Annotated in this window: 53 protein-coding genes; 35 read left to right on the top strand and 18 right to left on the bottom strand. The window is 70.2% G+C overall.

Annotated features, from left to right (window positions below):
* Positions 1–171: 171 nt before the first annotated feature.
* From aceE to RMT89_RS29395, 3 genes are all read left to right on the top strand, one after another.
* Positions 172–2,874, top strand: coding sequence for a pyruvate dehydrogenase (acetyl-transferring), homodimeric type (gene aceE / locus RMT89_RS29405; protein ID WP_315886803.1), 2,703 nt, complete (start codon positions 172–174; stop codon positions 2,872–2,874).
* Positions 2,875–2,929: 55 nt separating this feature from the next.
* Positions 2,930–3,916 (top strand): WYL domain-containing protein, encoded by a 987-nt coding sequence (locus RMT89_RS29400; protein WP_315886802.1) that lies wholly within the window; start codon positions 2,930–2,932, stop codon positions 3,914–3,916.
* A gap of 76 nt (positions 3,917–3,992) precedes the next feature.
* Complete coding sequence (locus RMT89_RS29395) at positions 3,993–4,511, top strand: DUF4240 domain-containing protein (RefSeq protein WP_315886810.1); 519 nt, start codon at positions 3,993–3,995, stop codon at positions 4,509–4,511.
* A gap of 161 nt (positions 4,512–4,672) precedes the next feature.
* Here RMT89_RS29395 and RMT89_RS29390 read toward each other — a convergent pair whose 3' ends face one another.
* Together RMT89_RS29390 and RMT89_RS29385 are read right to left on the bottom strand one after the other, a co-directional pair.
* Entirely contained in the window at positions 4,673–4,861 is a 189-nt protein-coding gene (locus RMT89_RS29390) for a hypothetical protein (protein ID WP_315886801.1), read from the bottom strand.
* A 91-nt stretch (positions 4,862–4,952) separates the two neighbouring features.
* Positions 4,953–5,771: a peptidoglycan recognition protein gene (locus tag RMT89_RS29385; RefSeq protein ID WP_315886800.1), complete on the bottom strand. Its 819-nt coding sequence runs from the start codon at positions 5,769–5,771 to the stop codon at positions 4,953–4,955.
* 297 nt (positions 5,772–6,068) lie between these two features.
* Between RMT89_RS29385 and RMT89_RS29380 the strand changes: the two genes are divergently transcribed.
* Complete coding sequence (locus tag RMT89_RS29380; RefSeq protein WP_315886809.1) at positions 6,069–7,262, top strand: MarP family serine protease; 1,194 nt, start codon at positions 6,069–6,071, stop codon at positions 7,260–7,262.
* A 146-nt stretch (positions 7,263–7,408) separates the two neighbouring features.
* Here RMT89_RS29380 and RMT89_RS29375 read toward each other — a convergent pair whose 3' ends face one another.
* The gene (locus RMT89_RS29375) at positions 7,409–7,906 is read right to left on the bottom strand and encodes a GNAT family N-acetyltransferase (protein WP_315886799.1); all 498 of its coding nucleotides are present in this window, start codon (positions 7,904–7,906) and stop codon (positions 7,409–7,411) included.
* Between the two features lie 70 nt (positions 7,907–7,976).
* Here RMT89_RS29375 and RMT89_RS29370 point away from each other — a divergent pair, with 70 nt between their 5' ends.
* Positions 7,977–8,879, top strand: a complete 903-nt coding sequence (locus RMT89_RS29370; RefSeq protein WP_315886798.1) for a TIGR01777 family oxidoreductase — start codon at positions 7,977–7,979, stop codon at positions 8,877–8,879.
* Positions 8,880–9,042: 163 nt separating this feature from the next.
* A complete protein-coding gene (locus RMT89_RS29365) occupies positions 9,043–10,386 on the top strand; it encodes an NAD(P)/FAD-dependent oxidoreductase (RefSeq protein ID WP_315886797.1) in 1,344 nt (447 codons plus the stop codon).
* Positions 10,387–10,641: 255 nt separating this feature from the next.
* On the opposite strand, the gene RMT89_RS29360 is transcribed toward RMT89_RS29365, so the two are convergent.
* A complete protein-coding gene (locus RMT89_RS29360; RefSeq protein ID WP_315886796.1) occupies positions 10,642–12,081 on the bottom strand; it encodes a regulator in 1,440 nt (479 codons plus the stop codon).
* A gap of 234 nt (positions 12,082–12,315) precedes the next feature.
* Here RMT89_RS29360 and lipB point away from each other — a divergent pair, with 234 nt between their 5' ends.
* The 4 genes from lipB (at position 12,316) to RMT89_RS29340 (ending at position 15,405) form a co-directional block, all read left to right on the top strand.
* Positions 12,316–13,113, top strand: coding sequence for a lipoyl(octanoyl) transferase LipB (lipB, locus tag RMT89_RS29355; protein ID WP_315886795.1), 798 nt, complete (start codon positions 12,316–12,318; stop codon positions 13,111–13,113).
* Positions 13,114–13,219: 106 nt separating this feature from the next.
* On the top strand, positions 13,220–14,185 hold the full coding sequence (lipA, locus tag RMT89_RS29350) for a lipoyl synthase (RefSeq protein WP_315886794.1): 966 nt from the start codon (positions 13,220–13,222) through the stop codon (positions 14,183–14,185).
* Positions 14,186–14,432: 247 nt separating this feature from the next.
* Entirely contained in the window at positions 14,433–14,633 is a 201-nt protein-coding gene (locus tag RMT89_RS29345; protein ID WP_315886793.1) for a hypothetical protein, read from the top strand.
* 70 nt (positions 14,634–14,703) lie between these two features.
* The gene (locus RMT89_RS29340; RefSeq protein ID WP_315886792.1) at positions 14,704–15,405 is read left to right on the top strand and encodes a DUF4191 domain-containing protein; all 702 of its coding nucleotides are present in this window, start codon (positions 14,704–14,706) and stop codon (positions 15,403–15,405) included.
* A gap of 3 nt (positions 15,406–15,408) precedes the next feature.
* Here the strand turns inward: RMT89_RS29340 and RMT89_RS29335 are convergent, their stop codons facing one another.
* The 3 genes from RMT89_RS29335 to RMT89_RS29325 all read right to left on the bottom strand — a co-directional run bounded on the left by RMT89_RS29335 (position 15,409) and on the right by RMT89_RS29325 (position 17,647).
* Complete coding sequence (locus RMT89_RS29335) at positions 15,409–15,912, bottom strand: flavin reductase family protein (RefSeq protein WP_399498498.1); 504 nt, start codon at positions 15,910–15,912, stop codon at positions 15,409–15,411.
* A gap of 42 nt (positions 15,913–15,954) precedes the next feature.
* Positions 15,955–17,103 (bottom strand): acyl-CoA dehydrogenase family protein, encoded by a 1,149-nt coding sequence (locus tag RMT89_RS29330; protein ID WP_315886791.1) that lies wholly within the window; start codon positions 17,101–17,103, stop codon positions 15,955–15,957.
* 76 nt (positions 17,104–17,179) lie between these two features.
* A complete protein-coding gene (locus RMT89_RS29325; RefSeq protein ID WP_315886790.1) occupies positions 17,180–17,647 on the bottom strand; it encodes an RDD family protein in 468 nt (155 codons plus the stop codon).
* Between the two features lie 210 nt (positions 17,648–17,857).
* Between RMT89_RS29325 and glnA the strand changes: the two genes are divergently transcribed.
* The 4 genes from glnA to RMT89_RS29305 all read left to right on the top strand — a co-directional run bounded on the left by glnA (position 17,858) and on the right by RMT89_RS29305 (position 21,250).
* Positions 17,858–19,267 carry a type I glutamate--ammonia ligase gene (glnA, locus tag RMT89_RS29320; protein ID WP_315886789.1) on the top strand — a complete coding sequence of 470 codons (1,410 nt, stop codon included), beginning with the start codon at positions 17,858–17,860 and terminating at the stop codon, positions 19,265–19,267.
* Between the two features lie 100 nt (positions 19,268–19,367).
* Positions 19,368–19,631 carry a hypothetical protein gene (locus tag RMT89_RS29315; RefSeq protein ID WP_315886788.1) on the top strand — a complete coding sequence of 88 codons (264 nt, stop codon included), beginning with the start codon at positions 19,368–19,370 and terminating at the stop codon, positions 19,629–19,631.
* Between the two features lie 111 nt (positions 19,632–19,742).
* The gene (htpX, locus tag RMT89_RS29310) at positions 19,743–20,660 is read left to right on the top strand and encodes a zinc metalloprotease HtpX (protein ID WP_315886787.1); all 918 of its coding nucleotides are present in this window, start codon (positions 19,743–19,745) and stop codon (positions 20,658–20,660) included.
* A gap of 2 nt (positions 20,661–20,662) precedes the next feature.
* Entirely contained in the window at positions 20,663–21,250 is a 588-nt protein-coding gene (locus tag RMT89_RS29305) for a PspA-associated protein PspAB (protein ID WP_315886786.1), read from the top strand.
* 7 nt (positions 21,251–21,257) lie between these two features.
* Here RMT89_RS29305 and RMT89_RS29300 read toward each other — a convergent pair whose 3' ends face one another.
* Complete coding sequence (locus RMT89_RS29300) at positions 21,258–21,533, bottom strand: hypothetical protein (RefSeq protein ID WP_315886785.1); 276 nt, start codon at positions 21,531–21,533, stop codon at positions 21,258–21,260.
* A 181-nt stretch (positions 21,534–21,714) separates the two neighbouring features.
* Here RMT89_RS29300 and RMT89_RS29295 point away from each other — a divergent pair, with 181 nt between their 5' ends.
* Positions 21,715–22,221, top strand: a complete 507-nt coding sequence (locus RMT89_RS29295) for a DUF1269 domain-containing protein (protein ID WP_315886784.1) — start codon at positions 21,715–21,717, stop codon at positions 22,219–22,221.
* A 117-nt stretch (positions 22,222–22,338) separates the two neighbouring features.
* Positions 22,339–23,526: a winged helix DNA-binding domain-containing protein gene (locus RMT89_RS29290; protein ID WP_315886783.1), complete on the top strand. Its 1,188-nt coding sequence runs from the start codon at positions 22,339–22,341 to the stop codon at positions 23,524–23,526.
* 429 nt (positions 23,527–23,955) lie between these two features.
* On the opposite strand, the gene RMT89_RS29285 is transcribed toward RMT89_RS29290, so the two are convergent.
* Complete coding sequence (locus RMT89_RS29285) at positions 23,956–24,264, bottom strand: hypothetical protein (protein WP_315886782.1); 309 nt, start codon at positions 24,262–24,264, stop codon at positions 23,956–23,958.
* A gap of 236 nt (positions 24,265–24,500) precedes the next feature.
* On the opposite strand from RMT89_RS29285, the gene RMT89_RS29280 reads away from it, so the two are divergent.
* The 10 genes from RMT89_RS29280 (at position 24,501) to RMT89_RS29235 (ending at position 32,610) form a co-directional block, all read left to right on the top strand.
* Positions 24,501–24,863 carry an arsenate reductase family protein gene (locus RMT89_RS29280; RefSeq protein WP_315886781.1) on the top strand — a complete coding sequence of 121 codons (363 nt, stop codon included), beginning with the start codon at positions 24,501–24,503 and terminating at the stop codon, positions 24,861–24,863.
* A 98-nt stretch (positions 24,864–24,961) separates the two neighbouring features.
* The gene (locus RMT89_RS29275) at positions 24,962–25,201 is read left to right on the top strand and encodes a hypothetical protein (protein WP_315886780.1); all 240 of its coding nucleotides are present in this window, start codon (positions 24,962–24,964) and stop codon (positions 25,199–25,201) included.
* Positions 25,180–25,431: a hypothetical protein gene (locus RMT89_RS29270; RefSeq protein WP_315886779.1), complete on the top strand. Its 252-nt coding sequence runs from the start codon at positions 25,180–25,182 to the stop codon at positions 25,429–25,431. Before RMT89_RS29275 ends, RMT89_RS29270 begins: the two co-directional genes overlap by 22 nt.
* A gap of 116 nt (positions 25,432–25,547) precedes the next feature.
* Positions 25,548–26,204, top strand: a complete 657-nt coding sequence (locus tag RMT89_RS29265) for a hypothetical protein (protein ID WP_315886778.1) — start codon at positions 25,548–25,550, stop codon at positions 26,202–26,204.
* A gap of 353 nt (positions 26,205–26,557) precedes the next feature.
* Positions 26,558–27,586: a glutamine synthetase gene (glnII, locus tag RMT89_RS29260; RefSeq protein ID WP_315886777.1), complete on the top strand. Its 1,029-nt coding sequence runs from the start codon at positions 26,558–26,560 to the stop codon at positions 27,584–27,586.
* A gap of 97 nt (positions 27,587–27,683) precedes the next feature.
* Positions 27,684–27,821: a hypothetical protein gene (locus RMT89_RS29255; RefSeq protein ID WP_315886776.1), complete on the top strand. Its 138-nt coding sequence runs from the start codon at positions 27,684–27,686 to the stop codon at positions 27,819–27,821.
* A gap of 49 nt (positions 27,822–27,870) precedes the next feature.
* Positions 27,871–28,893, top strand: coding sequence for an SDR family oxidoreductase (locus tag RMT89_RS29250; RefSeq protein WP_315886775.1), 1,023 nt, complete (start codon positions 27,871–27,873; stop codon positions 28,891–28,893).
* 83 nt (positions 28,894–28,976) lie between these two features.
* Positions 28,977–30,251, top strand: coding sequence for a sensor histidine kinase (locus RMT89_RS29245; RefSeq protein ID WP_315886774.1), 1,275 nt, complete (start codon positions 28,977–28,979; stop codon positions 30,249–30,251).
* Entirely contained in the window at positions 30,236–30,892 is a 657-nt protein-coding gene (locus RMT89_RS29240) for a response regulator transcription factor (protein WP_315886773.1), read from the top strand. The genes RMT89_RS29245 and RMT89_RS29240 overlap by 16 nt, the downstream gene beginning before the upstream one ends.
* 137 nt (positions 30,893–31,029) lie before the next feature.
* Positions 31,030–32,610, top strand: a complete 1,581-nt coding sequence (locus RMT89_RS29235) for a DUF1996 domain-containing protein (protein ID WP_315886772.1) — start codon at positions 31,030–31,032, stop codon at positions 32,608–32,610.
* A 59-nt stretch (positions 32,611–32,669) separates the two neighbouring features.
* Here the strand turns inward: RMT89_RS29235 and RMT89_RS29230 are convergent, their stop codons facing one another.
* On the bottom strand, positions 32,670–33,080 hold the full coding sequence (locus RMT89_RS29230; RefSeq protein ID WP_315886771.1) for a hypothetical protein: 411 nt from the start codon (positions 33,078–33,080) through the stop codon (positions 32,670–32,672).
* 101 nt (positions 33,081–33,181) lie between these two features.
* Between RMT89_RS29230 and RMT89_RS29225 the strand changes: the two genes are divergently transcribed.
* The 5 genes from RMT89_RS29225 (at position 33,182) to RMT89_RS29205 (ending at position 38,425) form a co-directional block, all read left to right on the top strand.
* Positions 33,182–33,682 (top strand): tetratricopeptide repeat protein, encoded by a 501-nt coding sequence (locus RMT89_RS29225; protein WP_315886770.1) that lies wholly within the window; start codon positions 33,182–33,184, stop codon positions 33,680–33,682.
* Positions 33,683–33,731: 49 nt separating this feature from the next.
* Positions 33,732–35,654 carry a hypothetical protein gene (locus RMT89_RS29220; RefSeq protein WP_315886769.1) on the top strand — a complete coding sequence of 641 codons (1,923 nt, stop codon included), beginning with the start codon at positions 33,732–33,734 and terminating at the stop codon, positions 35,652–35,654.
* A gap of 72 nt (positions 35,655–35,726) precedes the next feature.
* The gene (locus RMT89_RS29215) at positions 35,727–36,632 is read left to right on the top strand and encodes a metal-dependent hydrolase (RefSeq protein WP_315886768.1); all 906 of its coding nucleotides are present in this window, start codon (positions 35,727–35,729) and stop codon (positions 36,630–36,632) included.
* On the top strand, positions 36,632–37,678 hold the full coding sequence (locus RMT89_RS29210) for a PDR/VanB family oxidoreductase (protein WP_315886767.1): 1,047 nt from the start codon (positions 36,632–36,634) through the stop codon (positions 37,676–37,678). Before RMT89_RS29215 ends, RMT89_RS29210 begins: the two co-directional genes overlap by 1 nt.
* A 57-nt stretch (positions 37,679–37,735) precedes the next feature.
* The gene (locus tag RMT89_RS29205; RefSeq protein ID WP_315886766.1) at positions 37,736–38,425 is read left to right on the top strand and encodes a TetR/AcrR family transcriptional regulator; all 690 of its coding nucleotides are present in this window, start codon (positions 37,736–37,738) and stop codon (positions 38,423–38,425) included.
* Here RMT89_RS29205 and RMT89_RS29200 read toward each other — a convergent pair.
* The 4 genes from RMT89_RS29200 to RMT89_RS29185 all read right to left on the bottom strand — a co-directional run bounded on the left by RMT89_RS29200 (position 38,406) and on the right by RMT89_RS29185 (position 47,373).
* Complete coding sequence (locus RMT89_RS29200) at positions 38,406–38,792, bottom strand: isomerase (protein ID WP_315886765.1); 387 nt, start codon at positions 38,790–38,792, stop codon at positions 38,406–38,408. The genes RMT89_RS29205 and RMT89_RS29200 overlap by 20 nt on opposite strands.
* 34 nt (positions 38,793–38,826) lie before the next feature.
* Positions 38,827–40,419, bottom strand: a complete 1,593-nt coding sequence (locus tag RMT89_RS29195; RefSeq protein WP_315886764.1) for a fused response regulator/phosphatase — start codon at positions 40,417–40,419, stop codon at positions 38,827–38,829.
* Positions 40,420–40,497: 78 nt separating this feature from the next.
* A complete protein-coding gene (gene pulA, locus RMT89_RS29190; RefSeq protein WP_315886763.1) occupies positions 40,498–45,888 on the bottom strand; it encodes a pullulanase-type alpha-1,6-glucosidase in 5,391 nt (1,796 codons plus the stop codon).
* A 105-nt stretch (positions 45,889–45,993) separates the two neighbouring features.
* Entirely contained in the window at positions 45,994–47,373 is a 1,380-nt protein-coding gene (locus tag RMT89_RS29185) for an alpha-amylase family protein (RefSeq protein ID WP_315886762.1), read from the bottom strand.
* A 192-nt stretch (positions 47,374–47,565) separates the two neighbouring features.
* Here RMT89_RS29185 and RMT89_RS29180 point away from each other — a divergent pair, with 192 nt between their 5' ends.
* The gene (locus RMT89_RS29180) at positions 47,566–47,829 is read left to right on the top strand and encodes a hypothetical protein (protein ID WP_315886761.1); all 264 of its coding nucleotides are present in this window, start codon (positions 47,566–47,568) and stop codon (positions 47,827–47,829) included.
* A gap of 154 nt (positions 47,830–47,983) precedes the next feature.
* Entirely contained in the window at positions 47,984–48,382 is a 399-nt protein-coding gene (locus tag RMT89_RS29175) for a transposase (RefSeq protein WP_315886760.1), read from the top strand.
* A 94-nt stretch (positions 48,383–48,476) separates the two neighbouring features.
* On the opposite strand, the gene RMT89_RS29170 is transcribed toward RMT89_RS29175, so the two are convergent.
* From RMT89_RS29170 to RMT89_RS29155, 4 genes are all read right to left on the bottom strand, one after another.
* Positions 48,477–50,141: a glycoside hydrolase family 13 protein gene (locus RMT89_RS29170; protein ID WP_315886759.1), complete on the bottom strand. Its 1,665-nt coding sequence runs from the start codon at positions 50,139–50,141 to the stop codon at positions 48,477–48,479.
* A gap of 128 nt (positions 50,142–50,269) precedes the next feature.
* Entirely contained in the window at positions 50,270–51,181 is a 912-nt protein-coding gene (locus RMT89_RS29165) for an ABC transporter permease subunit (protein ID WP_315886758.1), read from the bottom strand.
* Between the two features lie 13 nt (positions 51,182–51,194).
* A complete protein-coding gene (locus RMT89_RS29160) occupies positions 51,195–52,202 on the bottom strand; it encodes a sugar ABC transporter permease (RefSeq protein ID WP_315886757.1) in 1,008 nt (335 codons plus the stop codon).
* 106 nt (positions 52,203–52,308) lie between these two features.
* Positions 52,309–53,580: an extracellular solute-binding protein gene (locus RMT89_RS29155; RefSeq protein ID WP_315886756.1), complete on the bottom strand. Its 1,272-nt coding sequence runs from the start codon at positions 53,578–53,580 to the stop codon at positions 52,309–52,311.
* A gap of 382 nt (positions 53,581–53,962) precedes the next feature.
* Here RMT89_RS29155 and RMT89_RS29150 point away from each other — a divergent pair, with 382 nt between their 5' ends.
* Positions 53,963–54,997, top strand: a complete 1,035-nt coding sequence (locus RMT89_RS29150; RefSeq protein ID WP_315886755.1) for a LacI family DNA-binding transcriptional regulator — start codon at positions 53,963–53,965, stop codon at positions 54,995–54,997.
* A 132-nt stretch (positions 54,998–55,129) separates the two neighbouring features.
* On the top strand, positions 55,130–55,972 hold the full coding sequence (locus RMT89_RS29145) for a phosphatase PAP2 family protein (RefSeq protein WP_315886754.1): 843 nt from the start codon (positions 55,130–55,132) through the stop codon (positions 55,970–55,972).
* Positions 55,973–56,040 lie beyond the last annotated feature (68 nt).

Below are 56,040 nucleotides of genomic sequence, written 5' to 3'. Positions count from 1 at the left end.
TTCTCGTGATCAAGAGGTTTTCGCCCTCAACCCTTTGATCGATCATCGATCAGGGAGTTACAGTCGCCGACGGGTCTGAACCGAGACCCACGCCCTGTCCTGCCAAAGACCAAGGGCACCCCCGAACCCTTACCGATGAGGGAACCCCCTTCGACTGAGGAAGGCGGCGACATGACCGACCCCAACGCCATCCAGCCCAGCGAGCTCGACCAGCTCCACGACCGGGACCCGGAGGAGACCGCCGAATGGCAGGCCTCGCTGGACGCGGTCGCCAAGGCTGCCGGCCCGCACCGTGCGGCTTATCTGATGCGCCGCACACTGGAGCGCGCGGAGGGCACCGGCATCGCGCTGCCCAAGCTGCTGGAGACCGATTACCTCAACACCATCCCCACCGCCGCCGAGGCACCCGTCCCCGGCGACGAGGAGATGGAGCGGAAGATCACCGCCTGGAACCGCTGGAACGCGGCGGCCATGGTGACCCGCGGCAGCAAATACGGCGTCGGCGGCCACATTGCCACCTTCGCCTCCGCCGCCTGGCTGTACGAGACCGGCTTCAACCACTTCTTCATGGGGAAGGAGGCGGACGGGTCTGGTGACCAGCTGTACATCCAGGGGCACGCCTCCCCCGGTATCTACGCCCGCGCCTTCCTCGACGGGCGGCTGAACGAGCACCACCTCGACAACTTCCGCCAGGAGTCCGGCGGCAACGGCCTCCCCTCGTACCCGCACCCGCGCCGGCTGCCCTGGCTGTGGGAGTTCCCGACCGTCTCCATGGGGCTCGGTCCGCTCTCCGCGATCTACCAGGCACGCTTCAACCGGTACCTGACCAACCGCGGTATCAAGGACGTCTCCGCGTCCCATGTCTGGGCCTTCCTCGGTGACGGCGAGATGGACGAGCCCGAGTCGACCGCCGCACTCGCGCTGGCGAGCCGTGAGGGTCTCGACAACCTCACCTTCGTCATCAACTGCAACCTGCAGCGCCTCGACGGCCCGGTCCGCGCCAACTTCAAGATCGTGCAGGAGCTGGAGGCCCAGTTCCGCGGCGCCGGCTGGAACGTCATCAAGACGCTGTGGGGTACGGCCTGGGACGAGCTGTTCCAGCTCGACACCACGGGCGCGCTCGTACGCCGGCTGCGCGAGGTGCCGGACGCGCAGGTGCAGACGTACCAGACCCGTGACGCCGCCTATATCCGCCAGGACTTCTTCGGCAAGGACCCGGCGCTCGTCGAGATGGCGAAGCTGCTGAGCGACGACAAGATCCTGGAGTGCTTCCACCTCTCCCGCGGTGGTCACGAGGCGCGCAAGGTGTACGCCGCCTACAAGGCCGCCGTCGAGTTCAAGGGCGCGCCGACCGTGATCCTGGCCCAGACGGTCAAGGGCCACACCCTCGGCGAGGGCTTCGCGTCGAAGAACGCCAACCACCAGATGAAGAAGCTGACGGTGGACGAGTTCAAGACGATGCGTGATCTGCTCGAACTGCCCATCAAGGACAGCGACTTCGTCGACGGTGTCGTGCCTTACGGCCACCCGGGCGCCGACTCCCCCGAGGTCCGTTACCTCCAGGAGCGCCGCGCGGCCCTGGGCGGTCCCGCCCCGGCCCGTCGTACGCACGCCCTGGCCCCGCTGCCCGCCCCCGCCGAGAAGGCCTTCGCCTCCTTCGACAAGGGCTCGGGCAGCCAGAACGTGGCCACCACCATGGCCTTCGTCCGGCTCGTCAAGGACCTGGTCCGGGACAAGGAGTCGGGCAAGCGCTGGGTGCCTATCGTGCCGGACGAGGCGCGCACCTTCGGTATGGAGTCGCTCTTCCCGTCGCTGGGCATCTACTCGCCCAAGGGCCAGACGTACGAGCCCGTCGACCGCGACCAGCTCATGTACTACAAGGAGGCCAAGAACGGCCAGATCCTCAACGAGGGGATCACCGAGGCCGGTTCGATGGCCGACTTCATCGCCGCTTCCACCGCGTACTCCACGCACGGCGAGGCGATGATCCCGTTCTACATCTTCTACTCGATGTTCGGCTGGCAGCGCACGGCCGACCAGATGTGGCAGCTCGGCGACCAGCTCGGCCGTGGGTTCCTCGTGGGTGCCACCGCCGGCCGTACGACCCTGACCGGTGAGGGTCTCCAGCACGCCGACGGCCACTCCCCCGTCATCGCGGCGACCAACCCCGCCGCCCTGACGTACGACCCGGCCTTCGCCTACGAGGTCGCGGCCATCGTCAAGGACGGCCTGCGCCGGATGTACGGCGAGGCGGCGCCGGGCGAGGACCCGAACGTCTTCTACTACCTGACCGTCTACAACGAGCCGCTGCCGCAGCCCGCGAAGCCGGCCGGGCTCGGTATCGACGAGGGCATCGTCAAGGGCCTGTACCGCTTCAACACGGCCGAGTCGGCGGGCGTGACCGTGCCGGCGAACGCCCCGCGCATCCAGCTCCTGGGCTCCGGTACGGCGATCCACTGGGCGCTGAAGGCGCAGCGGATGCTCGCCGAGGAGTGGGGTGTCGCGGCCGATGTCTGGTCGGCGACGTCCTGGACCGAGCTGCGGCGCGACGCCCTGGAGGCGGACGCGGCGCTGCTGCGGGGCGAGGAGCGGGTGCCGTACGTCCGTCAGGCGCTGCAGGGTGCCGAGGGTCCGGTGCTGGCGGTCTCCGACTACATGCGCCAGGTCCCGGACCAGATCGCGCAGTGGGTCGAGCAGGACTGGTCCTCCCTGGGCGCGGACGGCTTCGGTCTGTCCGACACCCGTGAGGCGGCCCGCCGCCACTTCGGTGTGGACGCCGAGTCCATCGTGGTCGCGGCCCTGGCCCAGCTGGCCAAGCGCGGGGAGGCCAAGGCGACGGCGGTGAAGGAAGCGCGCGAGAAGTACGGCCTGTAAGACAGGACGTCAAGGAGGCCCTCACTTCGGTGGGGGCCTCCTGCATGATGGCCGTATGCGCGCCGCCCGCCTGATCAAAATGGTCCTGCTGCTCCAGTCCCGCCCCTCCATGACCGCCGCCGAACTGGCTCGGGAGCTTGAGGTGTCCGAGCGGACCGTCACCCGGGACGCGCAGGCGCTCTCGGAGGCGGGGGTTCCGGTGTACGCCGACCGGGGGCGGGCCGGGGGATACCGGCTGATCGGGGGCTATCGGACGCGGCTCACCGGGCTGCACCGCAGTGAGGCCGAGGCGCTGTTCCTGTCCGGGGTGCCGGGGGCGCTGCGGGAGATGGGGCTTGAGGATGCCGCATCCGCCGCGCGGCTCAAGGTGTCCGCCGCCCTGCTGCCGTCGCTGAGAGACGCCTCGCGGACGGCCTCGCAGCGGTTTCATCTGGACGCGCCCAACTGGTTCAAGGAGCCCGGGACACCGGCTCTGCTGCCCGCCGTCGCGGAGGCCGTGTGGGACGACCGGCGGGTCGTCGCGGTGTACCGGCGCGGCGAGGGTGAGGTGCGGCGGGAGCTGGAGCCGTACGGGCTCGTGCTGAAGGCCGGGGTCTGGTACCTGTGCGCGCGGGTCGCGGGCCATGGGACGTACCGCGTCTATCGCATCGACCGGTTCCTCGCCGTCGAGGCCGGCGAGGAGCGCTTCGAGCGGGACGAGGAGTTCGATCTGCCCGCCTTCTGGGAGGAGCGGGCCGAGCAGTTCGCGCGGTCCATCCTGCGCGCCGGGGTCGTCGTACGGCTGTCCCCGGACGGCGCGCGCAGGCTGCCGTACGCCGTCGATCCGCAGTCCGCGCGGGAGGCGCTCGCGGAGGCGGGCGAACCGGACGGGGAGGGGTGGGTGACCGTGACGGTTCCCGTGGAGTCCGAGGAGGTCGCGCACACCCAGCTCGCCTCGCTGGGCCCCGAGGTCGAGGTACTGGCGCCCGACACCCTGCGGGCGCGCTGCGCGGCCGACGCGGTCCGTCTCGCCGCGCTGTACGGCGCGGAACAGCCCCGATAACAACCGCGGACGCCCGATAACAATCCGCCACACTCCACGTGCGCCCCACCCGTCAAGGGCCGATGCTGGACCCGTGATGGACGAGACGGAGTTCTGGGAGCTGGTGGACGCCACGCGCGAGGCCGCCGAGGGCGACCCCGAGGAGCAGGCGGACCTGCTGGTGGACCGGCTGCTCCAGCTGGATCCCGAGATGGTTCTGGACTTCGCCCGTCATTTCGAGGCCCGCTACAACCGCGCCTACACCTGGGACCTGTGGGGCGCCGCCTCGGTGCTGCTGGACGGCGCGAGCGACGACGCCTTCGACTTCTTCCGGTGCTGGCTGATCGGCCAGGGCCGGGAGGTGTACGAGGGGGCTGTGCACGATCCCGACTCGCTCGCCGATCTCCTGGACGACTTCGACGAGGAGTTCGACGGTGACGGCGAGGAGCTCGGCTACGCGGCCGACGAGGCCTACGAGCAGCTCACCGGCACCGTCGCCCCGGACCTCGGCATCCCGCCGGCCGCCGCGGAACCCGCGGGCACCCCGGTGGACTTCGAGAACGAGCGGGCTCTGGCGGATCGTTACCCCAAGCTCTGGGAACGCTTCCGGGACTAGGGGGTGTTTTGAAAGTCCTGTGCGGTGCCCGCGGTGTTCGGTGCGTGCCCTCGGCGTGCCGGACGAAGGCCCTCGTACTGGACGTACTTGGGTCTTTGGCCGGTGCGGCGAGGGTGCGTGCCGGGCGCCGTGGGTGCTGTGCGGGACTTTCAAAACACCCCCTAGAAGCGGCGGCGGCTGGACTCGGACGGGATGTACGCCTTCGTCTGGTCGGCCTCCACCACGCGGTACGGCGGCGCCGCGTTGGCCTGGTCGAGGGCCGATGCCGTGACGGCCGCCGGTCCCAGGACGACGGCCGCGACCGCACAGACCACCGTCCACACACGACCACTGCTGATGCTGCTGCTCATGATCCCCACCCCTCCGGTCGGCTTGTGGGCACGACGGTAGGGCGGCCGGATCTGAGCGCCCTGCGCAAGCGCTGTGCCCTTCCTGTGAGCCTCAGCGGCGGCCCTGGAGGCGGGCCGCCAGCTGCCGGATCTCGGGCAGCAGGGCGCCGAGGGCGGCGCCGGGACAGCTGGTCATGTAGCCGTCCTTGTGCGCGGCGAAGGTGTGCAGGGTGGCGGCGGTGCCGCGTGTGTACCGGCTGAGGCTGTTGCTGGAGACCAGGCGGACCTTCGCGCGCGGGTCGGTGCCGGACAGGCCCAGCTTCCAGGCGGCGAGGGCGGCGATGGAGTCGGTCATCGCCTTGGGCACCTCCGCGCCGGCCGTGAAGGTGCCGAGGGCGGCGATTCCGGCGGTGCGGTGGTTGAAGCCTTGGGTGTGGGCGCCGGTGACGGGGCGGTCGGCGCCGCCCGCGCGGCCCTCGTAGATGATGCCGCAGCGGTCTACGAGGAAGTTGTAGCCGATGTCGTCCCAGTCGCGGGGTCCCGTCTGCCCCGTGTACAGGTAACGGATGATGCGGGGCGACTCGGCGCAGTCGTAGGCGTTGGGCGAGTTGGTGTGGTGGATGAAGACGGCGACGACCTTGTCGTCGTAGCGCGGTGGCGGCTGTTTGCGCCGGGTGTCCGCGTCGAGCCATTCCGAGCGCGGCACGATGGGCGGCCGGGGGGCGGTGTGCAGGCCGGCGGGACGGGCCGCGAGGGGACGTACGGAGGCTGCCGTGGAGCGCTCCACGCCGCTCGCGCACAGGGCCAGCGCCGTGACGGCGGCGAGCCCCGGCAGACAGCCGAGCGCGACGAGCGCCGCGCCGGGTATTCGGGCGGTACGACGCCTTCGTGCCCCCCGCGTTCTTCGGAAGGCCGGTCGGAAGACACACATGGACCCACTGTCCGACGGATCCACTCAGCCCGCGATCTGTGCTCTGCCAGCTGGAGGAACCATCGTCATGGTCTGAGGCGTTTTCCGGGGTACACGCACGCGTGGCGCAGGGGCGCGCCGGTAGAGAGGGGACGAGCGCGCGGAGGCCCGCAGGGCTGAGCACGGTCGTCCCCTCGACACCGGCTGAGGCGCCCCTGCGACACATCTATGTCTCGCGCGTTCCGGGCGCCACGCGCGCGTGGCTGATCATCGGGCCCGTTCCGTGCGTACTGGATGGTCCGAGAGAAAGGCGGCTCCGTGGACCTGCTCGACATCCTGCTGTTGCTCGCGATCCTGGCCTACGCGGCGTCCGGCTACCGGCGCGGTCTGCTCGCCGGGTGCGTCTCGCTCGCCGGGTTCGTGGGCGGCGCGGTCATCGGTGTGTGGGTGCTGCCGTGGGTGATGGACCTGGTGACGCCGGCGACGACCGCGGCGACGGTGACCGCGATGCTGACGGTGCTGGTCCCGGCGGCCGTGGGGCACGAGCTGGCGGGGCGGCTCGCGCTGCGGCTGCGCCGGGAGCTGGGCCGTGGCAGTCTCGGTCCGCTGAGGGTGGCCGACGGGATCGGCGGGGCGGTGGCCAACTCGGTGGCCGTGCTGATCGTGGCCTGGGTCGCGGCGAGCGTGCTGGCCGCGTCCTCCTCACCGCTGCTGACGTCGGCGATCCGGGACTCCCGGCTGCTGGGGACCGTGCAGGACGCGATGCCGGACACGACCCCCGGGTGGTTCTCCGACGCCACCTCCGCGCTCACCCAGGCGGGCTTCCCGCAGGTGTTCAACCCGTTCGAGAACGAGTCGACCGCCGAGGTCGCCAGGCCCACCGGCGACAGCGTCACCGCGGCCGCCACCAACGCCGCAAAGCTGAGCACGGTCAAGATCGAGGGCGTCTCCGGCTCCCAGGGCCGCGAGGGCAGCGGGTTCGTGTACGCGCCGCGGCGTGTGATGACCAACGCCCATGTGGTGGCCGGTATCGACGAGCCGAGCGTGCGGGTCGGCGGGGTGGGTCCGGCGTTCGCCTCACGGGTGGTGCTGTTCGACCCGGACAAGGACGTGGCGGTGCTGTACGTGCCGGAGCTGAGGGCGCCGGTGCTGAAGTTCGACGACGACGCGGCGCGCGGGGACTCGGCGGTGGTCGCCGGTTATCCGCAGGACGGCGATCTGAACCTCCGGGCGGCCACCGTGGCCAACCGGGTGCGGGCGACGGGCCAGAACATCTACAACGACGAGACGGTGACCCGCGAGATCTACTCGATCCGCTCCACCGTACGCCCGGGCAACTCCGGCGGCCCGCTGCTGACCACCGAGGGCCGGGTGTACGGCGTGGTCTTCGCCCGCTCCACCTCCGACGACGAGACCGGCTACGTGCTGACCACGGCCGAGGTCGCCGAGGACGCCGAGCGGGCGGCGGAGGCGACGCGGGCGGTGGACACGCGCGAGCTGGTCACGTCGTAGGACGGCCCGCTCCACGATCATGGGAGACCTCCCTGACCTCCAGGAGGTTCCCATGGCCGTCTTCTTCCTGATCTCCCTGCTCGCGGCGGGGGCCGCCCTCTTCCTCACGGTGCGCCGACGTCGTGCGGCCGCCACCCATGACCAGATCAGAGACTGCGCCCCATGACGACGTCGTCGACGTAGCCGCCCTCCAGGAAGAACTCCTCGGGCAGCACGCCCTCCACCACGAACCCCTCGGACTCGTACAGCTTGCGGGCCGGGGTGTTGTGGCCGAGGACCCGCAGGGTCAGCCGGCGGGCGCCGCGGCGGCGGGCCTCCTCGACGGCCGCCCGGATCAGCGCGCGCCCGACGCCCAGGCCGCGCGCCTCGTCGGAGACGGCGAGTCCCTGGATCTGCCGGACATGCGCGTTCGAGGCGAGCGGCGTGGGGAAGGCGAGCCGGATGTAGCCGACGACGCGGCGGTCCAGCTCGGCGACCAGATAGTCCTCGGGCAGGTGTCGCTCGTCGAAGAAGGCGCGGTACGGCGGTTGCGGGCGCGGTGTGACCGCGTGCAGCGTCGACCAGGTGGCACGGTCGAGGCGGGCCAGCTCCTCCTCGTCGTCGGGGAGGGCGAAGCGTATGTGCGGCGGCTGGGGCTCGGGCATGCGGGCCACCTTACGGCGGCGACCGGCTGAGCTGACCAGGCATTTATGACGGCGGGGACAGGATGGGATCATGGAACTTTCAAAAATCGCGGTGGCCGGGGCGTCCGGGCTCATCGGCGGCGCCCTGGTGCGGTCCCTGACGGCGGACGGGTACGAGGTGGTGCGGCTGGTACGGCGCGCGCCACGGGCGCAGGACGAGGTCCGCTGGGACCCCGAGGCCCGGTTCGTCGACGCCGCCTCGCTCGCGGGGTGCGACGCGGTGCTCAACTTCGCGGGGGCCAACGTGGGTTCGCGGCGCTGGACGGACGCGTACAAGACGCGGATCCGGTGCAGCCGGGTGCTGGGCACGGCGGCGCTCGCGGAGGCGATGGCGTCGATGGACGAGCCGCCGCGGGTCTTCGTCAACGGCAGCGCGATCGGCTATTACGGCGACACCGGCGACCGGGTCGTCGACGAGAGCGCGCCGCACGGGGCGGGCTTTCTGCCCGAGCTGTGCGCGGAGTGGGAGGGGGCCGCGGCGCCCGCCGAGCGGGTGGGCGTGCGGACGGTGTTCGTGCGCACGGGTCTGGTGGTGGCCCGGCACGGCGGGGCCTGGGGGCGGCTGTTCCCGCTGTTCAAGGCGGGGCTCGGCGGGCGGATGGGCGACGGGCGGCAGTACTGGTCGTTCGTCTCGCTGCACGACGAGGTGGCGGCGATCCGGCATCTGATGGCGGCCGACGGTCTGTCGGGGCCGTTCAATGTGACGGCGCCCGAGCCGCTGACGAACCGTGAGATCACCGCGGCGATGGGGCGCGTACTGCACCGGCCGACGCTGTTCACGGTGCCGGAGCCGGTGCTGCGGACGGCGCTCGGGGAGATGGCCGGGGATGTGCTCGGCAGTCAACGGGTGGTGCCGAAGCGGCTGGTGGAGTCGGGGTTCAGCTTTGCGTTCCCGGACATCGAAGGGGCCGTACGGGCGGCGCTGACCTCGTAGGGCCGTCAACCTGTCCGTATGCGACCGTTGTGCGACCGTGCCCTGTCGATGCGCGACTTCCCCTGACCGATCACGGCCCTAACCTCGATCCGAACTCGGGTATCCCCGGAGCCTGTTGGGGGCATGACGTCTCCACCGGCCGCGCAACGTCGAGGAGGGGCACGTGCTTGAGCCCGCGTACCAGGCGGACGTCGTCGTCGTGGGAGCCGGGGTCGCCGGCCTCGCGGCGGCGCATCGGCTGACCAGCGCAGGAGTGACCACCGCCGTTCTGGAGGCCGCCCATGAGGTGGGCGGCCGTATGTCGACCGAGAAGGTCGACGGCTTCCGGCTCGACCGCATCGGGCAGCTGATGTCCACGTCGTATCCCGAACTGCAGTTGACCCCGGGACTCGACGCGCTCGTCCTGAGCACCTTCGCTCCCGGGGTCCTGCTGCACAGCGACGGGCGCAGGCAGCGCGTGGGCGCTCCGGCGTCCCAGGGGGGCGCGAGGGGCGCACTCCACGCGGTGCGCGCCCTGGCGAGCGCCCCCAGGCCTACGTCGGCGCCGCGCGCGCCGCTCGGCACAGCGGTCGACCAGGCGCGGCTCGCCGCCGCGCTGGCCCGTCTCGCGGGTACGCCGGTCGAGCGGCTGCTGGCCCGTCCCGAGTCGCCGGCCGGTCGGTCCCTGACCACCCGCGGGCTTCCGGCCCGCACGGTCGACGGCTTCCTGCGGCCGCTGCTGTCGGCCCTGCTGTGCGATCCGGAGCTGACGGCCTCCAGCCGGTGCGCGGATCTGGCGCTGCGCTCCTTCGCGAGCGGGCGGCTCTGTGTGCCGGAGGGGGGCGCGGAGACACTGCCGCACCTGCTCGCGCGCTCGCTGCCCGCGGGGGCCGTGCACACGGGGGTGCGGGTCACCTCGGTCTCCACGACCTCGGTGACCACGGCGGAGCACGGGGTGTTCCGGTGCCGAGCGGTACTGCTGGCCACGGGTGCACGCACCGCCGCCGGTCTCCTGCCCGGGCTGCGGGTCCCGGACTTCCACCCGGTGACGGTCGTCCACCACACGACGGACGAGCCGCCGTCGACCGGCGCGGCCCTGCTCCTGGACGCCGACAGGGGCGGCCCCGTCGCGCACACGGCGGTGGTGAGCGCGGTCGACCCGACGCGCGCCCCGGCGGGCCGGGCCCTGGTGTCGTCGACGGTCCTGGGCACACCCCCGGCCGACCTCGACACGGCGGTCCGCACCCACCTCGCGCGCCTGTACGGCACACCCACCTGGCGCTGGGAAACCCTGGCGGTCCATCACACCCCCGACGCGGTCCCCTCCATGCGCCCCCCGCACGACCCCCACCGCCCGGTACGCCTCCTGGCGGGCCTGTACGTCTGCGGCGACCACCGCGACACCAGCACGATCCAGGGCGCACTGCACTCGGCCCACCGCGCGACCCGCTCCATCCTGACGGACCTGGGAACGGCAGGCTCCCTGCACAGGGCGGAACCGGAGCCTACGGAGGCGAGGGCGGCGTAGCGGCCGGGAGCTGACGGCCTATCGGCACCGGCGGGCAGGAACGTCGCGGCCGGGCGCCGTCGCGGCGGGGATCGGTGACCGGCGGTTGCCCGACTGGCGGCACCGGCAATCCCGCCGCGACGGCGCCCAGCCCCGGCGGCGGCGAGCGGCGGTGCCGAACCGCCCTCAGCCCACCAGGCCGGTGCCGAACCGCCCTCAGCCCACCAGGCCGGTGCCGAATCCCCCTCAGCCCACCAGGCCGGTGCCGAATCCCCCTCAGCCCAGTACCGCCGCCACCTTGTCCCGATACCCCCGTACCGGTGCCGCGTCCTTGTACGGCTCCAGTCTGCGTTCGAAGTCCCGGATGTACTCCAGGGCCCGTACCGAGCGCATCTCGGCCGCCTGGCCCGCGGCCTCCGCGCCCAGGGCGCAGGCCTGGTCGAGTTCGCCCAGGCCCAGGCGGGCGGAGGCGAGGACGACCCGGCAGAAGAGGCGGCTTCGGGCGAAGGCCGGGGCCCGGAGCTGGAGGGACCGCTCCGCGTGCTGCACCGCCGCCCGGAACTGCTGCAGATCCCGGTGGCAGTGGCCGAACTCGTCCGCCAGTTGCGCCTCGTCGAAGAACCGCGCCCAGGGCGGGACGTCGTCAGCGGGCCGGGCCGCCTCCAGCGCGCGCTCGGCGCGGACCAGGGACGCCGTACACGCCCGTACCTCCCCCAGCACCCCGTGCCCGCGCGCCTCGGCCGCGTGCAGCAGTGCCTGGACGGCCGGCGGGGCGTTCGTACCGACGCCCTGCTGGGCCACCCGCGCGAGCTGCACCGCCTCCCGTCCGTGCCCGAGATAGACGGCCTGCCGGCTCATCGTGACCAGCACGTACGAGCCGTACGCCCGGTCCCCCGCCGCCTGCGCCAGCCGCAGCGACTGGACGTAGTACCGCTGCGCGAGGCCGTGCGCGGCGATGTCGTACGAGGTCCAGCCCGCGAGCCGGGTCAGATCGGCGGCCGCGGCGAACAGGCGGCGGCCGGTCTGCTCGCCGTAGGTGCCGCGCAGCATCGGCTCGCACTCGTGCTCCAGGTAGCGCACGAGGGCCTGGCGGGCGTGGCCGCCGCCGTACATGTCGTCGAGGGTGCGGAAGAGCTCGCCGACCGAGCGCAGGGCGTTGATGTCGCCCCCGGTGACCTTCTGGCCGGGGCCGCGCTCGGCCTGGCCGCGCTGTCGGGGCACCCCCGGCCTGCCCTGCACGGGCACCCGCACCGGCCCCTCACCGTGCGCGACCTTCTCGTCGGCCCGGCCGATCAGCCAGTCCCGGCTGGGCACCACCAGCCCGGCCGGGGTGAACGCGATCTTGCGCAGCTCGGCATGGCTGCCGGAGTCCTTGCGCCACAGCCCGCTGACGATGTCGACGGCCTCCTCGGGGGTGCTGGCGAACTCCAGGCCCGCGTAGACGGGGGCGCAGGCGTCCAGGCCGAGGTCCTGGGCGGTGAGCCGACGGCCGAGGCGGCGGGTGAAGACCTCGGCGATGAGGGCGGGAGTGGTGCCGCGCGGCTGCTGTCCGCGCAGCCACCGGGTCACGGATGTCTTGTCGTATCTCAGGTCCAGCCCGTGTTCGAGTCCGAGCTGGTCCACGCGACGGGCGAGACCCGCGTTGGAGAACCCCGCTTCTGCGATGAGCGCGGCGAGCTGGCGGTTGGGAGTGCGCTGCGCGGGTCGTTCCGTCATCTGCGGTGCGGTCTCCTGCCTTCCAGGCCTTTGACTTGCCCGGATTGCCTGTGAGCAGCCCTTATGGCCTCTGTGAACGGCGCGAATGTAGCGGAGAGTGAGCAGGTGATCGCACACTTCGCCACCCGTTCATCCGATCGTGTGAGGATTGACCTCAGGGCTGACGCTCGACCGGCAGTCGTACAGTGGCGTAGGCACCATTCGTGCCTTACGACGTCCAGGGAGGCGCTTGCCGTGAGTGAGTTGCGGTTCGTCCGTATGGGGTTCGGCGCGAACGCCGTCGAGTACCAGGAGGCCTGGGACGAGCAGCGCCGGGTGCACGCGGCGCGGTTCGCCGACGAGGTCCCCGACACCGTGCTGCTCCTCGAACACCCGCCGGTCTACACGGCCGGCCGGCGCACGGCGGACAACGAGCGGCCGCTGGACGGCACCCCGGTCATCGACGTCGACCGCGGCGGCAAGATCACCTGGCACGGCCCGGGCCAGCTGGTCGGCTACCCGATCCAGAAGCTCCCCCGTCCGGTGGACGTCGTGGCGCATGTACGACGCCTGGAAGACGCCCTGATCCGCACGTGCGCGGAGTTCGGCCTGGAGACCACCCGGGTCGAGGGCCGCAGCGGGGTGTGGGTGCTCGGCGATCCGGTCGAGCAGCGCCCCGCCATCGGTGGCCTGTCCCTCGACTTCGACCCCCGTCTGCAGGACGAGGAGTTCGACGCGCGTCTGAACGGCCCCGAGTACGCCCCGTCCAACGCGGGCCAGCGCCGCGAGGACCGCAAGATCGCCGCGATCGGCATCCGGGTCGCCAAGGGCGTCACGATGCACGGCTTCGCGCTGAACGTGAACCCCGACAACAAGTGGTTCGACCGCATCATCCCGTGCGGCATCCGCGATGCGGGCGTCGCCTCCCTCGCCGCCGAGCTCGGCCGGGACGTGACGATCGACGAGGTGCTGCCGGTCGTCGAGCGGCACTTGGGGGACGTACTGGAGAACGCGGAACTGAAGCCGCGGGAGATCGAGAAGGCGACCGTCTGACGCCGGGAATCCGCCCTCGGGCTGTGGGGTTGGCCTCACAGCAGGGCTGAGTAAACACGGGCGTACCCTGGTGTACGCCGAAGAATCGAAGCTACAGGGAGCCGATGTGTCCGCAGTCACCCCCGACGGACGCAAGATGCTGCGCCTTGAGGTCCGGAACGCCCAGACCCCCATCGAGCGCAAGCCCGAGTGGATCAAGACCCGGGCGAAAATGGGTCCCGAGTACACCGCGATGCAAAAGCTCGTGAAGAGCGAGGGGCTGCACACGGTCTGCCAGGAGGCCGGCTGTCCCAACATCTACGAGTGCTGGGAGGACCGCGAGGCGACCTTCCTCATCGGCGGCGACCAGTGCACCCGGCGCTGTGACTTCTGCCAGATCGACACCGGCAAGCCCGAGGCGCTGGACCGCGACGAGCCGCGCCGCGTCGGTGAGTCCGTGGTCACCATGGACCTGAACTACGCCACCATCACCGGCGTCGCCCGCGACGACCTGGAGGACGGCGGCGCCTGGCTGTACGCCGAGACGGTCCGCCAGATCCACCAGCAGACCGCCGGCCGTGAGGCCGGCCGCACCAAGGTCGAGCTGCTGGCCCCCGACTTCAACGCCGTCCCGGAGCTGCTCCAGCAGGTCTTCGAGTCCCGCCCCGAGGTCTTCGCGCACAACGTCGAGACGGTCCCCCGGATCTTCAAGCGCATCCGCCCGGGCTTCCGCTACGAGCGCTCCCTGAAGGTCATCACCGAGGCTCGTGACTTCGGCCTGGTCACCAAGTCGAACCTGATCCTCGGCATGGGCGAGACCCGCGAGGAGGTCAGCGAGGCGCTGCGCCAGCTGCACGAGGCGGGCTGCGAGCTGATCACCGTCACGCAGTACCTGCGTCCCTCCGTGCGCCACCACCCGGTGGAGCGCTGGGTCAAGCCGAACGAGTTCGTGGAGCTGAAGGAGGAGGCCGAGCAGATCGGCTTCTCCGGTGTGATGTCCGGCCCGCTGGTCCGCTCCTCCTACCGCGCCGGGCGGCTGTACCAGATGGCCGTCGAGAAGCGTGGTGCGTACGTCGCCTCGCAGGCCGTCTGATGGCACGGAGTGCCACCGGGCGCGTGTGAAACTGCGCACAAGCAACTACCGCCCGGTAAAGGCCGATTGACGCGGTCCTGAGCATCCCCGCAGATAGGGACGCCATCGGGGCCGCGTCAGTGTTTTCGGTGCCCGTATCAAGGCTTCATTGGCGTTTGACCGGTCGGTCACGCCCTGGTAACACCAATCAGTGACGCTGGACTCACACCACGTACACCCGAAGCCGCTCCGAGGGGGGACCTCCACCATGCAGGCCGCGCCGGTACGCGCCACCGCCATCCCGTCCTTCACCACTGCACTCCGTGCCGTCGAATCGCTGCTCATGAGCAGCGGCCAGCGCACCGCCCGCCGCAACGCCTGGACGTCCGTCCTGGAGGACCGCCGCCGGGCCAAGGACCGTGTCGAGGCCCAGCAGGTGCTGGAGAGGACACTCGCCTCCCGTCTCTGACCGTTCCCCCACTGTTCGGTGACCGGCACTGCCGTCGTCGGCGCTCGCGGGGCCACGTAGACTTCGTGCCATGGCGAGAAGTGACAGCGCGGCGGATGCCGCTAACCCCGGGCGTCTGAAGCAGATCGCCCTGACGTACAAGATGACCCGCAGGGCCGACAAGAAGATCGGCTTTGTGCTCGCGGGGATCTTCCTCCTCATCCTCGGTGTCTTTCTCGCGATCGGCTTCCTGATCGGTCACCCGGTCTACCTCGGCATCCTGGGCGTTCTGCTCGCCTTCCTCGGCACGGCGATCATGTTCGGGCGGCGGGCCGAGCGGGCCGCCTTCGGGCAGATGGAGGGCCAGCCGGGCGCCGCGGCGGCGGTACTGGACAACATCGGCCGGGGCTGGACGACCACCCCCGCGGTGGCGATGAACCGCAGCCAGGACGTGGTGCACCGGGCGGTCGGCAAGGCCGGCATCGTGCTGGTCGCCGAGGGCAACCCGAACCGGGTGAAGAGCCTGCTGGCCGCCGAGAAGAAGAAGATGAACCGCATCGTCGTGGACGTTCCGGTGCACGATCTGATCGTTGGCGTCGGCGAGGACCAGGTCGAGCTGAAGAAGCTGCGCACGACCATGCTCAAGCTGCCGCGGGTGCTCTCCGGCCCCCAGGTGACCGCCACCAACGACCGGCTGCGCGCCCTGGGCGACCTGATGAGCAACATGCCGCTGCCGAAGGGGCCGATGCCCAAGGGCATGAAGCTCCCCAAGGGCGGCCCGAAGGCCCGCTGAGCCTCAGGCCAGCGTTCTGAAGGACCGGTCGTAGTAGACCATCGGGGCCCCTTCACCCAGCCGTACACCCGTCACCCGGCCGATCAGGACCGTATGGTCCCCGGCCGGGTGACGTGCGTGTGCCACGCAGTCCAGTTCGGACAGGGCCCGCTCGACCGTCGGCAGTCCACCAGGGCTCAGCCGCAGCCCGCCGGAGGCGAACTTGTCGGCGCCCTTGGTGGCGAAGCGCTCCGCGAGCGAGCGGTGGACCGGGGAGAGCACACTCACCGCGAAGCGGTCGCAGCGGGCGAACGACGTGGCCGAGTCGGCCGAGTTCGCGAGACAGACCAGAACCATCGGCGGTTCCAGCGACACGGAGCAGAACGAGCTGGCGGTGAAGCCGCGGGGAGTGCCGTCCTGGCACCGGGTGGTCACCACGACGACGCCCGAGGGGAAGCGGCCCATCGCCGCCCGGAACTCCTCGGGCGTCACGGCCGCGTCCGGTATCTCTGTGTCCTGGTCCATCATGACGTGACTATCCGTGAGCCACGCGGTCCCGGCAACCGGACGTCAGGGCCGGTCGGACAGTGCCCAGGCGCCGTATGCGGCCCCGGTGGACTCGAAGGAGAGCGCCACGTGCGAGGCGGCGCTGTTCACGTCCCGCCAGAAGCGCTGTACGGGATCGGTCGAGGCCTGCCCGGAGGTCCCGCTGGTGCGGAAGACGCGGTCGACCGCCGAGACCAGCAGTTCCACCGCCAGTGCCAGGTCCCTGGCCCCGCGGACGGCGGCCTCGCCGTCGGCCGGCGTCTCGATTCCGTCGGCGACCGCCGCGGTACGCCGGACGAGGAGTTCCGCGGCGTCCGCCTCGGCGGCCGAGCGGGCCAGGGAGACCTGCATCGAGGGCATCTCGCGTACGGCCCGGCCCCGACGGTCGACCCGCGACCCGGTCCGCTCGACCCAGGACCGCATGGCCCCTCGTACGGCGCCGACCAGCGGGGCGGCGAACGGCAGCGAGTTCACGGCGTACATCGGCACGATGTGACAGCGCGCGTCCGACGCGGGGGCCCGGCCGGCGTGGACGGCGGAGCGGGACAGGGTCCGGTGCTCGGGCACGAAGACGTCCGAGAGCACCAGGGTGTCGCTGCCGGTGCCCCGCATTCCGACGGAGTACCAGCTGTCGGTGATGGTGAAGTCGGCCTTCGGCACCGCGAAGTACCGCACTTCGGGCCGCCCCTCGGGGTCCTCGGAGCGCTCGTCCGGTACCGGCGCGCAGGCGAGCGCCCAGTCGGCGAAGTGGACTCCGCTGATGTACTTCCACTCACCGCTCAGCCGCCAGCCGCCGTCGACGCGGCGGGCGGTGCCGGAGGGCATCAGCGCGGCGGCGAGCAGGGCGTCCGGCCCGTCCGCCCAGATCTCCGCCTGCCCCTGCTCGGGCAGGAACGCCGCGTAGCGTCCGGCGTAGGCGGAGAGGGACGCCGCCCAGGCCGCCGAGGTGCAGCCCTCGCCGACGCGGACGACCGCCGAGGTCAGCTCGGTGAAGCCGCCGGCCGTACCGCCGTGGGCCACCGGCACGAAGTGCCGCGCGAAGCCGGCCTCCCGCACCGCGTGCACGACCTGTGGCGAAAGCCGCCGTGCGGCCTCCGCCTCCTCGCTGTGCCGGGCCGCGATGTCGGCGACCTGGGACGCCCTGACCACGATCGTCGACGTGTTCCGTTCCATGGCGGCAGTGTTTCGAACGCGGTTCGATGTCGACGGGACCCGGGGCCGTGGCGCCGCGGCGGTCACCCGACCGGCGTCAGATCCGGACCTCGACCGTGCGCGCCAGCCGGTCGTGCAGACCCCGGCCGTCGCGATCCCAGATCAGGGCGGGGACGGCGAGGCAGAGCAGGACCGTGCGCAGCAGGGCGCGCAGCGGATCGACGCGGCCGGTGTCCAGGGCGAGCACCCTCAGGCCGAAGAGCCGCTTGCCCGGGGTGAAGCCGACGCTGCCGAGGGTCAGGGCGCTCATCACGAACAGGATGAGCAGCGCCCAGTTGCCGGTGGCGGTGTCGTAGCCCTGTGTGACCAGGCCGTATGCGATCAAGAGGCACAGGCCCCAGTCCACGGCGAGGGCGCCGAGGCGCCTGCCCGGGCGGGCGATGGAGCCGGGCCCGTGCTCCGGCAGACCGAGTTGCTCACCCCGGTATCCGAAGTCGACACCGGCGTCCTCCATGGCCGCGCGGGGCCCGGAGAGCCACGATCCGAGTGCTTGCCTGTTGTCCACCCGTCCACGGTACTGCGCCCGTATATGACCGGGGACACCCGGGGTGCGTCGGGGCTACCGTGGAACGTGGGCCGGTTAACTTGTGCGAAACAAATGGGTCACGCCAGAGAAATCACGCGTCCCTAGGGTCGAGGTCAGCGTGTGCCACCGCACTGGCCGCACGAACGAACTACCACCCCGGCACGGACGGTCGGGAGTAGGAGGAGCTGGATGTTCCAGAACGCCGACGAGGCCAAGAAGTTCATCGCGGACGAGGACGTCAAGTTCATCGACGTCCGCTTCTGCGACCTGCCGGGCGTCATGCAGCACTTCACGGTGCCCGTCGAGGCGTTCGACCCGGACGAGGAGCTCGCGTTCGACGGTTCGTCGATCCGTGGTTTCCAGGCCATCCACGAGTCCGACATGGCGCTGCGCGCGGACCTGTCGACCGCCCGGGTCGACCCCTTCCGCCGTGACAAGACGCTGAACATCAACTTCTTCATCCACGACCCGATCACGGGCGAGCAGTACTCCCGTGACCCGCGCAACGTGGCGAAGAAGGCGGAGGCGTACCTCGCCTCGACCGGGATCGCGGACACCGCGTTCTTCGGTCCCGAGGCCGAGTTCTACGTCTTCGACTCGGTCCGCTTCGCGACCTCCGCGAACGAGTCCTTCTACCACATCGACTCCGAGGCGGGCGCCTGGAACACCGGTGCGCTGGAGGACAACCGCGGCTACAAGGTCCGCTACAAGGGCGGCTACTTCCCGGTCCCGCCGGTCGACCACTTCGCCGACCTGCGCGCCGAGATCTCCCTGGAGCTGGGCAAGGCCGGTCTGCAGGTCGAGCGCCAGCACCACGAGGTGGGCACCGCCGGCCAGGCCGAGATCAACTACAAGTTCAACACGCTGCTCGCCGCGGCCGACGACCTGCAGCTCTTCAAGTACATCGTGAAGAACGTGGCCTGGCGCAACGGCAAGACCGCGACCTTCATGCCGAAGCCGATCTTCGGTGACAACGGCTCGGGCATGCACGTGCACCAGTCGCTGTGGAGCAACGGCGACCCGCTGTTCTACGACGAGGCCGGCTACGCGGGCCTGTCGGACATGGCGCGCTACTACATCGGCGGCATCCTGAAGCACGCCCCGTCGCTGCTGGCCTTCACCAACCCGACGGTGAACTCCTACCACCGTCTGGTGCCGGGCTTCGAGGCGCCGATCAACCTGGTGTACTCGCAGCGCAACCGCTCCGCGGCCATGCGTATCCCGATCACGGGCTCCAACCCGAAGGCCAAGCGCGTCGAGTTCCGGGCGCCCGACTCCTCCGGCAACCCGTATCTGGCCTTCTCGGCCCTGCTCCTCGCGGGCCTGGACGGCATCAAGAACAAGATCGAGCCGGCCGAGCCGATCGACAAGGACCTGTACGAGCTGGCTCCCGAGGAGCACGCGAACGTCGCCCAGGTCCCGACCTCCCTCCCGGCCGTCCTGGACTCCCTGGAGCGCGACCACGAGTTCCTGCTCGCCGGCGACGTCTTCACGTCCGACCTGATCGAGACGTGGATCGACTTCAAGCGCGCGAACGAGATCGCCCCGCTCCAGCTGCGTCCGCACCCGCACGAGTTCGAGCTGTACTTCGACGTGTGATCGACGCCTGAGCCGTCTGGCTGCGCCCCCGTTCCTGTTTTTCAGGGCGGGGGCGTCGTCGTATCGTGGGGGTACTGCTGTTCGAGAAGGGTTAACGGGGATGCCCGAACGGGACGACGGCGAGCGGGAGTTCGACATCAAGTGGGCGGACGCCGCCGCGCACAAGGAGCCCTCCGCGCGGGCTCGGATGCTGGCCGCGCGCTGGAAGGAGAATCCGCCCGGGCCCGTGCCGTTCCGTGGCGATCCGGATCCGGTGCGTCACAGCCGGCGGCGGTCCTGGATATCCACGGCCGTGGTGCTGGGGAGCGTCGCGGCGATCATCGTGCTGCTCGGATATGTGAATCTCAGGGGCTCGTCCTACTAGAGATCCTCCTGGAGATCCTTTGCGGGTCCTGGGGACATTCCGGACCGCTTCATCAGCGAGCCTCGGTGCACACTGGCAGTGGGACGAGTGCCTGACTGCGGGGTGAGGCAGATGCAGAGCCGCTTCCGGAGCGATCGGGGGCTGACCGCCCGTATGGGGGTCACCTTGTTCCTGCTCGGACTGCTGTACGTGGTCTTCGTGGGCACGCTGATCGTGTTGCTGAAGTCCTGGGTGCTGGTCGTGGTGGTCGCCGCCGGGTTCCTCGGGGCGCAGTACTGGTTCTCCGACCGGGTCGCGCTCTTCGCGATGCGCGGGCGGGTCGTGGAGCGGGAGGAGTATCCCGAGCTGCACGGCGTGGTCGACCGGCTGAGCACGTTGGCGGACATGCCGAAGCCGGTGGTCGCCGTATCCGATATGGACATGCCCAACGCGTTCGCCACCGGGCGCAATCCCGGTCATGCCGTGGTGTGTGTGACCACGGGGCTGCTGCGGCGTCTTGAGCCGGCGGAGCTGGAGGGTGTGCTGGCGCACGAGCTGTCGCATGTGGCGCACAAGGACGTCGCCGTGATCACGATCGCCTCGTTCCTCGGGGTGATCGCCGGGCTGGTCGTGCGGTTCGCGTTCTACAGCCAGTTGTTCGGTGGGGGGCGACGGGATCAGAACACCGCCGTCGTCTTCGCGACCGTGATGGGGGTCTCCGCCGCCGTGTACGCGATCAGCTTCCTGTTGATCCGGGCCCTGTCCCGGTACCGGGAGCTGGCGGCGGACCGGGCGGCGGCGCTGCTCACCGGCCGGCCCTCGGCGCTGGCCTCCGCGCTCACCAAGGTCTCCGGGGACATCGCCCGTATCCCGACCAAGGATCTGCGTACGGCACAGGCCTTCAACGCCTTCTACTTCACCCCGGCGCTGGGCCGGGAGCCCGGCTTGGCGCGGCTCTTCTCCACCCACCCGAGCCTGGAGCAGCGGCTCGGCCAACTGGGGCGGATCTCCGCCGAGTTGGGTGAGGCGGCGGCTCCCGGAGGGGCGTGAGCATGGGACTGCTGGACATCCTGCTCGGCCGTACGAAGCCGGTCGCGCCCGATCTGGACCAGCTCTTCGGGCTGCCCTCGGCCGCCGTGACCCTGGAGGCGGCCACCGGCTTCGTCCCGACCGGGAGCGGAGCGGTGTGCTTCGCCACCGTCGAGGGCGCCGCCTTCGAGCAGACGCACCGCGAGGTCCAGGCGCTGCTGGACGCGGACACCGAGCGCGACGGACCGCCGGTGCGGCTGACGCGGGACGGTTACGGCTACTCATGGCTGGTCTCCGAACGCACCCCCGACCAGCTCCCCCAGCTGGTCAACGATCTGCACGCGGTGAACAGCTCGATGGAGGTCAACGGCTTCGGCCCGCAGTTGCTGTGCTCCCTCGCGGGCTTCCGGAACCCGGGCGAGGACCGCGCGCTGGCGCTGGTCTACCTCTACAAGCGCGGCACCTTCTACCCCTTCGCGCCGCTGCCCGGCGAGGGGCAGCGGCGCGACAACGCGCTCGAACTCAGAGTGCGGGCGACGCTCGGGAACGACCTGCGGCTGGAGGAGGACCTCAGCCGCTGGTTCCCGGTGTGGGGCGCCCCCGGGCTGTGACCCGCGCTCAGCTGTCGCGGCCGCGATCCTGACGGCGGGACTCCATGGGCCGCTCGCGGCGGTAGCGGCGCTCCCACTTGGCCTGCATGTCACGACGGTCCCGGTACGCGCGGTAGTCCGACGGCATCGAGCCGGAGCCACCACCCGAGCGGGGGGTCGTCGACGCGTCCCGCCCGTACCGCACGTACAGGAAGAGCACGGCGACGGCGGCGAGCCAGTAGAGAGGGTTTCCGAATCCCATGACGACCAGGACGACGGTCCCGGAGACAACGATGGTGCCCATGACGGCCTCCCCTCCATGGGCGTGGGTGGCTGAGATTAGTCCAGGCTAGGGAGCCGGGCACTCGGCGTGCATCCCCTTTTCCACCGGCCTAGAGTCGGAACGATTGCGCAAATGCCGCAATACGGTCGTACAGGAAGTGCCGTACGCAGAAAGTGCCGCACGGAAACAAGGGGTGCCCCGGATGAGCGATCTCTTCGTCATCGCCTACAACGACGTCGCCACCGCGAGCCAGGTCCGCGACAAGCTGTTCGAGCTGTCCAAGCAGCATCTGGTGGAGCTGGAGGACGCGGTGGTCGTCGAGCGCCACCAGGACGGCAAGATCAAACTGCATCAGGCGGTCAACCACACGGCCGTCGGTGCGGCCGGCGGTGCGCTGTGGGGCGGTGTGATCGGACTGCTCTTCCTGGCCCCGCTGCTCGGCGCGGCGGTGGGCGCGGCGGCCGGCGCGGCCGGGGGCGCGGTCACCGACACGGGCATCAACGACGACTTCATGAAGAACCTCAGCGCGAATCTGCGGCCGGGGGCCGCCGCGCTGTTCGTACTGGTGAAGAAGGCTGCCGACGACAAGGTGATTCCGCAGCTGACGCCGTACGGCGGTGAGTTGGTGCAGACCTCGCTCAGCAAGGCCGACGAGGACCATCTGCGGGAGGCCATCGCGGCGGCGTCCCGGAAGACGCCGGCCGCGTGACCGCGCCGGCCTGAGCTCGCACGCCGGCCTGAGGTCACAGGTCCGGAGTCGCCCGGCCGGGATTGTCAGTGGCTTCCGTCAGGATGCAGTTACGGCTGTGACGGGTGGAGGTCGGACATGGGTGGCGACGGGCTGCGGTACATCGGGGTGACCGAGCGGCGGGCTCGGCTGGCGGTGCGGCATCGGCTGGCCGGGGAGGCCCGGGCGGGGAGTCCGGAGGAGGTCGCCGGGTCGCTGGTGGCGCTGCACGGTACCGATCCGGCGACGGTGTTTCTCGCCGTCGGGGCGCGGCTGGCGGACCCGGCGAAGACCGTCGCCGGTACGGAGCGGGCGCTGTACGAGGACCGCTCGCTGGTGCGGATGCATGGCATGCGGCACACGGTGTTCGTGTTCCCGACCGAGCTCACCGCCGTCGTGCACGCGTCCACCGGGCTCGCCGTCGCCGCCCGGGAGCGCGCGTCGCTGGTCAAGGACATGGCGAAGGCGGGGGCGCCGGACGCGGAGTGGCTGCGGGAGGTGGAGGCATCGACGCTGTCCGCGCTGGCGCGGCGCGGGGAGGCGACGGCGGCCGAACTGGCCCGGGACGAGCCGCGGTTGCGGGAGCAGTTCGCCTACGCGGCCGGGAAGAGCTACGAGGGGGTGCACACCGTTTCATCGCGGCTGCTGAGGGTGTTGGGGGTCGAGGGGAAGGTCGTACGGGGGCGGCCGCTCGGCTCGTGGACCTCGACGCAGTTCCGGTGGGCGCCGGCGCCGGAGCATCCCGAGCTGGATCCCGCCGGGGCGCAGGCGGAGCTGCTGCGGCGGTGGCTGGCGGTGTGCGGACCTGCCACGGAGGCGGATCTGAAGTGGTGGACGGGGTGGCGGGTGACCGAGGTACGGCGGGCGCTGGCGGCGATCGGGGCGGAGGCGGTGGGGCTCGACGAGGGCACGGGATACGTCGTCGCGGGTGACGCCGGGCCGGTGGCGGAGCCGGGGCGGCCGTGGGCGGCGCTGCTGCCGGGGCTGGATCCTACGGCGATGGGGTGGCAGGCGCGGGACTGGTATCTGGCGCCGTCGCTGCGGGGGGCGTTGTTCGACCGGAGCGGGAACGTGGGGCCGACGGTGTGGTGGGACGGGCGGGTGGTCGGGGGGTGGGCTCAGCGTCTTGACGGGGAGATCGTGTGGCGCCTGCTGGATTCCTCCGGGGTGGGGCGGGAGGCGGAGGCGGCGATCTCGGCTGAGGCGGAGCGGTTGCGGGGGTGGGTGGGGGCGACTCGGGTCACGCCGCGGTTCCGGACGCCGTTGGAGCGGGAGTTGGTGGGGTGACGGGCGGTGTCGGGTCGGGCTGGGGTGAGTGAGTCGGCGGCTGGGGCGGGGGGAGGACTGAGACGGGTCGACGGCTGGGGGCGCGCTGTGGTGCGGGGGGGATGGGTTCACTCACCCGCACCGGCGGGGCGGGTGGGTTCACTCACCCGCACCGGCGGGGCGGGTGGGTTCACTCACCCGCGCCGGCGGGGCGCCGCTCTCTTCGGCAGCGGGTGCCGCCCCAGCGGCACAACCGCCCGCAGCTACGGCGGATGCGACGGTGCGGCCGCTCGTAGCGCCGACGGGTACAGCGGCACAACCACCCACACCGCCGGCGGTACAGCGGCACAACCACCCACAGCACCGGCGGATACGCGGTGTTGCTGGTCGCAGCCAGGCCGATACAGCGGTGCCGGGTGCCCCGCGCTCACGAGGCGCCCGGCATTCGCCTCAGCGGTTGTAGCGCATGAATGCCCTCACCATGTGGCACGTCGTGTCCGACGGGGGATGTACGCCGATCAGTTCCGCTGTGGCGCGGATCGTCTCGTTGCGGGCCTGGTTCGGCAGGTAGATGCCCGAGTCGAGCAGGGCGATGGCGAGGCGCATGGCCTTGAGGCGGCGGTTGTGGGTGACGTACCACTCGCGCGGGCGGCCCGGGGGCAGTGGCCGCTTCTCCAGCGGGGCGTACGGCAGGTCCAGCAGGACTGGGCGCTTCGCGGTGGACTGGGTCGGCTTCGGCTTCAGTGCGGCAGCGGGCACAGGCATCCTCCTGTCGCGGTCAGGGCGCCGTCCGTCCGGACGCTCCGGCGACACCCTCGAACACTGCTCCCAGTCTACTGCCCCCCACTGACAATCAGCAGGGCTGCCAACTCCATCAAACCCCCTGGTGAGCAAGGATATTGGCGGTCCGTCACAGGGGATCAGAGAGAGGCTCCTGAGGCGACACGAATTCGAACAGAGCCGCCCTCCTCCCGCCACCGCTTACCGTGGTCGCCATGGAGATCTGGATCAACCCCGCCTGTTCCAAGTGCCGCAGCGCCCTCACCCTCCTCGACGCCGAGGGCACCGACTACACCGTCCGCCGCTACCTGGAGGACGTCCCGAGCGAGGACGAGATCCGCGCCGTACTCGACCGGCTCGGCCTCGAACCGTGGGACATCACCCGCACCCAGGAGGCCGCGGCCAAGGAGCTGGGGCTGAAGGAGTGGGCGCGGGACGAGACCTCCCGACAGCGGTGGATCGCGGCGCTGGCCGCACACCCCAAGCTCATCCAGCGCCCGATCATCACCGCGGACGACGGCACCGCGGTGGTGGGCCGCACCGAGGAGGCCGTACGGGACGCACTGTCCCGAAAGTGACGCCCGCCTACGGTTGTTGACGGTATGTCGCTCGGCGTGAGCGCGCTGCCCTCGCTCCTCGCCCGCCCAGCCCAGAGCAGGCCTTCCCCCAGGAGACCGTGACACTCAAGGACGGTTCGACCTACGAGCGCGTCGACTGGGCGACCACCACGGACTGCTCGCGCGGGATGTCGCAGGAGCTCGCCGAGCTGATCGAGCAGGGCAAGCCGTGCGCACGGATGACCGCGGCCCTGTTCACGGACGCGGACCGGCGCTCGCAGGTGACGGTCTCCGTGCTGAGCATCGAGCGCGTCGAGGACGCCTCCAGGGTGTTCATGTGGCCTCCATGGACCCGCTGACCTACCAGGTCGTCTCGCTGGACCCGCCGCCGGAGGCGGGGCTGCCGACCGTGCCGCCGGGGTCGTCCGGGGTCTTCGAGCGGCTGATGACCGTGCGGTCCGTGGTGTTCGCCAACGGGCAGTGGGGCGACGGCTCCGCGACGCGCGAGGAGGAGATCACCCGGCAGACGCAGGGACTGCTTCAGCACGTCAACGACACGGTGGTGGCCTACGAGAACGGGGACGACTGAACACCCCAACTCCCTTGTGACACAGGTCACTTCAGCGACTCCTGTAACCGCTGAGTAACTTCGTTCGGTATCTCGTACATAGCGGCGTACAGCTCCCCACCTCGCAGGAGGCGCGTATGTCACGCAGGAGAACGCTCAGTACGAAGAAGAAGATCGCGCTGCTCGTCAGCGCGGCGACCGTGGCGGGCGGCGGTGCCTTCGTCATGGCGAGCACCTCGAACGCCGCGCAGTCGCCGAAGTCGGCCGCGGAGTCGAGTGTCTGCCAGGGCCTCGCCACCGCGCTCGGCAACAACGAGCGGTTCATCGAGGGCCAGCGGGCCAAGCCCGACGCCCAGTCGCAGGCCCGGATCGCCAACCGCGAGGCGGTCGTCGCGCAGATCAAGGTCCAGCCGGAGGCGTCCGGGTGCGTCGTCGGGGAGTCGGCTCAGGGCTCTCAGGCCGCGCAGCCCGCCGCACCGCCCGCCGAGGCGGAACAGCCCGCCGCACCGCCCGCCGAGGCGGAACAGCCCGCCCAGCCCGGGTCCGGGCAGCAGGTCTGCAACGGCTCCACCGTCACCCTCTCCGGTGAGGGCGGCGCCCCGGCCGCGTCCAGCAACCAGTTCCCGGCCGGCACCAAGCTGAAGGTCACCAACCTGGACAACAACAAGTCCACGACGGTGGAGGTCACCTCGGTCTCCGGCTCCTGTGTCCTGCTGAACAACGCGGCCTTCGAACAGGTCCGCGAGCCCGGCAAGTTCCTGATCCGCCGGGCCGTGATCGAGAAGGTGGGGTGAGGCCCAGGTCACCTCGTACGTGTCATGGGTCCTGCCGCTCCCGGCCAGGAGCGGCAGGACCGGCATGCCCAGGGCGGTCCGGTCGCCGGCTTCACGAGGGGGGAAGCCGGCGGCCGCCGCCGTCCCCACCCCATCGCATACGAGTGCCCCGCCCCGCACCCGCGTGGCGCCGGGCGGGCCCTCACAGCGTGAGTCGCACCACAGCACCACCAGGTAACACGGGGTTCACATTCGAGCAATGACCGGGAAATCGCCTGTTGACAGGCTCGCGGGCGACAAAGGCGGCGCCCCAGTGCCGCAGCGCCGCAGCACCCGCAAGTGCGCCTAGAGACCCACCCCGAAGGATGTGGCCCGTGAGCTTCAAGGCTGAGTACATCTGGATCGACGGCACCGAGCCGACGGCCAAGCTGCGTTCGAAGACCAAGATCCTTGGCGACGACGCAAAGGGTGCCGAGCTGCCGATCTGGGGCTTCGACGGGTCCTCCACGAACCAGGCCGAGGGCCACGCCTCGGACTGCGTGCTCAAGCCGGTCTTCAGCTGCCCGGACCCGATCCGCGGCGGCGACGACATCCTGGTGCTGTGCGAGGTCCTGAACATCGACCTCACCCCGCACCCCACCAACACCCGCGCCGCGCTCGTCGAGGTCGCCGAGAAGTTCGCCGCCCAGGAGCCGATCTTCGGCATCGAGCAGGAGTACACGTTCTTCAAGGACGGCTACCCGCTCGGCTTCCCCAAGGGCGGCTTCCCGGCCCCGCAGGGCGGCTACTACTGCGGTGTCGGCGCCGACGAGATCTTCGGCCGTGACGTCGTCGAGGCCCACCTCGACAACTGCCTGAAGGCGGGTCTCGCGATCTCCGGCATCAACGCCGAGGTCATGCCCGGCCAGTGGGAGTTCCAGGTCGGCCCGGTCTCCCCGCTGGAGGTCTCCGACCACATGTGGGTGGCCCGCTGGCTCCTCTACCGCACCGCCGAGGACTTCGGTATCGCCGCCACCCTCGACCCGAAGCCGGTCAAGGGCGACTGGAACGGCGCCGGCGCGCACACCAACTTCTCCACCAAGGCGATGCGCGAGGGCTACGACGCGATCATCACCGCGTGCGAGTCGCTCGGCGAGGGCTCCAAGCCGCTCGACCACGTCAAGAACTACGGCGCCGGCATCGACGACCGTCTGACCGGTCTGCACGAGACCGCCCCGTGGAACGAGTACTCCTACGGTGTCTCCAACCGTGGCGCCTCGGTCCGTATCCCGTGGCAGGTCGAGAAGGACGGCAAGGGTTACATCGAGGACCGCCGTCCGAACGCCAACGTCGACCCGTACGTCGTGACGCGGCTCATCGTCGACACCTGCTGCTCCGCCCTGGAGAAGGCCGGCCAGGTCTGATCCCCCGGATCCCCTGAAGGGGCGCCCGCCGTCAAGGCGAGCGCCCCTTCTGCTGCGCATCGCCGCGTGCGGGCAGGAGCGGCTGGCCCCCTTCGCCGTGGCCCCGCTGCGGCCTGCGGCCGAGTCGCGGCGGCGGGTCGCCTCCGACGTGATGAACACCGCGGGCCGGCACCTGGGCTGCACCGTCCGGGACGCCGTACGGAAGCTGCCGGCGTTCGCCGAGGTGATCTGCTGATGGCAGAGTCCTGTTCTCTCCCGCGCTGCGAGCAGGCAGAGTCACCCGCATGAGACTTCTGGTGCTGGGCGGTACGGAGTTCGTGGGGCGGGCCGTGGTCGAGGCGGCGGTCGGGCGGGGCTGGGAGGTGACCGTCTTCCACCGGGGGCGGCAGGAGGCCCCCGCCGGGGTACGGGCCTTGCACGGCGACCGCACCGCCGCGGACGGCCTCGCCGCGCTGGCCGAGGGCGGGGAGTGGGACGTCGTGGTCGACACCTGGTCCGCGGCGCCCCGCGCGGTGCGGGACACGGCCCGCCTGCTGCGGGACCGCGTCGGGCGGTACGTCTACGTGTCGAGCTGCTCGGTGTACGACTGGGCGCCGCCCGCCGGATACACCGAGGACGCGCCAGTGGTCACGGGCGCCTCGCCCGACGCCGAACAGACCGCCTACGTCCAGGACAAGCGGGGCGGTGAGCTGGCTGTCCTGGACGCCTTCGGACCCGACCGCTCGGTGCTGGCGCGGGCGGGGCTGATCATCGGGCCGTACGAGAACGTCGGCCGACTGCCCTGGTGGCTGAACCGGATGGCCAAGGGCGGCCCGGTGCTGGCGCCCGGGCCGCGGGAGCTGCCGATCCAGTACATCGACGCCCGCGACCTCGCCGACTGGCTCCTCGGGGCGGCGGAGCGGGAGTTGAGCGGGCCGTACAACCTGATCGGCCCTTCGGGACACGCCACGATGGGCACGCTGCTCGACGCGTGCGTCGCGGTCACGGGCGGCGCGGCCGAACTGCGCTGGACCGAGCCCCAGGTGATCCTGGACGCCGGGATCGAACCCTGGACCCAGCTGCCCGTGTGGGTGCCGCCGGGCAGCGATGGGCACGACGCGCTGCACAGCGCCGACGTCTCGCGGGCGGTGGGAACCGGGCTGCGCTGCCGCCCGGTCGAGGAGACGGTCGCCGACACCTGGACCTGGCTGAAGAGCCTCGGCGGTACGGCGCCGCGGCGACCGGACCGGACGGCGAAGGGCCTGGACCCGGAGGTGGAGGCCAAGGTGCTGGCGTCGGCCGGAGGGGCTCTTGGCGCCACCCCCTGAGCCCGGGGGTGTATCTGGCACCACCCCCTGAGCGGGGGGCTCGGCCCCGTGACCTGCTCCCCCGGCTCGTCCAGACTTGCGGCATGACGACCACAGAGACGAAGAGCAGAGCACGGGGCATTTTGCAGGCGGCACTACGGGGACTCGGGCTTGCGCTGGTGCTGCTGCCGGGGGCCGTGCTGTGTTTCACGCTCTCCCTGGTGTCCATCGCGCTGATCCCGATCGGGGTCGGGATCGTCACGACACCGTGGGTGCTCACGGGAGTTCGGGCGTTCGCGAACTGGCGGCGGGTCATCGCCGCGCAGTGGGGCGGGGTGCGGATCCCCCCGGCGTACCGGCCGATACCGAAGGACGCCAACCCCTGGACCCGCACCTTCGGGATGCTGCGCGACCCGGCGACCTGGCGGGACCTGCGGTGGCTGCCGGTCGACATGACGGCCGGCTTCATCACCGCGCTGCTGCCCGCCGTGCTCGTGCTGTACCCGCTGGAGGGATTCGCGCTGGCGGCGGGGCTGTGGCGGACCATGACGGGCGGCCCCTACGGCGAGTACGGGCCGTACTGGTACGGGTTCGTACCGGTCAGCGACCAGGCGTCCGCGCTCGGCGCCGGCGCCCTGGGCGCCGCGCTCCTCTTCGTCGCCCACCGGTACACCGTGAGCGCCTTCCGGCTCCACTTCCGCCTCACCCAGGCACTCCTCACACCCAGCCAGGCCGAACTCGCCGAGCGGGTCCGCGTGCTGACCGAGACGCGACGGGACGCCGTCGACACCTCCGCCGCCGAACTCCGCCGTATCGAACGCGACTTGCACGACGGGGCGCAGGCACGGCTGGTCGCGATGGGCATGGACCTCAACACCATCGAGATGCTCATCGAAAAGGACCCGGAGGCGGCGAAGCAGCTCATCGCGCAGGCCCGCAAGTCCTCCGTCGACGCGCTCGCCGAGCTGCGTGACCTGGTGCGCGGGATCCATCCGCCCGTGCTCGCCGAGCGCGGACTGGGGGACGGCGTACGGGCGTTGGCGCTGCGGCTGCCGATTGCCACCGAGGTGACCGTGGAGCTGGAGGGGCGGGCCGAGGCGCCGGTGGAGTCGGCCGCGTACTTCGCCGTCAGCGAGGTCCTCACCAACGCCGTGAAGCACTCGGGCGCCGACCGGATCTGGGTCGACCTGCACCACCGTGACGGCATGCTGCGGGCGACGGTCACCGACAACGGCAAGGGCGGCGCGGTGATCGGCGCCGGGTCGGGGCTGGCCGGCGTGGAGCGCCGACTGGGTACATTCGACGGCGTCCTGGCCGTCAGCAGCCCCGCGGGCGGTCCCACCATGGTCACCATGGAGATCCCTTGCGCGTTGTCCTAGCCGAAGACCTGTTCCTGCTGCGCGACGGACTCGTCCGGCTCCTTCAGGCCTACGACTTCGAGATCGCGGCGGCCGTGGAGAGCGGCCCGGAGCTGGAGCGGGCGCTGGCCGAACTGGAGCCGGACGTCGCGGTGGTGGACGTACGGCTCCCGCCCACGCACACCGACGAGGGCCTGCAGTGCGCGCTGCGGGCGCGCCGCGCGAGACCCGGCCTTCCGGTGCTGGTGCTCTCGCAGCACGTGGAGCAGCTGTACGCCCGTGAGCTGCTCGCCGACGGCGACGGCGCTGTCGGCTATCTGCTCAAGGACCGGGTGTTCGACGCGGAGCAGTTCGTGGAGGCCGTACGGCGGGTGGCGGCCGGCGGTACCGCGATGGACCCGCAGGTGATCCAGCAGCTGCTGACCCGGCGGGCGGCGGACGACCGGCGGCCGCTGGACCGGCTCACTCCTCGGGAGCGGGAAGTGCTGGAGCTGATGGCGCAGGGACGGTCCAACGCGGCCATCGCCGGCCAGCTTGTCGTCACAGAACGGGCCATCAGCAAACATACCTCCAACATCTTCGCCAAACTGGACCTGGAGGTCTCGGACGACGACAATCGGCGCGTCCTGGCGGTTCTCGCCTATCTGGACCAAGGGCGCTGAAATGACAAGCGCCAAACGCGAGTTGCCGTGAAATTTCTGAGACTGCTGAACACCCGTGGGACTCCGTCCGTATGGAAGGGAGCCGCTTCACTCCTGTCGGGCGCCTCGCTGCCCCGCAAGGAAGTCAGAGGAGTTCCATGGGACGCAACACACGAAAACGCCGTACGCCGCTGGCCACCAAGGCCATAGCCGCATCGGCGGCCCTAGCGCTCGGTGGGGGCGGGCTGATCTGGGCGAACTTCTACGCATCCGCGAATGAATCGGGCTCGGACCAGAACCGGACGAGGACCGCCGCGGCGCAGATCGCGACGATCCAGTGTCCGGACGTCGGCCAGCAGATCACCGACGTACCGGACGGCGCCCGCTCGGGCGTCGACACGGAGCTGGCCAACCTCGACAAGCAGATCACCGAGGCCTACGCCCGGCTCGCCACCACGCGCCAGGCGCAGACGGGTGACTCGGGATTCGTCCAGAACGCGATCCTCGGCCCGCTGAAGGACAAGCGGATCGCGGCCATCGACCGGATCCAGATCAACCTCAAGCGGGCCGGAGGCGCCGCGCAGGACTCGCTGGACCAGCTCGCTCCCTGCTCGGGCGTCCCCGCCGAGCAGCCGCAGACGAACGACGGCGAGGCCGGCCAGGACCAGGGTCAGGACCAGAACGGCGACGGCCAGGACCAGGGCCAGGACCAAGGCCAGGGCCAGGACCAAGGCCAGGACCAAGGCCAGGGCCAGGACCAAGGCCAGGACCAAGGCCAGGGCCAGGGCAACGGCGGGCAGGCCAGCAACGGCCCGACCGCCGACGACTTCGTCGACATCACCCAGGTGCAGGCGAACGCCCAGCCGGGCGTGGGTGCGAACGGGCTCCGCGCGAACGGCAGGTCCGGTTCGCGAGGTACCTTCACCACCAAGTGCGGCACCAACAGCAACAAAAACTACAACACGGACAACGTGATCGTGGCCCCGGGTGTCACCAACGGCGCACACCACCTGCACGACTACGTCGGCAACCAGTCGAACAACGCGTTCGCGAGCGACGAGGACCTGGCGGCGGCCGAGACCAGCTGCCAGAACCAGGCCGACAAGTCCTCGTACTTCTGGCCGGTGCTGCGTCTGCAGGACGGTACGCAGGACTTCGACCAGAACAAGCCCGGCGGTGGCACCGAGGGCAACGTGGGCAAGATCCTCGAGCCCAAGGTGGCCCAGCTGAAGTTCGTCGGCAACAAGCGGGGTCCGGTCGTCGCGATGCCGAGGGCGCTGCGCATCATCACCGGCGACGCCAAGGCCTTCATCAACGGCAATGCCAACGCCAACGTGAACTGGAGCTGCACCGGCTTCGAGAACCGGGTGCAGCTGAAGGACAAGTACCCGATCTGCCCCGAGGGCAGTGACGTGGTCCGCACGACCAACTTCCAGAGCTGCTGGGACGGCCAGAACATCGACAGCGCCAACCACCGCACCCACGTGGCGTTCGTCCAGGCCGACGGCACCTGCGCCAACGGCTTCAAGGCGATCCCCCAGCTCCAGGCCCGTCTGGTCTACGAGGTCCCCGCCCCGACCATCGAGAACGGTCAAGTGGTGAACCCGTACGCGGTGGACGGCTTCCCGGAGCAGTTGCACAAGCCGATCACCGACCACAACGACTTCATCAACTTCTTCTCCACGAGGCTGATGAACAAGATGGTCTACTGCATCAACAACGGCCGGCGCTGCCAGTGACCCCATGAGAAGGCCGGCGGTGAGGATCCCTCACCGCCGGTCTTCGTCTGTGCGTGTGCTCAGTGCCCCGAGTGCCCGCCCGAGCGGGCCGAGTGGTCCTTGCCCTCCTCGATGTTCCCGCCGAGCGTCTTCCGCAGCATCGTCACTGTGCTGGTCTCCTCGCCCACGGCCACCCACTTGCGGCCGACGAGGAAGTGACCGCCGTAGTCCTTCGCCCCGTTGATCCACTCGCGCTGGCCGCGGTCGGTGGCGAAGGTGGCGAGGATGAACTTGCCGTCGCTGTCCTTGCAGATGGCCTGGCGCACGTCGTCGGCGTCGATCTGAATGTCCGGCGCGCACTTCACCTCCGCGGCCAACTGCTCCAGACTGCCGTTCGCCGTCTGAGGTACGGCGTTCTCGTCGCCGTCGGAGCCACACCCCGCGAGCATCAGCACCGCCACCGCCGCGAGCATCGGTCGGGTCACCTTCATCAGTTCCTCCATACAGGGGCCTCACGGTGGATACGGCTCCCGCGCGCGGAGCACTCAAAATACCGCTGCCGGTCCGCACGCACGCGTGCGAGAGTGCTGCGGTGAACCGAGACTGGGAAGACCGCGTCACCGCCGCCTGGGCGAGCTTCGACGACTACGCCGACGACGAGGCCGCCGACTTCCGGGCCGTGATCGACGCCCTCGTCGCCGAACTCCCGCACGACAGCCCCCTCGGCCCCTTCGAGCGGGCCTGTGCCTGGGACTCCACGGGCCACTCCGACAGGGCGGTCCCGCTGTACCGGGAGGCGCTGGAGCGGGGCCTGACCGGCTACAGGGGCCGCCGGGCGAAGATCCAGCTGTCGAGCTCGCTGCGGAACATCGGGCAGCCGGAGGAGGGCGTCAAGCTGTTGACGCCGGAACTGGACGCACCGTCGGACGAGTTGGACGACGCGGTACGGGCCACCCTCGCGCTCTGTCTGTCCAGCCTGGGCCGGGACCGCGAGGGTCTCTCCCTGGTGCTGGGCGCGCTGGCGCCCCATCTGCCGCGTTACCAGCGGTCGATGGCGAACTACGCGCGGGCTCTCCTGGAGCCCGGCGACTGAGTGACGCGGGTGGCGGTGACCAACCCACGGTTCGCTCGTTTGGCTGGACGTGCAGTCACAGGATGTCGCCCCGCGCCCCACACCCGCCTCCGCCACCGACCCCGTCGTCGACGTCGAACAGGCCGAGGCCGCACTGGTCGAGCACTACCCCCGGCTGGTCCGGCTCGCCTATCTGGTCCTGCCCCCGGGCCTCGGCCGCAACCGGCGCGTCCTGACCGCCCATGCCCTCACCCAGCGCGCCCTGCCCCGGGGCCGGACGTCCGCGTCTGTGATCCCGGCCCAGTCGACGGGTCGCGAGGGGGATCCCGGGTATGCCTTCGTGCGCCTCCAGGTGGTGCGTACGGCGCTGGAGGCGGGCCTGCCGCTGGCCCGGAAGGCGTGGCCCAAGCGGTCCCAGCTCCCGCCGCTGCTGCCCCAGGTGTGGGGCCTGAGGCTCTTCCCCCGCTCCGGCGGCGCCGACGAACTCGCCCTCGACCAGCAGCTCTCGGCGCTCTCAGGGCCAGCGCGCGCGGCCTACGTCCTGCGCGGCCTGGAGAAGCTCCCCGACGGCGACGTACGCACGATGCTGACGGCGGCCGGGGCCGAGGACGTGGACGCGGCGCTTGAGCAAGCGGACACCGTGCCCGCGCGGTATGCGCTGCTCGACTCCCCCGAGTTCGACCCCTGTTCGCTCCAGGCGCGGCCCACCGATCTGATGCGGCGCAGGCAGCACATGAAGGCCGCGCTGGTCGCCGGGGCCGCGCTGGTGGTGTGCGGGGCGCTGCTCGGGCTGCCCGGGGAGGGCTGGGGGCCCGACGGCGCGGCGGCTCCGTCGTACGCGCAGAATCCGGCCGCCCAGGCCGCTCTCGACCCGAGCCGGCTGCTGAAGGTCCCCTCGGCCGCCTGGCAGTCCGCCTCGCGCAACGACTTCTCCGTGTGGCCCACGCGCGGTGAACTCACCGGCGACCGGGACCTGTTGCGCCGCGCGCTCGCCGTCTGGGCCCGCCCCGGCGAGACGGTCCGCGTCTCCGCCACCCCCGGCACCCTGTCCGGCGGCCCGGCGGGCCCGCCGCAACTCCTGTACGCGGGCGCCGTCGACAACGCGCGCGTGGTGATCCTCTACGACGGACTGCGCATCGCCCGCTACGCCGAGCCGAAGGACGGCACGGCCGGTGCCGCGTTGGACTTCGCCCGCGTCGACAACGCGACCGGCGCCGAGGCGAACGCCGTGGTGCTGGGGCGGGCCGACGGCAACGTCCGCTATCTGATGGCGCCGTGGGTGAAGAAGGCCGCCGAGCGGGACCTGCTGAAGCCGGGCTCCGGGGCGATGGCGCTCACGCTGACCGACGGGGTGACCTCCCCGCTGGCCAGTCCGGCAGCGCAGGAGTCGAGCTGCACGTCCTGGAACGTCCTCCAGGTGACCGACGCCGAGGGCACCCGCCTGATGTCGGACCTCGGCGAGTTGGTGCCGGCCCGGCTGACCACCGGCCGCCCGGGCTCCGTCAAGGACGCCTCCGGTGCCGAGGAGCTGCGGACCTGGGCGCCGTACGCCTGCTCGCTCTCCGCGGTGCGGGCGCAGGGGGTGCGGACGGTGAACGCCTGGGAGTACGCGCGGCAGCCGCTGCCGGACGCGGGCGGCACGGCCGACTGGGTGTGCACCCGCGCCGAGACCTGGCGCGGCGGCGGCACGCGTGTGCTGGCCCAGTTCCGCACGCCGGGCGGGACGTACGGCGCGGTGGCGGCGAAGGCAGAGAACGTCCCGGCGTGCGGGCCGCGTGATCCGCATGTGCTGGCCGGGGTGCTGTGGAAGTCGCAGGGCGGGTCCTGGTACCTGCTGGCGGCGGGGAGCCGGGACACGGCGTCCATCCGGACGACGGGCGGGGTGAGCGCCTCGGCGGAAGGCGGCCTGCTGGCGGCGAAGACCGAGCAGGGCGCGCAGGCCGAGCTGAAGGGGACCTTGGAGAACGGGCGGGCGATCAGCGGGCTGAGGTGAGACGGCGGACGAGCGGAAGAACCTCGCGCACGGGGGGTTCTCCTCGGACTTACTCCTCAGTACATTGACGCCATGTCTAACAAGCAGGCCCGGGTGCCCCTACCCGTCGAGGACGAGTGGATACCGCTCAAGGCGCGCAAGGTGTCCTTCTCGTGGGAGGACACCCCGTTGCACTGGGTGCCGGGGGATCCGTTCACGACGCACACCATCAATGTGCTGCATCTGCTGCTGCCCGCCGGTGAGCGGTGGTTCGTGCATGTCTACAAGCAGGTGCTGCCGTACATCCGGGACGAGCGGCTGCGTGAGGACGTCATCGGGTTCATCGGTCAGGAGGCGATGCACTCCCAGGCCCATGACGAGGTGCTGCCGCATCTGAAGGAGCTCGGGCTCGATCCGACGCCGTACACCGCGCAGGTCGACTGGTTCTTCGAGAAGCTGCTCGGGGACCGGACCCTGCCGCCGGGCCGGGCACGGCGCTGGTGGCTGATGGAGCGGGTGGCGCTGATCGCGGCCATCGAGCACTACACGGCCTTCCTCGGTGACTGGGTGCTGAACGCAGAGGAGCTGGACCGGCGCGGCGCCGATCCCACCATGCTGGACCTGCTGCGCTGGCACGGTGCCGAGGAGGTCGAGCACCGGTCCGTGGCCTTCGACCTGTTCATGCACGTCGACGGAGGCTACCGGCGCCGGGCGCGCACCTGGGCGCTCGCGTTCGGGGCGCTGGTGTTCCTGTGGCAGCGCGGGGCCCGCTTCTTCATGGAGAACGATCCGAGCCTGCTCGACGGCAAGGCGAGCTTCCGGGCGTTCTACCTGCGCGGCCGGCGGGGCCTGCTGCCCTCGACGGGGGACCTGGTCCGGTCCATCCCGCGCTACATGAGCCGCACCTACCACCCCTCCCAGGAGGGCTCCACCGAGCAGGCGGTCGCCTATCTGGCCTCCTCCCCGGCCGCGCTCGCCGCCGAGAAGGGGACCAAGTGATGCCTCGCCTCAAGACCGTCGTGGTCGTCGCGGGCGCCGCCCTGCTCGCCAGGCGGGCCGTGCGCCGCCGTATCCAGGCCTCGCCGCTGTGGCCGATGCCGACGCTGGACGAGCCGATCTCCGGGCGCCCCCGGTCGCGGGCGCTGCGGCTGCTCGTGACCGCGCACGAGAAGGTCGCCGACGGTGTCGTAAGGCTGCGTCTGGAAGGGCATGACCTGCCGCGCTGGGAGCCCGGTGCGCATCTGGACCTGGTGCTGCCGTCGGGGCTCGTCCGGCAGTACTCGCTGTGCGGGGACCCGGAGGACACCTCGTCGTACACCGTCGCCACGCGGTGGGTCGAGGACGGGCGGGGCGGTTCGCGCGAGGTGCACGAGCAGGTGCAGGAGGGCATGGAGCTGGAGGTGCGCGGACCGCGGAACCGCTTCCCGCTCGTCGGGGCTCCCGCGTATGTCTTCGTCGTCGGCGGCATCGGGATCACACCGGTCCTGCCGATGCTGCGGGCGCTGCCGGAGGGCGCCGACTGGCGGCTGCTGTACGGCGGGCGGACTCGGGCGTCGATGCCGTTCCTTGAGGAGATCGAGAAGCTGGACGCCGGGCAGGGCCGGGTCACCGTGGTCCCCGAGGACGAGGCCGGGCTGCCCGACCTGGACGCGCTGTTCGCGGACGTACCCGAGGGCGCCGCCGTCTACTGCTGCGGGCCCGAAGGACTCATGGCCGCCGTCGAGGAGCGGGCCCCGGGGGTACACCTGGAGCGGTTCGCGCCGCGTGCCTCGACCGCGGGCAACGGCTCCTTCGAGGTCGAACTCCGGCGCAGCGGGCGGGTGTTGACGGTTCCGGCGGACTCGACCGTGCTGGCAGCCGTACGGAAGGAGCTGCCCGACACCCTGTACTCCTGCGAGCAGGGTTTCTGCGGGACCTGCCAACAGCGGGTGCTGGAGGGCGAGGTGGACCACCGGGACGAGCTGCTCACGGACGCGGAGCGTGACGACTCGATGCTCATCTGTGTGTCGCGGGCACGCGGTGAGCGTCTGGTGTTGGACATGTGAACACCCTTGGCCGGTGCGGCCCGTTCGAGGGCCGAATCCGATCGGTAAGGTGTTCGTATGACTACCGGGGTACGCCGCAGAATGGGCGTCGAGGAGCGACGGCAGCAGCTGATCGGCGTCGCCCTCGACCTCTTCAGCCGACGCTCGCCCGACCAGGTCTCCATCGACGAGATAGCGTCGGCCGCCGGCATCTCCCGTCCGCTGGTCTACCACTACTTCCCCGGCAAACTCAGCCTGTACGAGGCCGCGTTGAAGCGCGCCTCGGACGATCTGGCGTCCCGGTTCGTGGAGCCGCAGGACGGTCCGCTGGGCGCGCGGCTGCTACGGGTGATGCGCCGCTACTTCGACTTCGTCGACGAGCACGGCCCCGGTTTCTCGGCGCTGATGCGCGGCGGCCCGGCGGTCGGCTCCTCCACCACGAACGCGCTCATCGACTCCGTACGGCAGGCCGCGTACGTCCAGATCCTGTCGCATCTGCGGGTGGAGGACCCGCCCGCGCGGCTGGAGCTGGTCATCCGCTCCTGGATCTCGCTCGCCGAGTCGACGGCGCTGATCTGGCTGGACGGCCGGCGCATCCCGCGCGCCGAGCTGGAGGTCCAGCTGGTGCACGACTTCGCCGCGCTGGCCGCCGTCAGCGCCGCCTACGACGAGGAGATGACGGCGCTGCTGCGCCGCATGCTCCGGGACGAGCCGGCCGACGGCCCGTTCAGCGACCTGGTCTCCCGGCTCATCGTGCTGGCGTCCTAGGGCCTGTCCGACCCTGGATCTCGGCCTTGCGGTAGGAGGGGTCGAGGTCGCGGACCTCCGCGGACAGATGCAGGGTGAGTCCGTCCACCGGCTCGACGTACTTCTGCAGCAGCTCCAGCGTCGCCTCGGTGAGCCGCGCCTTCGTCTCCTCGGTGCGTCCGGCGAGCAGGGCGAGGGTGACCTGCACGATGGCGTGGCCCTCCGCGCCGGCGCCGACCGCCTCGTCCTCGGTGCGCAGGACCCGCGTCTTGCACGCCTCAAGACGCGCGGCCGCCGTCTCGACGACCACCGGGTGCAGCGCGGTCGCGAACGCCTCCCAGTCGACGTGGTCGAGTCTCGGGGAGCGTTCGACGGTGATCTGCGGCATGGGCACTCCTGTTCTCCTGCGGCGGCAACACGGCTCACCCTAGTCGCAGCGCCAGCATCGCGATGTCGTCCTCGCGCTCATGGCCGAAGCAGCCCAGGAGGGTGTCGCACAGCGAGTCAAGACCCGGTGGTGCGGCGCCGGCGGCCGTGCGCAGTTGGTCCATGGAGACGGCGAGGTCGACTCCGCGGGTCTCGATCAGACCGTCGGTGACCATCAGCAGCCGGTCGGCGGGGGCCAGGGTCAGCTCGGCGGGCTCGGGGCGCTCCAGGCCCAGGCCGAGCAGCGGACCGCACACCTTCACATAGTCGGCGTCGCCGTTCTCGCGCACGACCAGCGGCGGGATGTGGCCCGCGTTGGCGATCCGGGCGTGCCCGCCGTCGGGTTCGGCGAGGACCAGACAGACGGTGGCGGTGACGTCCGGGTGGTAGTGCTGGAGCATCCGGTCCAGCCGCTCGGCCAGCACCCGGGGGTCGCCGTCCTCCACGCAGTAGGCGCGCAGCGCGTGCCGGATCTCGACCATCACGGTGGCCGCCTCCAGCGAGTGCCCGACGACATCCCCGACCGCGGTGAGAATGCCGCTCGGGGTACGCAGGGCCGCGTAGAAGTCCCCGCCGATCTCGGTCTCCCGGGACGCGGGCACGTACCGCACGACGAGGTCGACGCCCGGCAGCCGGGGCAGACGCCGCGGCTCGGGCAGGAAGCTGCGCTGGAGGGTGAGCGCGATATGCCGCTCCGCCCGGTACATGAACAGCGGCTCGGCGGCGAAGGCGGTGGCCTGGGCGAGCCGGAGCAGGGACACGTCGTCCAGAGGGGCGCGGCGCGCCGGGGTGGCGATGCACACCGGGCTCCGTCCCTCCTGGGTGAACGCCAGCACCAGCCGGGCATCGTCCTGCCGGCCGGCCCGGAAGAACCCGGCGGGCCACAGCGGGGCGGGCACCACGGTGCTGTGCACACCGGTCCGCCCCTTGGCGATCCGGGTGATCAGGCGGGCCACGGCCTCGTGCGCACTGGCGTCCGGCATCGCGAGCCGGCTCCTGGACGTGGCCGAGTCCATCTCTCCGTCCGGGCCGAGCACGAGGACCACGGCGTCGGTGCCGGTGATCCGGGCCGCGCCCTCGGCGGCCGCGTCGGCCAGCTCCCGCGGACAGCGGGCGGCCTGCACGGTGACGATCGCCTCGGACAGCAGGGTCAGCCGGTGCGCGAGCAGTTCGAAGTCGCCGCGCCTGCGCGCCCCGCGCACGGCAGCCCGGACGACGGCCTGGATCTCCTGGGGCTCGGCCGGCACGGTCAGATAGGCGTCACCGCCCGCGTCCAGACCCATGCACCGCTCGCGCGGGCCGAGCGCGCCTGCGGAGAAGTGGACCACGGGGAGCGCGGCCGTGGAGGGGCGGGCACGCACCCGGCGGCACAGTTCGAAGCCGCTCATGTCCGGCAGTCCGACGTCCACGAGAGCGACATCGGGCAGGGCCCCCTCGTGCCGCCGCGCGTCGAGTTCGATGAGCGCCTCACCGCCGCTCGCCACGGGCACGACCAGGTGTCCGGCGCGGCGCAGCACGGCGCCCATGGCGTACCGGCTCGCCGCCACGTCGTCCACGACCATCACGGTGGTCGGGTCGTTACCGTCCATCTCCAACAGCCCTCAGGGCGAGGAAAAGGGGTGGAGCGGACCCCGGACGGGATCCGCTCCACCCAAATTAGTCCGCTGTCAGGAGGTGCGGGAGAACACCGCCACAGTGCGCCCCGGAACGGCGAACGTGCCGGATTCCTTCTCGTACGAGGAGCCCTTGACGATAGGATCCGCGCCCGAGGTCTGCACCTCGTGCAACGCGTATCCCTTCCCGGCCAGTTCGGCGATCCGCTGCTCCTGCTGCCGCGGCGTCGCGTTGAACACGACCACCAGGTCACCGAGCGTCATGGTGATCACGCCGGGCGTCTCGTCCTTGCCGGACAGCGGGAAGGCGAGCTTCGACTGCACCTGCTCGGCCGAGTCCAGCGAGAACACGTCCTCGGTCGAACGGATCCGCAGCAGATCCCGGTACGCCGCCGAGGCGCCGTCGATCTGCTTGCAGCCCACCTTCACCTGGCTCAACAGCGGTGTGGCGTACGGCCATTTGGACTGGTTGTCGGCGGCCATCGGCAGCCCGCGGCCGAAGCCGTTGCCGTCGGCGCAGTTCCAGCGGATGGCGTTGAACCAGTCGCCGCTGTCGTAGGAGTTGCGGTCCAGGGATTTGGAGCGCAGCAGGTCGGTGCCGGCCTGGGAGAGCGCCGGGCCCTGCGAGAGGGTGGCGGTCGCCATGGCGAGGACCTGCATCCGGGCCCGGTCGTCGGCGCTCACCGTGGCGGGCAGCTTGAAGGCGAGGGCGTCGAACAGGGACTCGTTGTCGTGCGCGTCGGCGTAGGCGAGGGCATCGCCGGGCGCGTCCGCGTATCCGGCGGGCTGGCCGTTGTAGTCGACCTGGGCGCCGGTGACCTCCTTGCCGTCGGTGTCGGTGAAGCGGTACTTCGCGAGGTTGCCGGACAGGCCCACCTTGATCAGGTCCTGGTAGTGCAGCAGACGGGCCTTCTGCTCGGCCGTACTCCCGTTGTTCTCCGAGGAGTTGGGTTCGTTGTACAGGCCGGAGGCGAAGCCCTGGACGCCGGGGTCCTCGTCGAAGGGGCCGCCACCGCGTACGGCGTCACGGGCCCGGTCGGAGAAGGTCGCGATCCCCGTCCCGGCCATGTTCTTCTGCGTGGCCTGGGTGAAGCGGGCGTCGTCGGCGACCTCGCCGAAGTTCCAGCCCTCGCCGTACAGGATGATCTTCTTGCCGTCGACGCCGTCCTTCTCCAGGGTCAGCGCGTCGAGGGCCTTGCGGACCGCGAGGATGTTCTTCTTCGGGTGGTGGCCCATGAGGTCGAAGCGGAAGCCGTCGACCTTGTACTCCTTGGCCCAGGTGACGATCGAGTCCACGACGAGCTTGCCCATCATGGCGTTCTCGGTCGCGGTGTTGGCACAGCAGGTGCTGTTGGCGACCGAGCCGTCGGCGAGGAGCCGCTGGTAGTAGCCGGGCACGATCCGGTCGAGAACGCTCGTCTTCGCCTGGCCGCTCGCGGCCGTGTGGTTGTAGACGACGTCCATGACGACCCTGAGGCCGTCCTCGTTCAGCGCCTTGACCATCTTGCGGAACTCGAGGTTACGGGTGGTGCCGTCCGGGTCGGTCGAGTAGGAGCCCTCGGGGACCGTGTAGTGGTACGGGTCGTAGCCCCAGTTGTAGGCGTCCTTCGCGGCGGCCTTGGAGACGCACTCCTGCTGCTTGTCGGAGTCGGCCGGGTAGGACGCGAGGTCGCAGTCGACGGTCGCCTGGTCCTCCCGGCGTTCGGGGATGGTGGCGATGTCGAACACGGGCAGCAGATGGACGTACGACGTGCCCGCCTCGGCCAGCTTGCGCAGATGCTTGGAGCCGTCGCTGAGCTTGTCGGTGAAGGCCAGGTACGTGCCCCGGTCCGAGGCGGTCTTGTCCTCGGCCGAGAAGTCCCGGACCTGCAGTTCCTGGATCTGCGCGTCCTTCAGCGGCACGGCCTTCGGCTTGGTGTACGTCGACCAGCCCGCCGGCGCCAGCGACTTGTCGGCGAGGTCGACGAGCAGGCTGCGCTCGGAGTCGGCGGTCAGGGCGAGGGAGTAGGGGTCGGTGACCTTGTTGGTGACGACCTCGCGGACGCTGGGCGCCCACACCTTCACGACGTACCGGTAGGGCTTGTTCTTCCAGGACCTGGGGCCGGTGACGGACCAGACGCCGGTGGCGGAGTCCCGCTTCATGGCGACGGTGGAGTCACCGATCTCCAGCTTGACCGACTGCGCGGTCGGCGCCCAGACGGCCAGCGTGGGACGGCCCTTGTCGAAGGTCGGCCCGAGGTCCGCCTTCGTCCCGTCGTACAGGTCGTCCAGGACGCCCGCGATCTGCACACCGGTCGCCGTGAGCACCGCGCCGTTCGCCGCCCGCTGGGAGGCGGCGACCTGGCCGCGCAGGGCCTCGCGGACCCGGTCGCGGTCACGCGGGTCGACGGAGAAGGCCGTGTACGACTTCAGGTGCGGGAACTTCGCCTTCTGGGCATCGGTGAGCGTGCTCTTGTTCAGGCGGAGCCACCTCTGGTCGGCGCCGGTCAGCGTGCCGTCCTCGACGGCGATCGAGCCGGTGCGCGAGTACAGCAGCTGGGTGGAGGCGGCCGCCTCCGAACCGTTCCAGGCGACCGTGTTCCGGTCGATCCAGACCGCCTTGGAGGTGGTCAGGTCGAGGGCGGCCGCACTGCCCGCGGGCTGCGGCAGCAGGTATTTCTCCTGGCCGTTCAACAGCCACACCTCGTAACCGTTGGCCGTGAGGTCCAGCGACTGGTCGGCGGGGAGATCCTTCTCGTCGCCCTTGTGGATGATGTAGCTGAGACTGGTGGCACCCTCGGTGAGCGGCACCTCGAAAACCGCGCCATAGGCATCAGTCTTCACCGGCTTCAGCGGGTTCGACCACTCGGTGGGGTTCGCGGCCCCCGTCCAGACGTGCAGACCCCAGCCGTCGTAGTTCCCGTCCGCGCGCTGGTAGTGCAGGACGGCCTTGGTCTTGTCCTGGGCCGGGTACTCGGGCCTTTCCGTGAGTACGTCGGTCTTGCCCTGCTCGATCCAGATCTCGCCGGTCTTGGTGACGTCGATCGTGCGGTCGACGGAGACGTCCTTGTTGCCGTCCTTGTCGATGACCAGGAAGCCGACGTTCGAGGCGCCGGGCTTCAGTTTCACGTAGGCGAAGGCGCCGTAGGCGTCCCGGCCGATGAAGGGGTGGCTGTCCGGCCACTGGGTGGACTCGCCGTCGGCGAGGTCGCCCCACGCGTACAGGCCCCAGTTGGCGTAGTCGCCGTCGGTGCGCTTGTAGTGGACGATCGCGTAGTCCCGGGAGGTGGCGGTGGGGGGCTCCTCGGCGGGCGGGGTGCCGGTGGTGGACTCGGCGGTCGCACTCGCGGTACGGCCGGCGGAGTCGATGACGACCGCCTTGTAGCGCAGGGCGGTTCCGGTCGGTACGTCCTTGCCGATGACCTGCGTGACCTTGTAGGGGGCGTGGTCGGCGGAGCCGAGCGTCTGCCACTTGCCGTTGCCGGTCTGGGCGGCGAAGACGACCCGGTTGAGCTGACCGCCGTCGACGTCGGCGGCGAGCTCGACGGTGCCGGTGGCGCCGGTGGCCGGGGCCTTGAGGGTGATCGTCGGCTTGGTGGCGGGGGCGGCGAGCCTGTCGGTGGCCTTGAGGACGATCGCGGAACCGGCCGGGACGGTGACGGTGATCTTCTTGTCGGCATCCGAGGTCACGGCGGAGTCGCTGCCGTAGATCCCCTTGAAGCCCATGCCCGCCGAACCGGTCGCGAAGGTCGCCGACTTCGCCTCGCCGGAGTTGTTGAAGGCGACGATGTACTCGGTCTTGTCGTTGGCGAAGCGGGAGACGGCGTAGACACCGGAGCCGTCGGCCGCGTAACGCTCGGTCTGGACGCCGTCGGTCAGGGCCGGGTGCGCCTTGCGGAGCTTGGCGAGAGCACTGATCTGCTTGTAGAGCGGTGCACTCGTGTCGTAGGCGTCGCTCGCGTGGGTGCGGTCGGTGCCGATCTGGTCGTCGTCCAGGTAGTCGGCGGTCTGGGACGCGAACAGGGTCTGGCGGGCGTCCTTGTCGCCGCCGGAGCCGGTGAAGCCCTGCTCGTCGCCGTAGTAGACGACGGGGTTGCCGCGGCTGAGGAACATCAGCTCGTTGGCGAGCTTCGCCTTCTTCAGCAGCTCGGCATCGGTCGCGTCCTTGTCGTCCTGGTTCAGGAAGTACCCGAAGCGGCCCATGTCGTGGTTGCCGAGGAAGGTGACCTGCTCGTACGCGTTGGCCTTGCCGGTCGTGTACTTGTAGTCGTCGGCGAAGACCGAGGCGAGCTTCCGCGCGCTGCCGCCCTGGGAGGCGTACTGCCGTGCCGCCTCCTGGAAGGGGAAGTCGAGCGTGGCGTCGAGGCGGCCCTGGGTGACGTACGGGGAGGTGACGTTCGTGTCGGCGGAGTAGACCTCGCCGAACATGAAGAAGTCGTCCCGGCCCTGCTTCGCCGCGTAGGCGTCGAGGGCGGTGGCCCACTGGGTCCAGAACTCCATGTTGACGTGCTTCACGGTGTCGATACGGAAGCCGTCGATGTCGAAGTCCCTGACCCACCGCTGGTAGATCTTCTCCATGCCGCTGACCACCTCGGGACGCTCGGTCCACAGGTCGTCGAGACCGGAGAAGTCGCCGTTGGCGGAGCTCTCACCGGCGAAGGTGGAGTCCCCCCGGTTGTGGTACATCGTCGGGTCGTTGAGCCATGCCGGGACCTTGTTGTTCTTGGAGACCTTCGGCGTGCGCGGGAAGGAGTCGGTGTCGACCTCCGGGAAGTCCCGCGTGCCGTCCGCGTAGTCGGCGTCGTCGAAGGGCTCGCCGTCCTTCGTCAGATACGGGAAGGCGCCCTTGGCGAGGTAGTCGTACGACTTCTCCTCGTAGTCGACGACGTCCGCCGTGTGGTTGGTGATGACGTCGAAGTAGACCTTCATGCCCTTGGCGTGCGCCTTGGATATGAGGGTCTCCAGGTCCTTGTTGGTCCCGAAGTGCGGGTCGACCTGGGTGAAGTCGGTGATCCAGTAACCGTGGTAGCCGGCCGAGGCGTTCGCCCCGGTGCCCTGCACGGGCTGGTTCTTGAAGATCGGCGCCATCCAGATGGAGGTGGTGCCGAGGCCCTTGATGTAGTCGAGCTTCTGGGTCAGGCCCTTGAGGTCGCCGCCCTGGTAGAAGCCCTTGTCGGTGGGGTCGTAGCCGGTGGCGAGGCGCGAACCGGTCAGACCTCCCTTGTCGTTGCCGGTGTCACCGTTGGCGAAGCGGTCCGGGAGCACGAAGTAGAACTGCTCACGGGTGACGTCGTTCCTGGCGGGCTCTGCGGCGAGCTTCGCGTCGGACGGGGGCGCGGGCGGGGTGTCGGCCCGGGCCGCGAGGGGCTGGACGAGCGCTGCGGCCAGCGCGGTCACGGTGACCGCGGCGACCCGTCCGGCATGCGCGGTTCGGCGCCTGAGCGGCGCCGGCCATCTCGGTATCAAGACGTGGACTCCTTGCGATGTACGGCTCTGCGGGTCCGACCCCGCGCGACCGTATCGCCGACGAAAGGCTTACAGCAAGGGTCGTGAAACGCCTGGAAAGAACTTTCAGCAGCTGGACTTGCCGGCGTAGATCGCCAGCGCGGTGTTGGCGCCCAGGGTGGCGGTGAACTGCCCGCTGGAGTTCACGGTCACCGTGGTGTTGTTCTGCACGTTGCAGTACGTGCCCGCCGCGAGGGAGGTCTGGTAGGTGCGGGTCAGGCTGCCCGTCTCGTGGTTGATGGCGACGTAGCCCTTGCTGCCGCGGCCGAAGGCGATGGCGTCGGCGCCGTTGTCCCACCAGTTGGTGACGGCCTCACCGCGGGTGGCGTTGCGGAAGGCGACCATGCGCTGGATCTCGGGCCACTTGTGCTGGCACTTCCAGCCGTCCTGCCAGCAGGCGTTGACCGTGCCTCCGTTGGGCGGGCCCGCGTCCGTGTCGGAGAACTCGTAGCCCGAGTTGATGTCCGGGGCGCCGTAGGGATAGGCGAGCATGAAGACGTTGGCCAGCGTGTAGTTGGCGCCGTCCTTGTAGTTGAGCGTGGAGCCGTTGCGCTCGGTGTCGTGGTTGTCGACGAAGACACCGGAGACACCGCTGCTCATGTAGCCCCAGCCCTCGCCGTAGTTCTTCAGGTAGGCGAGGTTCTCGTTGTTGAAGACGCGCTTGAGGTCGTAGGCGTAGCGGAACTCCTGGACGTCGCCGTTGCCCGTGTACTCGGTGGGCTGGACGGCCTCGCCGCTGCCGTAGATGACCTCCTGCTTCCAGTACGCGTTCGGGTTGCTCAGCCGGGACTTGATGTTGGCGAGGTCGGCGGCCGGGATGTGCTTGGCCGCGTCGATGCGGAAGCCGTCGACGCCGAGGGAGAGCAGGTCGTTCATGTACCCGGCGATGGCGCCGCGGACGTACGACTCCCCGGTGTCGAGGTCGGCGAGGCCGACGAGTTCGCAGTTCTGGACGTTCGCGCGGTCACCGTAGTTGGTGATCTGCGCGGTGCAGTTGTCGAAGTCGAAGGAGGAGTACAGGCCCGGGTAGGTGTACTTCGTGTACGACGATCCGCCCGTGCCGGTGCCGCTGCCCGCGGACATGTGGTTGATGACGGTGTCGACGACGACCTTCACCCCGGCCGCTTGGCAGGTGCTGACCATGTTCTGGAAGGCCGTACGGTCACCGAGCCGCCCGGCGATCTTGTAGCTGACCGGCTGGTACGAGGTCCACCACTGAGCACCCTGGATGTGCTCGGCGGGCGGGGAGACCTGGACGTAGCCGTAACCGGCGGGGCCGAGGGTGTTGGTGCACTCCTTGGCGACCGAGGCGAAGTTCCACTCGAACATCACGGCGGTGACGTCCTTGGTGCCGGGCGGGGAGGCGGATGCGGTGCCGGGGGCGGCCAGGACGCCGGCCGCCGTGGCGGCGAGCGCGGTCGCGGTGACGGACCATCTCGATATCACGGGTGACTCCTTGCGGGGGGAGACCGGGCGTCTTTGCCCGGCGCCGGCGCGAACGTACCGCTAACGAAAGGTTTACAGCAAGGGGCTTGAAACTCACAGCAAGAGTTTTCATCGCCTGTCTTGACGTGACCTTCTCAACTGCCGCACGCTCACGACTCGTTGAAGCACTTACCTCTGTCTCCGGAGCCGCATATGACGAAGAGACACCGGCCCCCGGGTGCCCTGCGCCGCGCCGCGACCGCCACGGCGGCCGGCGCGCTCGCTCTCGCGGGAGCGACAGCCCTGCCCGCCACGCCCGCGCAGGCCGACGCCACGACCTCCGGCGATGTGATCGCCAACCTGTGGTCCTACAACTGGGACTCGGTCGCCGCCGAGTGCACCGACGTACTCGGTCCCAACGGCTACGGCGCGGTGTGGGTCGCCCCGCCGGCCGAGTCGCTCAAGCAGACCAACTAAGCCTGGTGGGACGTCTACCAGCCGTACTCCTACGAGCTCAGCGGCCGCTTCGGGACGGCGGCCGACTTCGCCTCGATGGTGAACGCCTGTCATGACGCGGGCGTGAAGGTATACACGGACGCGGAGCGCCAAAGGAACCGTCGAGCACCCAGGCGTGAAGGTCAAGGCCAAAGCGGCATTGAATCGGTCCATCCCGGACAACTGTCCTGGGGAACGGCGTCGACAGCTTGAGTACAAATGCAAGCTCTTCGGGTCGGAACTACGACTCGTTCCCGCCTTCCACACTTCCAATACCTGCGGGAATTCCAACTGCGGCAAGGTAGACCCAGCCTCACGGCCGGGGCGTGGCCGCCTCTTCATCTGCGCGCACCGCGGATTCGAGGATGACGCCGATCACAACGCCGCTGTCGAGATTCACGCCCGAGCCCGCCGGACGGGTGGCTCGGTCACCAACAGCACGCGCAGACGCTTTCCGGCGTCGAGTCCCGGCCAATCCCGGAGGCGGATGCGTGAAACCCAGCCATCCAAGGGCAAAGGGAATCGCGGCCGGTAAACGGCAGCGAGAATCGTCAAAAGTTCATCAAGAAGGACCCATTTACCAACGAGAGAGGGCCCGCCGAAGCGGGCCCTCTTCCGGTGGGTGACCGTCAGGCGGTCGTCCACCAGACCGTCGTGTCGGACGGGACCTTTGCCTCGCCCTCCACCTCGGCGACCTCACCGCTGGCGAGGAGGAGGCGGCCGTAGGCCGGAGTCGTGATCGACTCGTCCGTCGTGTTGGCGACGCAGACGAACTCGCCGCGGCGGAAGGCCAGGACGCCCTCGGGTGCCTTCAGCCACTCCACCGCGTCGCCGGCGCCCAGGTCCGGGTGGTCGCGGCGGGCCGCGAGGGCGGTGCGGTACAGCTCCAGGGTCGAGCCCGGGGTGCCCGTCTGCGCCTCCACGCTCAGCTCCGCCCAGGCCGGGGGCTGGGGCAGCCAGCTCCCGCCGGCGCCGAAGCCGTACGACGACCCCTCGCGGGTCCACGGGATCGGGACCCGGCAGCCGTCGCGGAAGCCGTCCTGGCCCTCGCCCCGGAAGTACGCCGGGTCCTGGCGGACCTCGTCGGGGAGGTCGACGACGTCCGGGAGGCCGAGCTCCTCGCCCTGGTAGACGTACGCCGAGCCCGGCAGCGCGAGCATGAGCAGCGTGGCTGCCCGGGCGCGGCGCAGGCCCAGTTCGCGGTCGCCCGCCGTGCGGATCTGGGTGCCGAGGCCGGGCGGGTTGGCGAAGCGGGTGGCGTGGCGGGTCACGTCGTGGTTCGACAGGACCCAGGTCGCCGGGGCGCCCACCGGGCGCATCGCCTCCAGGGTGCGGTCGATGACCGTACGGAGTTCCTTCGCGTCCCAGTCGGTGCCCAGGTACTGGAAGTTGAAGGCCTGGTGCAGCTCGTCGGGGCGGACGTAGTTGGCGGTGCGCTCGACGGTCGGGGTCCAGGCCTCGGCGACGAAGATGCGCTCGCCGGCGTACTCGTCGAGGATCGTGCGCCACTGCCGGTAGATCGCGTGCACACCGTCCTGGTCGAAGAACGGCATGACATCGTTGCCCAGCAGCTTGAGCTGATCGTGGGCGCCGAGGTCGGGCAGTCCGTCTGCCTTGACCAGACCGTGGGCGACGTCGATACGGAAGCCGTCGACGCCCATGTCCAGCCAGAAGCGCAGGATCGAGCGGAACTCGTCACCCACGGCCGGGTGTTCCCAGTTGAAGTCGGGCTGCTCCGGGGCGAACAGGTGGAGGTACCACTCCCCGTCCTCGACCCGCGTCCACGCCGGGCCGCCGAAGATCGACTCCCAGTCGTTGGGCGGCAGTTCGCCGTTCACGCCCTTGCCGGGCCGGAAGTGGTAGCGGTCCCGCAGCGGGGAGCCCGGGCCCTCGCGCAGCGCCCGCTTGAACCACTCGTGCTGGTCGGAGGAGTGGTTGGGCACGAGGTCGACGATGATGCGCAGGCCCAGCTCATGGGCGTCACGGATGAGGGCGTCGGCGTCGAGGAGGTTGCCGAACATGGGGTCGACGGCCCGGTAGTCGGCGACGTCATAGCCGGCGTCGGCCTGCGGGGAGGCGTAGAAGGGGCTCAGCCACACGGCGTCCACGCCGAGGTCGCGCAGGTAAGGGAGTCGGGAGCGTACGCCTTCCAGGTCGCCCATGCCGTCGCCGTTGCTGTCGGCGAAGCTGCGTGGATAGACCTGGTAGATCACCGCGTCCCGCCACCAGTCGCGACGATGGGCGACGGTGGCTACGGCGGAGGTCGGTGCCGGGTCGGCGGAGTGCTGGCTCATGGTGTCCTTGATGCGTAACGGAGTCATCGGGAGTCGTCGGTCTTCAGAGGTTCATCGAGGCGGCCGCGGTATCAGCGGGGTCGGATGGACACCGCGACCGCCTCGGGTCTGGGGGGCTCCTGTGGGCGTCAGCCCTTTGTCCCGCCCGCGGTGAGACCGGTCACCAGGTTCTTCTGGACGAGGTAGAAGAACGCGGAGACAGGTATCGCGATCAGCACCGCGGTGGCGGCCATGAGCTGGCGCTGGGCGTCGTGCTCGCTGACGAAGGTCTGCAGCGCGACCGCGAACGTGTACTTCGTGTCGGACAGCATGAACGTCGACGCGAAGGCGACCTCGCCGAAGGCCGTGATGAAGCTGTAGAAGCCGGCGACCGCAAGACCCGGCTTGGCGAGCGGCAGGATCAGCCGCAGGAAGGTGCCGAAGGGGCTCAGTCCGTCGACGCGTCCGGCCTCGTCGATCTCGAACGGGATGGTGTCGAAGTAGCCCTTGAGCAGCCAGGCGCAGTACGGCACCGCGGTCGAGCAGTAGACCAGGATCAGACCGAGGTAGCTGTCGATGAGCTGGAGCTCGGACATGATCTGGTACATCGGCACGATGAGGACGGCGATGGGGAACATCTGGGTGACCAGAAGGACCCACATGAACTTCTTGTAGCCCGGGAAGCGCATCCGCGAGACGGCATAGCCGGTGGTCGCGGCGATCATCACGCCGATGACCGTGGTGCCGAGCGAGACGATCAACGTGCTCGTCAGCCAGTCGAAGAAGTTCGTGTCCTGCAGGACGAACGAGTAGTTGTCCAGCGTCATCTTCCCCCAGATCTCCCCGGGGTGCAGATAGTCGTCCTTGTCCGGGCCGAGCGAGAGGAAGACCAGCCAGGCGATCGGGAAGAGGGCGGCGAGGCTCGCGACGATCAGGATGCCGTGCGAGACGAGGGAGCCCGTGAGGCTGCGATCGCCGCGGCGGCGCACCTTGCCCTGAGTGGGAGCCACGCGGATCTCCTTCTTCACCTCGGCGGAGGTCTCAACGGTAGTGGTGCTCATGGGAACTCCTGCCTCAGATCGTGAGCTGCTGGTCATTGCGGTTCAGCCAGCGGCGGTAGAAGGAGGTGAAGACGATCAGGATGGCGAGGAGCAGCATGCCGTAGGCGGCCGACTGCGCGAAGTCGCGCGGCTGCTGTCCGAAGCCGAGGTAGTAGGCCCACGTGACGAGGATCTGGGCGTCCGGGGCGGTGTCGCCGAACAGCAGGAAGATGATGGCGAACTGGTTGAAGGTCCAGATGATGCCGAGGAGCACGACGGTGGAGCTGACCGAGCGCAGACCCGGCAGGGTGACATAGCGGAACTGCTGCCACTTGCTCGCACCGTCCATCTCGGCCGCCTCGTAGAGGGCGGTGTCGATGGACTGCAGTCCGCCGAGCAGCGAGAGCATCATGAACGGCACACCGCACCAGGTGTTGACCATGATCGCGGCGAACCGCTGCCAGAAGGTGTCCTCCAGCCACTGCGGGGTCGGCAGCTGGAGCGTCTCCAGGAAGGAGTTGATGACGCCGCCGTCGGCGAGCATGAAGCGCCAGCCGAAGACGGTGACGAAGGTCGGCACGGCCCAGGGCAGGATCAGGATCAGCCGGTACAGGGTGCGGCCGCGCAGCTGCTGCTGGTTGAGCAGCAGGGCGAGGCCGAGGCCGATGATGTAGTGCAGGGCGACACAGGCGGCCGTCCACACGATCGTCCAGATGAAGTGGGACCAGAACCGGTCGTAGGCGGTCTCGCCCCACAGGATGTCGGCGTAGTTGTCGAGGCCGATGAACTTGTACGTGGCCTCGATCTCGTTGACGCCGATGGTGCGGGCCGTGTTGAGGCTGTTGGCGTCGGTGAGCGTCAGATAGAAGCCGTAGGCCAGGGGGTAGAGCACGAGGACGCCGAGGACGACGATCACGGGCGTGATCATCGCGTAGGCGTACCAGTGCTTCTGGTAGGAGTGCTTCAGGCGCTGGCCCAGCCCGGGCCGCGGCGCGCGGTCACCGCGGCGCTTGCCGGTGGCGCGGTCGATGGCGACTGTCATGGTTCTCTCGACACCTTCTGGGGGATCAGGGGGTGGGCCTGGGCACAGGCCGGTGGCCGCCGGGTCCCTTCCCCCCTATCAGGAGGGACCCGGCGGCCACTGGCGATCACTTACTGAAGTCCGGCAACAGCTTGGCGATGGCGACCTCGGCGTTGCTCAGTCCCTTGTCCAGGGACACCTTGCCGCCGGCGATCTTCAGCAGCTCGGCGTCGACCGGGCCCCACAGGGAGCTGTACTCGGGCAGGGCCGGGCGCGGCTGGGCGGCGGCGAGCACCGTCTGGTAGCCGGCGATGCCCGGGTCGGCCTTGACCCCGGCGGTGTAGGCGTCGTCGCGCGTGGGCAGCGTGGAGTTCTTCAGCGCGATGGTCTCCTGCGCCTTGGCGGAGGTCATGAAGTTGACGAACTTCAGCGAGGCCTCCTGGCGCGCGGCGTCGGAGCCGGCGTACACGGAGAGGTTGTGGCCGCCGGTCGGGGCGCCCGCCTTGCCGGTGGAGCCGGCCGGGACGGTGGCGATGCCGAGGTTGGCCTTGTCCTTGAAGGCCGAGCCCTTGTAGAAGTTGGTGATCTCCCACGGGCCCTGGACGATCGAGGCGACCTTGCCGCTGACGAACGCCTCCTGGATGTTGGCGTAGGCGTCGGCGGTGGTGTCGGGCTTGTGCAGGCCCTTGCCGTCGAAGAGGCCCTGCCAGGTGCCGAACGCCTTCTTGGCCTCGGCGGAGTTCACGGTGATCTTCTTGGCGTCGGCGTCGACGGTGTCGGTGCCCTCGCCGTAGAGGAAGGACTGGGCGTAGTAGGCCTGGGTGGAGCCCCAGTAACCGTCGACGCCGGTCTTGTCCTTGATCGTGGCGGCGGCCTTCTTCAGGTCGTCCCACGTCTTGGGGGCCTCGACGCCGGCCTTCTCGAAGAGCTCCTTGTTGTAGACAAGGGCGAGGGTGTCCGTGGTGAAGGGCACGCCGTACGTCTTGCCCTCGTACTTGGCCTGCTCGATCAGGTTGGACTTGAACTTGCTCTCGTCGGCGAGCGCCTCGGTGCCGTCCAGCGGCAGGAAGAAGCCCTTCTTGGCGAAGGCGGGGGTCCAGCCGACCTCGGAGCGCAGCACGTCCGGGGCGCCCTTGGAACCGGCGGCCGTGTCGAACTTGTTCTGCGCCTGGTCGAAGGGGACGTTGACGTACTTGACCTTGATGTCCTTGTTGGCGGCCTCGAACTCCTTGACCAAGGCCCGGTACGTCGGCGCCTCATTCGTGGCGTTGGAGGTGTCCCACCAGGTGATGGTGACCGGGCCGTCGGCCTTGTCGCCGCTGTCGCCGTCTCCGCCGCAGGCCGTCGCCGCGAGGGCGAGGGACGCCACCAGCGCGGTGGCCGCTATGCCACGCCGCATGAGTTCTCCTTGAGGGTGAAAAGCCCGTGTGGTGCAGGGTGCGGCCCCGTCTGCCGCTCCTGCTGTCTTGCCGACTGCGCCGTTGCGGCCGCCGGGCGTCGGAAACGTAACAGCCATGTAAGCGCCGCGAAAGACCTTGCAGAAAAAAAGTGCAAGGCATCACTGAAGTTACCCGGGTGTGACCTCTCGGGGACTGCCATGAGACCGTTGTTCTGCGGGGTTGAGCGGGCACGGACGGTGTTGTGCAAGACTCTGCAAGCTCTTGCCATCCGTTTCATGAGGGGACGCCATGTCGCAGCAACCCGCAGCGCGCCGGTCAAACGCCCGCACCCGGCGTCCGATTGGTGTGCAAGGCGACATACGGCCGGTACAGTCCAGTGCCGTGACCACACGGCTTGCCGATATCGCTGCGCAGGCGGGGGTGAGCGAAGCGACCGTCAGCCGCGTCCTCAACGGGAAGCCGGGCGTCGCCGCCACCACCCGCCAGTCCGTGCTGGCTGCCCTCGACGTCCTGGGCTACGAGCGCCCGGTGCGTCTGCGGCAGCGCAGCGAAGGACTGGTGGGCCTGATCACCCCGGAGCTGGAGAACCCGATATTCCCGGCCCTCGCCCAGGTCATCGGCCAGGCGCTGACCAGGCAGGGCTACACCCCGGTGCTCGCCACCCAGACCCCCGGCGGCTCCACCGAGGACGAGCTGACCGAGATGCTGGTCGATCGCGGGGTCGCCGGCATCATCTACGTCTCCGGACTGCACGCGGACACCACGGCAGACATGCAGCGCTACGAGCGACTGCGCGCCCAGGGTGTCCCCTTCGTCCTCGTCGACGGCTTCTCCCCCAAGGTGCAGGCGCCGTTCATCTCCCCCGACGACCGCGCGGCGATGGCACTCGCGGTCACGCACCTGGCCTCCCTCGGTCACACCCGGATCGGCCTGGCGCTCGGCCCGAAACGGTTCGTCCCGGTGCAGCGGAAGATCGAGGGCTTCGTCCGCACCATGCAGGACCAGCTGGGTCTTGCCGCGGAGTCCATAGAGACCGAGCTGGTCCAGCACTCGCTGTACACCCTGGAGGGCGGCCAGGCCGCCGCCTCGGCGCTGATCGACCGCGACTGCACGGCGGTGGTGTGCGCCAGCGACATGATGGCGCTGGGCGCGATACGGGCGGCCCGGCAGCGGGGGCTTCGGGTGCCGACGGACATCTCGGTGGTCGGTTTCGACGACTCCCCCCTGATCGCCTTCACCGACCCGCCGCTGACGACGGTCCGCAAGCCGGTCCCGGCGATGGGCCAGGCCGCGGTACGGACGTTGCTGGAGGAGATCGGCGGGACTCCGGCACCGCACAGCGAGTTCGTGTTCATGCCGGAACTGGTGGTGCGCGGTTCGACCGCTTCGGCCCCTGGGGACCGAAATCGTCCCTAGGGCGGAGACTGAACGACCGGGTACCGTGCACCCGTAGGAGAACGCGCGCCTGCGCCCGGCGTAGAACGTGCGACCGAAACCAGACCGGGGGATGATCGGTGGGGGAAGGCGTTTCTGGCAGACTCTGTGCCTATGGGTGACACGACCGTGACCGAGCTGGAAGACCGCACACAGGCGGCCGTTCCGAACCCCGTCACGGCACCGGAGAGGCCGGGCCTGCTGCACCGGCTGCGCGCCCCGCGCCGGCCCCGGCTGTGGTTCGAGATCCTGCTGATCGCGGTGAGTTACTGGACGTACTCACTGATCCGCAACGCCGTTCCGGAGCAGCGGAGCGAGGCGCTGCGCAACGCCGACTGGATCTGGAAGGCGGAGCAGACGCTCGGTCTTGCCGTCGAGCAGTCGTTCAACCGTGCCGTGAACTCGGTGACTTGGCTCGTCGTGGGCATGAATTACTACTACGCGACGCTGCACTTCGTGGTGACGCTGGGTGTGCTGGTGTGGCTCTACCGCCGTCATCCGGGCCGCTACGCGGCGAGCCGCACGGTGCTTTTCGCGACCACCGGTGTGGCCCTGCTCGGTTACTACCTGTATCCACTCGCCCCGCCCCGGCTGATGACCGGCGGCGGCTTCATCGACACCGTTCTGGTCCACCAGACCTGGGGCTCCATGGCCTCGGGCGACCTGAAGAACATGTCGAACCAGTACGCCGCCATGCCCTCGATGCACATCGGCTGGTCCCTGTGGTCCGGCCTGACCATCTTCGCCCTGGCGTCGGTGCCATGGGCGAAGGTGCTTGGCCTGCTCTACCCGGTGGCCACGCTGGTGGTCATCGTCGCCACCGCCAACCACTTCTGGCTGGACGCGGTCGGCGGTCTCCTGTGCCTCGGCTTCGGTTACGCCGTGGCACGGCTGTGGTACGGAGCGTTTCCGCACGCCCTGCCGAAGCTGGTACCGGCCGGGGTCTCCCGGCGCTAGGGGGTGTTTTGAAAGTCCTGTGCGGTGCCCGCGGTGTTCGGTGCGTGCCCTCGGCGTGCCGGACGAAG

Origin of the sequence: Streptomyces sp. P17, assembly GCF_032436805.1 — a bacterium.
Lineage (GTDB): Bacteria > Actinomycetota > Actinomycetes > Streptomycetales > Streptomycetaceae > Streptomyces.
Note: the sequence above shows the minus strand (reverse complement) of the source record. Positions and strands in the feature narration are given on the sequence as shown.

What these genes read in the sequence shown, in the direction of transcription:
- RMT89_RS29340 (WP_315886792.1), top strand. Translation starts at nt 14,704, where the DNA reads ATGGCGAGAAGTGACAGCGCGGCGGATGCCGCTAACCCCGGGCGTCTG.
- RMT89_RS29265 (WP_315886778.1), top strand. Translation starts at nt 25,548, where the DNA reads ATGTCACGCAGGAGAACGCTCAGTACGAAGAAGAAGATCGCGCTGCTC.
- RMT89_RS29235 (WP_315886772.1), top strand. Translation starts at nt 31,030, where the DNA reads ATGGGACGCAACACACGAAAACGCCGTACGCCGCTGGCCACCAAGGCC.
- RMT89_RS29400 (WP_315886802.1), top strand. Translation starts at nt 2,930, where the DNA reads ATGCGCGCCGCCCGCCTGATCAAAATGGTCCTGCTGCTCCAGTCCCGC.
- RMT89_RS29250 (WP_315886775.1), top strand. Translation starts at nt 27,871, where the DNA reads ATGAGACTTCTGGTGCTGGGCGGTACGGAGTTCGTGGGGCGGGCCGTG.
- RMT89_RS29315 (WP_315886788.1), top strand. Translation starts at nt 19,368, where the DNA reads ATGCCCGAACGGGACGACGGCGAGCGGGAGTTCGACATCAAGTGGGCG.
- RMT89_RS29305 (WP_315886786.1), top strand. Translation starts at nt 20,663, where the DNA reads ATGGGACTGCTGGACATCCTGCTCGGCCGTACGAAGCCGGTCGCGCCC.
- RMT89_RS29210 (WP_315886767.1), top strand. Translation starts at nt 36,632, where the DNA reads ATGCCTCGCCTCAAGACCGTCGTGGTCGTCGCGGGCGCCGCCCTGCTC.
- RMT89_RS29360 (WP_315886796.1), bottom strand. Translation starts at nt 12,081, where the DNA reads ATGACGGAACGACCCGCGCAGCGCACTCCCAACCGCCAGCTCGCCGCG.
- RMT89_RS29385 (WP_315886800.1), bottom strand. Translation starts at nt 5,771, where the DNA reads ATGTGTGTCTTCCGACCGGCCTTCCGAAGAACGCGGGGGGCACGAAGG.
- aceE (WP_315886803.1), top strand. Translation starts at nt 172, where the DNA reads ATGACCGACCCCAACGCCATCCAGCCCAGCGAGCTCGACCAGCTCCAC.
- glnA (WP_315886789.1), top strand. Translation starts at nt 17,858, where the DNA reads ATGTTCCAGAACGCCGACGAGGCCAAGAAGTTCATCGCGGACGAGGAC.
- RMT89_RS29200 (WP_315886765.1), bottom strand. Translation starts at nt 38,792, where the DNA reads ATGCCGCAGATCACCGTCGAACGCTCCCCGAGACTCGACCACGTCGAC.
- RMT89_RS29390 (WP_315886801.1), bottom strand. Translation starts at nt 4,861, where the DNA reads ATGAGCAGCAGCATCAGCAGTGGTCGTGTGTGGACGGTGGTCTGTGCG.
- RMT89_RS29215 (WP_315886768.1), top strand. Translation starts at nt 35,727, where the DNA reads ATGTCTAACAAGCAGGCCCGGGTGCCCCTACCCGTCGAGGACGAGTGG.
- RMT89_RS29155 (WP_315886756.1), bottom strand. Translation starts at nt 53,580, where the DNA reads ATGCGGCGTGGCATAGCGGCCACCGCGCTGGTGGCGTCCCTCGCCCTC.
- RMT89_RS29205 (WP_315886766.1), top strand. Translation starts at nt 37,736, where the DNA reads ATGACTACCGGGGTACGCCGCAGAATGGGCGTCGAGGAGCGACGGCAG.
- RMT89_RS29335 (WP_399498498.1), bottom strand. Translation starts at nt 15,912, where the DNA reads ATGATGGACCAGGACACAGAGATACCGGACGCGGCCGTGACGCCCGAG.
- RMT89_RS29375 (WP_315886799.1), bottom strand. Translation starts at nt 7,906, where the DNA reads ATGCCCGAGCCCCAGCCGCCGCACATACGCTTCGCCCTCCCCGACGAC.
- RMT89_RS29230 (WP_315886771.1), bottom strand. Translation starts at nt 33,080, where the DNA reads ATGAAGGTGACCCGACCGATGCTCGCGGCGGTGGCGGTGCTGATGCTC.
- RMT89_RS29370 (WP_315886798.1), top strand. Translation starts at nt 7,977, where the DNA reads ATGGAACTTTCAAAAATCGCGGTGGCCGGGGCGTCCGGGCTCATCGGC.
- RMT89_RS29280 (WP_315886781.1), top strand. Translation starts at nt 24,501, where the DNA reads ATGGAGATCTGGATCAACCCCGCCTGTTCCAAGTGCCGCAGCGCCCTC.
- RMT89_RS29290 (WP_315886783.1), top strand. Translation starts at nt 22,339, where the DNA reads ATGGGTGGCGACGGGCTGCGGTACATCGGGGTGACCGAGCGGCGGGCT.
- RMT89_RS29180 (WP_315886761.1), top strand. Translation starts at nt 47,566, where the DNA reads ATGACGAAGAGACACCGGCCCCCGGGTGCCCTGCGCCGCGCCGCGACC.
- RMT89_RS29170 (WP_315886759.1), bottom strand. Translation starts at nt 50,141, where the DNA reads ATGAGCCAGCACTCCGCCGACCCGGCACCGACCTCCGCCGTAGCCACC.
- RMT89_RS29295 (WP_315886784.1), top strand. Translation starts at nt 21,715, where the DNA reads ATGAGCGATCTCTTCGTCATCGCCTACAACGACGTCGCCACCGCGAGC.
- RMT89_RS29345 (WP_315886793.1), top strand. Translation starts at nt 14,433, where the DNA reads ATGCAGGCCGCGCCGGTACGCGCCACCGCCATCCCGTCCTTCACCACT.
- htpX (WP_315886787.1), top strand. Translation starts at nt 19,743, where the DNA reads ATGCAGAGCCGCTTCCGGAGCGATCGGGGGCTGACCGCCCGTATGGGG.
- RMT89_RS29300 (WP_315886785.1), bottom strand. Translation starts at nt 21,533, where the DNA reads ATGGGCACCATCGTTGTCTCCGGGACCGTCGTCCTGGTCGTCATGGGA.
- RMT89_RS29195 (WP_315886764.1), bottom strand. Translation starts at nt 40,419, where the DNA reads ATGGACGGTAACGACCCGACCACCGTGATGGTCGTGGACGACGTGGCG.
- RMT89_RS29395 (WP_315886810.1), top strand. Translation starts at nt 3,993, where the DNA reads ATGGACGAGACGGAGTTCTGGGAGCTGGTGGACGCCACGCGCGAGGCC.
- RMT89_RS29145 (WP_315886754.1), top strand. Translation starts at nt 55,130, where the DNA reads ATGGGTGACACGACCGTGACCGAGCTGGAAGACCGCACACAGGCGGCC.
- RMT89_RS29245 (WP_315886774.1), top strand. Translation starts at nt 28,977, where the DNA reads ATGACGACCACAGAGACGAAGAGCAGAGCACGGGGCATTTTGCAGGCG.
- RMT89_RS29160 (WP_315886757.1), bottom strand. Translation starts at nt 52,202, where the DNA reads ATGACAGTCGCCATCGACCGCGCCACCGGCAAGCGCCGCGGTGACCGC.
- RMT89_RS29165 (WP_315886758.1), bottom strand. Translation starts at nt 51,181, where the DNA reads ATGAGCACCACTACCGTTGAGACCTCCGCCGAGGTGAAGAAGGAGATC.
- RMT89_RS29330 (WP_315886791.1), bottom strand. Translation starts at nt 17,103, where the DNA reads ATGGAACGGAACACGTCGACGATCGTGGTCAGGGCGTCCCAGGTCGCC.